53 protein-coding genes (1 of these 53 only partly in view) are annotated in these 57,270 nt (G+C 62.7%); 17 read left to right on the forward strand and 36 right to left on the reverse strand.

Translation table 11 applies throughout. From position 1 onward, the window contains the following. The 9 genes from VFB05_RS07690 to murJ all read right to left on the reverse strand — a co-directional run. A partial coding sequence (locus tag VFB05_RS07690; protein ID WP_325010663.1) for a PhoH family protein occupies positions 1–676 on the reverse strand: 676 nt, incomplete at its 3' end. Positions 677–680: 4 nt separating this feature from the next. After that, positions 681–2,096 (reverse strand): tRNA (N6-isopentenyl adenosine(37)-C2)-methylthiotransferase MiaB, encoded by a 1,416-nt coding sequence (gene miaB, locus VFB05_RS07695; RefSeq protein WP_325010665.1) that lies wholly within the window; start codon positions 2,094–2,096, stop codon positions 681–683. A gap of 36 nt (positions 2,097–2,132) precedes the next feature. After that, positions 2,133–2,582: a Fur family transcriptional regulator gene (locus VFB05_RS07700; protein ID WP_325010667.1), complete on the reverse strand. Its 450-nt coding sequence runs from the start codon at positions 2,580–2,582 to the stop codon at positions 2,133–2,135. A gap of 68 nt (positions 2,583–2,650) precedes the next feature. Next, entirely contained in the window at positions 2,651–3,148 is a 498-nt protein-coding gene (gene rimI, locus VFB05_RS07705; RefSeq protein WP_325010669.1) for a ribosomal protein S18-alanine N-acetyltransferase, read from the reverse strand. Then, entirely contained in the window at positions 3,148–3,846 is a 699-nt protein-coding gene (tsaB, locus tag VFB05_RS07710) for a tRNA (adenosine(37)-N6)-threonylcarbamoyltransferase complex dimerization subunit type 1 TsaB (RefSeq protein WP_325010671.1), read from the reverse strand. The genes rimI and tsaB overlap by 1 nt, the downstream gene beginning before the upstream one ends. A gap of 91 nt (positions 3,847–3,937) precedes the next feature. Next, positions 3,938–4,507 carry a NifU family protein gene (locus VFB05_RS07715; protein WP_325010673.1) on the reverse strand — a complete coding sequence of 190 codons (570 nt, stop codon included), beginning with the start codon at positions 4,505–4,507 and terminating at the stop codon, positions 3,938–3,940. Between the two features lie 101 nt (positions 4,508–4,608). Next, a complete protein-coding gene (locus VFB05_RS07720; protein ID WP_325010675.1) occupies positions 4,609–5,103 on the reverse strand; it encodes a universal stress protein in 495 nt (164 codons plus the stop codon). A gap of 333 nt (positions 5,104–5,436) precedes the next feature. Beyond that, the gene (gene trpS, locus VFB05_RS07725) at positions 5,437–6,489 is read right to left on the reverse strand and encodes a tryptophan--tRNA ligase (protein ID WP_325010678.1); all 1,053 of its coding nucleotides are present in this window, start codon (positions 6,487–6,489) and stop codon (positions 5,437–5,439) included. Between the two features lie 72 nt (positions 6,490–6,561). Further along, positions 6,562–8,100 (reverse strand): murein biosynthesis integral membrane protein MurJ, encoded by a 1,539-nt coding sequence (gene murJ, locus VFB05_RS07730; protein WP_325010680.1) that lies wholly within the window; start codon positions 8,098–8,100, stop codon positions 6,562–6,564. 105 nt (positions 8,101–8,205) lie between these two features. Here murJ and VFB05_RS07735 point away from each other — a divergent pair, with 105 nt between their 5' ends. After that, positions 8,206–9,207, forward strand: a complete 1,002-nt coding sequence (locus tag VFB05_RS07735) for an adenosine kinase (protein WP_325010682.1) — start codon at positions 8,206–8,208, stop codon at positions 9,205–9,207. Between the two features lie 50 nt (positions 9,208–9,257). Here the strand turns inward: VFB05_RS07735 and VFB05_RS07740 are convergent, their stop codons facing one another. Then, a complete protein-coding gene (locus VFB05_RS07740; protein ID WP_325010684.1) occupies positions 9,258–10,451 on the reverse strand; it encodes a serine hydrolase domain-containing protein in 1,194 nt (397 codons plus the stop codon). Between the two features lie 331 nt (positions 10,452–10,782). Here VFB05_RS07740 and VFB05_RS07745 point away from each other — a divergent pair, with 331 nt between their 5' ends. Beyond that, on the forward strand, positions 10,783–11,103 hold the full coding sequence (locus VFB05_RS07745) for a hypothetical protein (RefSeq protein ID WP_325010686.1): 321 nt from the start codon (positions 10,783–10,785) through the stop codon (positions 11,101–11,103). A 144-nt stretch (positions 11,104–11,247) separates the two neighbouring features. Then, positions 11,248–12,744 carry an NAD-dependent succinate-semialdehyde dehydrogenase gene (locus VFB05_RS07750; RefSeq protein WP_325010688.1) on the forward strand — a complete coding sequence of 499 codons (1,497 nt, stop codon included), beginning with the start codon at positions 11,248–11,250 and terminating at the stop codon, positions 12,742–12,744. Between the two features lie 187 nt (positions 12,745–12,931). Here VFB05_RS07750 and VFB05_RS07755 read toward each other — a convergent pair whose 3' ends face one another. From VFB05_RS07755 to VFB05_RS07805, 11 genes are all read right to left on the reverse strand, one after another. After that, the gene (locus tag VFB05_RS07755) at positions 12,932–13,513 is read right to left on the reverse strand and encodes a hypothetical protein (protein WP_325010691.1); all 582 of its coding nucleotides are present in this window, start codon (positions 13,511–13,513) and stop codon (positions 12,932–12,934) included. A gap of 7 nt (positions 13,514–13,520) precedes the next feature. Continuing rightward, positions 13,521–15,104: a hypothetical protein gene (locus VFB05_RS07760; protein ID WP_325010693.1), complete on the reverse strand. Its 1,584-nt coding sequence runs from the start codon at positions 15,102–15,104 to the stop codon at positions 13,521–13,523. A 105-nt stretch (positions 15,105–15,209) separates the two neighbouring features. Then, positions 15,210–17,414, reverse strand: a complete 2,205-nt coding sequence (locus VFB05_RS07765; protein ID WP_325010695.1) for an SLC26A/SulP transporter family protein — start codon at positions 17,412–17,414, stop codon at positions 15,210–15,212. A gap of 18 nt (positions 17,415–17,432) precedes the next feature. Then, on the reverse strand, positions 17,433–18,347 hold the full coding sequence (locus tag VFB05_RS07770) for a phosphoribosylaminoimidazolesuccinocarboxamide synthase (protein WP_325010697.1): 915 nt from the start codon (positions 18,345–18,347) through the stop codon (positions 17,433–17,435). Positions 18,348–18,399: 52 nt separating this feature from the next. Beyond that, positions 18,400–19,317, reverse strand: coding sequence for a pirin family protein (locus tag VFB05_RS07775; protein WP_325010699.1), 918 nt, complete (start codon positions 19,315–19,317; stop codon positions 18,400–18,402). 824 nt (positions 19,318–20,141) lie between these two features. Then, positions 20,142–20,927 carry a substrate-binding domain-containing protein gene (locus tag VFB05_RS07780; protein ID WP_325010701.1) on the reverse strand — a complete coding sequence of 262 codons (786 nt, stop codon included), beginning with the start codon at positions 20,925–20,927 and terminating at the stop codon, positions 20,142–20,144. Positions 20,928–20,998: 71 nt separating this feature from the next. Continuing rightward, positions 20,999–21,658 (reverse strand): HEAT repeat domain-containing protein, encoded by a 660-nt coding sequence (locus tag VFB05_RS07785; protein ID WP_325010703.1) that lies wholly within the window; start codon positions 21,656–21,658, stop codon positions 20,999–21,001. A gap of 83 nt (positions 21,659–21,741) precedes the next feature. Continuing rightward, on the reverse strand, positions 21,742–22,641 hold the full coding sequence (locus tag VFB05_RS07790) for an alpha/beta hydrolase (RefSeq protein WP_325010705.1): 900 nt from the start codon (positions 22,639–22,641) through the stop codon (positions 21,742–21,744). Between the two features lie 89 nt (positions 22,642–22,730). Further along, complete coding sequence (ispG, locus tag VFB05_RS07795; protein ID WP_325010707.1) at positions 22,731–24,002, reverse strand: flavodoxin-dependent (E)-4-hydroxy-3-methylbut-2-enyl-diphosphate synthase; 1,272 nt, start codon at positions 24,000–24,002, stop codon at positions 22,731–22,733. A gap of 192 nt (positions 24,003–24,194) precedes the next feature. After that, positions 24,195–25,151 (reverse strand): DMT family transporter, encoded by a 957-nt coding sequence (locus tag VFB05_RS07800; RefSeq protein WP_325010710.1) that lies wholly within the window; start codon positions 25,149–25,151, stop codon positions 24,195–24,197. Positions 25,152–25,169: 18 nt separating this feature from the next. Further along, positions 25,170–25,655: a Fur family transcriptional regulator gene (locus VFB05_RS07805; RefSeq protein ID WP_325010712.1), complete on the reverse strand. Its 486-nt coding sequence runs from the start codon at positions 25,653–25,655 to the stop codon at positions 25,170–25,172. A gap of 180 nt (positions 25,656–25,835) precedes the next feature. On the opposite strand from VFB05_RS07805, the gene VFB05_RS07810 reads away from it, so the two are divergent. From VFB05_RS07810 to VFB05_RS07820, 3 genes are read left to right on the forward strand one after another with little or no spacing between them, the layout of a single operon-like run. After that, positions 25,836–26,315, forward strand: coding sequence for a MarR family transcriptional regulator (locus tag VFB05_RS07810; protein ID WP_325010714.1), 480 nt, complete (start codon positions 25,836–25,838; stop codon positions 26,313–26,315). After that, entirely contained in the window at positions 26,308–27,471 is a 1,164-nt protein-coding gene (locus tag VFB05_RS07815; RefSeq protein ID WP_325010716.1) for an HlyD family secretion protein, read from the forward strand. Before VFB05_RS07810 ends, VFB05_RS07815 begins: the two co-directional genes overlap by 8 nt. 8 nt (positions 27,472–27,479) lie before the next feature. After that, positions 27,480–29,015, forward strand: a complete 1,536-nt coding sequence (locus tag VFB05_RS07820) for an MDR family MFS transporter (RefSeq protein WP_325010719.1) — start codon at positions 27,480–27,482, stop codon at positions 29,013–29,015. A 78-nt stretch (positions 29,016–29,093) separates the two neighbouring features. On the opposite strand, the gene VFB05_RS07825 is transcribed toward VFB05_RS07820, so the two are convergent. The 4 genes from VFB05_RS07825 to pcaF form a co-directional block, all read right to left on the reverse strand. Next, positions 29,094–29,765, reverse strand: a complete 672-nt coding sequence (locus VFB05_RS07825; RefSeq protein WP_325010721.1) for an outer membrane protein — start codon at positions 29,763–29,765, stop codon at positions 29,094–29,096. Between the two features lie 234 nt (positions 29,766–29,999). Then, on the reverse strand, positions 30,000–30,602 hold the full coding sequence (pcaG, locus tag VFB05_RS07830; protein WP_325010723.1) for a protocatechuate 3,4-dioxygenase subunit alpha: 603 nt from the start codon (positions 30,600–30,602) through the stop codon (positions 30,000–30,002). After that, complete coding sequence (pcaH, locus tag VFB05_RS07835; protein ID WP_325010725.1) at positions 30,602–31,303, reverse strand: protocatechuate 3,4-dioxygenase subunit beta; 702 nt, start codon at positions 31,301–31,303, stop codon at positions 30,602–30,604. Before pcaH ends, pcaG begins: the two co-directional genes overlap by 1 nt. A gap of 109 nt (positions 31,304–31,412) precedes the next feature. Next, entirely contained in the window at positions 31,413–32,621 is a 1,209-nt protein-coding gene (pcaF, locus tag VFB05_RS07840) for a 3-oxoadipyl-CoA thiolase (RefSeq protein WP_325010727.1), read from the reverse strand. 203 nt (positions 32,622–32,824) lie between these two features. Between pcaF and mutS the strand changes: the two genes are divergently transcribed. The 3 genes from mutS (at position 32,825) to VFB05_RS07855 (ending at position 36,489) form a co-directional block, all read left to right on the forward strand. Then, positions 32,825–35,551: a DNA mismatch repair protein MutS gene (gene mutS / locus VFB05_RS07845; RefSeq protein ID WP_325010729.1), complete on the forward strand. Its 2,727-nt coding sequence runs from the start codon at positions 32,825–32,827 to the stop codon at positions 35,549–35,551. 199 nt (positions 35,552–35,750) lie between these two features. Continuing rightward, the gene (locus tag VFB05_RS07850; protein WP_325010731.1) at positions 35,751–35,876 is read left to right on the forward strand and encodes a hypothetical protein; all 126 of its coding nucleotides are present in this window, start codon (positions 35,751–35,753) and stop codon (positions 35,874–35,876) included. Between the two features lie 118 nt (positions 35,877–35,994). Then, the gene (locus tag VFB05_RS07855; protein ID WP_325010785.1) at positions 35,995–36,489 is read left to right on the forward strand and encodes a septal ring lytic transglycosylase RlpA family protein; all 495 of its coding nucleotides are present in this window, start codon (positions 35,995–35,997) and stop codon (positions 36,487–36,489) included. A 96-nt stretch (positions 36,490–36,585) separates the two neighbouring features. On the opposite strand, the gene VFB05_RS07860 is transcribed toward VFB05_RS07855, so the two are convergent. Together VFB05_RS07860 and VFB05_RS07865 are read right to left on the reverse strand one after the other, a co-directional pair. Further along, entirely contained in the window at positions 36,586–37,389 is an 804-nt protein-coding gene (locus VFB05_RS07860; RefSeq protein ID WP_325010733.1) for a hypothetical protein, read from the reverse strand. A gap of 150 nt (positions 37,390–37,539) precedes the next feature. Continuing rightward, a complete protein-coding gene (locus VFB05_RS07865) occupies positions 37,540–38,049 on the reverse strand; it encodes an OsmC family protein (RefSeq protein ID WP_325010735.1) in 510 nt (169 codons plus the stop codon). 248 nt (positions 38,050–38,297) lie between these two features. Between VFB05_RS07865 and VFB05_RS07870 the strand changes: the two genes are divergently transcribed. Then, positions 38,298–41,081, forward strand: a complete 2,784-nt coding sequence (locus VFB05_RS07870; protein ID WP_325010737.1) for a [protein-PII] uridylyltransferase — start codon at positions 38,298–38,300, stop codon at positions 41,079–41,081. A 9-nt stretch (positions 41,082–41,090) separates the two neighbouring features. Here VFB05_RS07870 and VFB05_RS07875 read toward each other — a convergent pair whose 3' ends face one another. Then, entirely contained in the window at positions 41,091–41,678 is a 588-nt protein-coding gene (locus VFB05_RS07875; RefSeq protein ID WP_414643163.1) for a methylated-DNA--[protein]-cysteine S-methyltransferase, read from the reverse strand. An 83-nt stretch (positions 41,679–41,761) separates the two neighbouring features. Further along, positions 41,762–42,196 carry a DUF1330 domain-containing protein gene (locus VFB05_RS07880; RefSeq protein WP_325010739.1) on the reverse strand — a complete coding sequence of 145 codons (435 nt, stop codon included), beginning with the start codon at positions 42,194–42,196 and terminating at the stop codon, positions 41,762–41,764. A 48-nt stretch (positions 42,197–42,244) separates the two neighbouring features. Here VFB05_RS07880 and VFB05_RS07885 point away from each other — a divergent pair, with 48 nt between their 5' ends. The 3 genes from VFB05_RS07885 (at position 42,245) to VFB05_RS07895 (ending at position 46,344) form a co-directional block, all read left to right on the forward strand. Then, positions 42,245–42,607 (forward strand): DUF1304 domain-containing protein, encoded by a 363-nt coding sequence (locus VFB05_RS07885; RefSeq protein ID WP_325010741.1) that lies wholly within the window; start codon positions 42,245–42,247, stop codon positions 42,605–42,607. Positions 42,608–42,717: 110 nt separating this feature from the next. Continuing rightward, positions 42,718–43,941, forward strand: coding sequence for an ABC transporter substrate-binding protein (locus VFB05_RS07890; protein WP_325010743.1), 1,224 nt, complete (start codon positions 42,718–42,720; stop codon positions 43,939–43,941). Between the two features lie 207 nt (positions 43,942–44,148). Continuing rightward, positions 44,149–46,344 (forward strand): penicillin-binding protein 1A, encoded by a 2,196-nt coding sequence (locus VFB05_RS07895; RefSeq protein ID WP_325010745.1) that lies wholly within the window; start codon positions 44,149–44,151, stop codon positions 46,342–46,344. Between the two features lie 175 nt (positions 46,345–46,519). Here the strand turns inward: VFB05_RS07895 and VFB05_RS07900 are convergent, their stop codons facing one another. The 6 genes from VFB05_RS07900 to VFB05_RS07925 all read right to left on the reverse strand — a co-directional run bounded on the left by VFB05_RS07900 (position 46,520) and on the right by VFB05_RS07925 (position 53,467). Continuing rightward, positions 46,520–47,464: an MBL fold metallo-hydrolase gene (locus tag VFB05_RS07900; protein WP_325010789.1), complete on the reverse strand. Its 945-nt coding sequence runs from the start codon at positions 47,462–47,464 to the stop codon at positions 46,520–46,522. Between the two features lie 253 nt (positions 47,465–47,717). Next, on the reverse strand, positions 47,718–49,109 hold the full coding sequence (locus tag VFB05_RS07905; protein WP_325010747.1) for a TolC family outer membrane protein: 1,392 nt from the start codon (positions 49,107–49,109) through the stop codon (positions 47,718–47,720). Between the two features lie 204 nt (positions 49,110–49,313). After that, the gene (locus tag VFB05_RS07910; RefSeq protein WP_325010750.1) at positions 49,314–50,153 is read right to left on the reverse strand and encodes a SprT family zinc-dependent metalloprotease; all 840 of its coding nucleotides are present in this window, start codon (positions 50,151–50,153) and stop codon (positions 49,314–49,316) included. 239 nt (positions 50,154–50,392) lie between these two features. Beyond that, positions 50,393–51,730, reverse strand: coding sequence for a polyhydroxyalkanoate depolymerase (locus VFB05_RS07915; RefSeq protein WP_325010752.1), 1,338 nt, complete (start codon positions 51,728–51,730; stop codon positions 50,393–50,395). 127 nt (positions 51,731–51,857) lie between these two features. After that, positions 51,858–52,676, reverse strand: coding sequence for an ABC transporter permease (locus VFB05_RS07920; protein WP_325010754.1), 819 nt, complete (start codon positions 52,674–52,676; stop codon positions 51,858–51,860). Then, positions 52,673–53,467: an ABC transporter ATP-binding protein gene (locus VFB05_RS07925; protein ID WP_325010756.1), complete on the reverse strand. Its 795-nt coding sequence runs from the start codon at positions 53,465–53,467 to the stop codon at positions 52,673–52,675. Before VFB05_RS07925 ends, VFB05_RS07920 begins: the two co-directional genes overlap by 4 nt. 124 nt (positions 53,468–53,591) lie before the next feature. Between VFB05_RS07925 and VFB05_RS07930 the strand changes: the two genes are divergently transcribed. From VFB05_RS07930 to VFB05_RS07940, 3 genes are all read left to right on the forward strand, one after another. Next, positions 53,592–54,908, forward strand: a complete 1,317-nt coding sequence (locus tag VFB05_RS07930; RefSeq protein ID WP_325010758.1) for an ActS/PrrB/RegB family redox-sensitive histidine kinase — start codon at positions 53,592–53,594, stop codon at positions 54,906–54,908. 203 nt (positions 54,909–55,111) lie between these two features. Next, positions 55,112–55,666: an ActR/PrrA/RegA family redox response regulator transcription factor gene (locus VFB05_RS07935; RefSeq protein WP_325010760.1), complete on the forward strand. Its 555-nt coding sequence runs from the start codon at positions 55,112–55,114 to the stop codon at positions 55,664–55,666. Between the two features lie 155 nt (positions 55,667–55,821). Next, on the forward strand, positions 55,822–56,157 hold the full coding sequence (locus VFB05_RS07940; protein ID WP_325010763.1) for a hypothetical protein: 336 nt from the start codon (positions 55,822–55,824) through the stop codon (positions 56,155–56,157). Positions 56,158–56,164: 7 nt separating this feature from the next. Here VFB05_RS07940 and VFB05_RS07945 read toward each other — a convergent pair whose 3' ends face one another. Then, positions 56,165–56,647 carry an MmcB family DNA repair protein gene (locus VFB05_RS07945; RefSeq protein ID WP_325010765.1) on the reverse strand — a complete coding sequence of 161 codons (483 nt, stop codon included), beginning with the start codon at positions 56,645–56,647 and terminating at the stop codon, positions 56,165–56,167. A gap of 183 nt (positions 56,648–56,830) precedes the next feature. Between VFB05_RS07945 and VFB05_RS07950 the strand changes: the two genes are divergently transcribed. Continuing rightward, on the forward strand, positions 56,831–57,270 hold the 5' portion of the coding sequence (locus VFB05_RS07950; RefSeq protein ID WP_325010767.1) for an MBL fold metallo-hydrolase. 229 nt of this gene lie beyond the right edge of the window; only the first 440 of its 669 coding nucleotides appear in the window; the start codon lies at positions 56,831–56,833; the stop codon falls past the right edge of the window.

Consider the following 57,270-nt stretch of genomic DNA (forward strand, 5'->3'; position numbering starts at 1 on the left):
TCAGGTCGTACAGCGCGTCGTAGATCGGCCGCAGGTAAGGATCGACCTTTTCGCGCAGATCGCCGGGCAAAAAGCCGAGCCGCTCGCCGGCTTCCACAGCCGGGCGCGACAGGATGATGCGATCGACTTCCTTGCGTTCGAACAATTGCGCGGCATGCGCCACCGCAAGCCAGGTCTTGCCGGTGCCGGCCGGGCCGACGCCGAACACGAGTTCGCTGCGCTTGAGTGCGCGAATGTAGGAATCCTGCGCCGCCGTGCGCGCCCGTACCGGACGCTTGCGCAGATTGATGGTGTCGAACGACGACTTCGCCGTCTTGGGATCGAATTCGAACAGCGAGCCTTGCGCGATCACGGCGCGGATCGCGCCCTCGACCTCGCCCTGGTCGAGATCCTGTCCTTTGCTCGCCTGCGCATACAGCGCTTCGAGCACGCGCCGCGCGGCGTCGCAGCCATCGCGCGAGCCGGCGACGGTGATGTGGTTGCCGCGTGAATCGACGACGACGCCGAGCCGCCGTTCGATCAGCGCGAGATTTTGTCCGTAAGGTCCGACCAGCGCGGACGCGGCGCGATTGTCATCGAAGTCGATGACGAACTGGGTTTCGGGCGGAGCTTGCATGTCGCGGTCGAGCTTGCGAGAAGGAACGAGTGAAGTTGAATCCGATGCGCTTTTTGGCAAGGGTTCAGGCTCCCATTCGCGTTTCAGAAGGGTGAGTTGTCGGCACAGTCTCGGAGGCGGTGAACGCCGGCAGTGGGCCCGCGAGTTTGCCGAGAAGGCTGTATCGTTCGAGGCTTTCGATTTTGACCGGCAGCACCTGCCCGACGATGGTCTCGCTCGCCATCACATGCGCGGGCTGAAGATAGGCGGTGCGGCCGACGATCTGACCGGGATTGCGCGCCGGGCGCTCGAACAACACGTCGACGGTGGTTCCAATCGAGGCCCTGTTGAAGGCCGATTGCTGGCTGTCGATCAATTCCTGAAGCCGCGCCAATCGCTCGTCCATCTCGTCCGCTGACACCATCTCCCGCATGTCCGCCGCCGGCGTGCCGGGCCGCGGCGAATACTTGAACGAATAAGCGGCAGCGTATCCGATTTGTGTGACGAGAGCGAGGGTGGAGCGAAAATCTTCCTCCGTCTCGCCGGGGAAACCGACGATAAAATCTGATGAAAATGCAATATCTTGGCTGGCCGCGCGGAACAGGTCGACGGCGCGGCGGTAATCGTCTGCGGTATGCTTGCGGTTCATGGCCGACAAGATCCGATCCGAGCCGGATTGAACGGGCAGGTGCACGAACGGCATCACCGCTGGCACATCGCGATGCGCCTCGATCAGCGCCTCGTCGACGTCGCGCGGATGGCTGGTCGAATAGCGCAGGCGGACGATGCCCGGAATTTCGGACAGCCGACGGAGCAGCATGCCGAGCGACCAGATGCGGCCGTCGGGTCCATCGCCGTGATAGGCGTTGACGTTCTGGCCGATCAGCGTGATCTCGCGCACGCCGTGATCGGCGAGGCGTTTCACGTCGTCGATGATCTTGACCGCGGGCCGCGAGACTTCGGCGCCGCGCGTGTAGGGCACGACGCAGAAGGTGCAGAACTTGTCACAGCCTTCCTGGATGGTGACGAACGAGGAGATGCCGCGCGCGCGAATGATGTCCGGCTTGGGCGGCGGCAGAAACGCGAATTTGTCTTCGGTTGGAAATTCCGTTTCCAGCGCGCGACCATCCTTTTCGGCACGCGCGAGCAGTTCCGGCAGATGATGATAACTCTGCGGCCCGACCACAACGTCGACTACGGGCGCGCGGCTGACGATCTCCGCGCCTTCGGCCTGCGCGACGCAGCCGGCAACCGCGATGTTCATGCGCCGGCCCTGACGCGCCGCTTCGTCCTTTGCGACACGGAGCCGGCCCAGTTCGGAATAGACCTTCTCGGACGCCTTCTCGCGGATATGACAGGTGTTGAGGATGACGAGGTCAGCGTCGTCCACGCTTGCGGTCTCGACAAAACCCTCGCCAGCCAGCGTGTCCACCATGCGCTGCGCATCGTAGACGTTCATCTGGCAGCCATATGACTTGATGTGGACTCTGCGTGGCTTCATGGAACCGGAATATCGAATTGAAAGCGCGATGCGCTTTCAGGATTTGTCGTCGTCGAGCGGGACGCAATAGAGCTCCAGCCGGTGATCGACCAGGCGATAGCCGAGCTTGCGGGCGATTTCGGCCTGCAACTTCTCGATTTCCTCGGAGGTGAATTCGATGACCTTGCCGTCGCGCAGATTGATCAGGTGGTCGTGGTGACTGTCGCGCATCTGCTCGTAGCGGGCGCGGCCTTCGCGAAAATCATGCCGCTCGATGATGCCGGCATCCTCGAACAATTTGACCGTGCGATAGACCGTCGAGATCGAGATCTTGTCGTCGACGGCGACGCAGCGGCGGTAGAGTTCCTCGACGTCGGGATGATCCTCTGCTTCCGCGAGCACCCGCGCGATTACGCGGCGCTGCTCGGTCATGCGCATGCCGGTCGCGGCACAACGTGCCTCGATGCCGGTTGCCTTGAGCGCGGGGTTGGATTTAAGCGCCGTCATTTCGGGACATCATAATCGGGTTCGAGTTGCCGTCGGTGATCATAACACGTTCTGCCATCGGGCAAATGTCAGGACAAGTCGCGCCGCATCAGGAGTGCATCCAGCGCTTCGCCGCCGCTCTGCCGGTAATAGCGTTCGCGGCGTCCGACCACGCCAAATCCGGCCCGCTGGTAGAGCCGCCGGGCCGGCTGGTTATTTTCTTCCACTTCCAGAAAGACTGTCCGGATGCCCCGGCCGGCGAGGTGGCCCAAATGGGTCAAAAGCAGGCCGTTGGAGAGGCCGCGGCCGCGGTGGCTTTCGGCGACCGCGATCGACAAAATCTCGGCCTCGTCCGCCCCCATTCGTGACACCGAAAAACCGACGATTTTACGTCCCATTCGCAGCCGATGGATCAGCGTGTTCCGCTCGCTCAGCATGTGCTCGAATTCGTCCTCGCCCCAGCCCCGGTGAAACGATGCACCGTGAATGCGGGAAAGCGCCGCAGCGTCGCGCTGGCTTGCGGGTTCGACCACCGGCTTGCCATTGCTCCATAATCCGGAGAGCCAGGATGTTGAGAGCGAAGACATCATGGTGAAGCCGGCGGCGCGCCGCCAGCGAGCTGCTCCTTGGCAGGTTTGGCGTCGGGCGCTCGCAAATAAAACGGCCGGGCCGGTGCCGTGTTCGGACTGACTGCCGCGCCGAGCCATCCCACCCAGGAAATGTCGGGGGCCGGCTGCAAGTCGACCTTCGACGGGGCGACGGCATGCTCGGGCCATCGCTCGGCGACGATACCGGCGGCATTTCCGACGAGATGCGGCGCGCCGAACCGCCAAGTGTTGAGCGCTTCCGCCATCGGCGCAATGCGCGGTCTCACCAGCGCGCTGCCATTGCCGCTGACGACCTGAAGATAGACGTGATCATGCCGGGCATCGATCACGGAAACCACGGGATGTTCGCCGTTCTGGCTCACGATCGGCGCGGCAAAGGCTGCAAGCGTCGTGATGCCGACCACGGGGATATTGGCGGCGAGGGCGATGCCGCGCGCGGCCGACAGGCCAACGCGAAGCCCGGTAAAGCTGCCGGGACCGGTGGTGACGGCAATACGGCCGAGGCCCGCAAATGCGATTTCCGATGCTGACATCACGCGAGCGATCAGCGGCATCAGCGCCTCGGCATGGCCGCGCTTCATGGATTGCGATTCCTGCGCAATCAAATTGCCGGCTTCGGTGTCGAGCACCGCGGCGGCGCAGGCATCAAGCGCCGTGTCGATGGCGAGGATCAGCATGGAGACGAGGCGAGTGGTGAGTGGCGAATAGCGAATGGAGGAAGACGATCAATGACTATTCGCCATTCGCTATTCACTATTCGCTTCTCCATCACATCGGCCGCACTTCGGTCACCTCGGGCACGAAATGCCTGAGCAGATTCTGGATGCCGTGCTGCAAGGTCGCGGTGGAGGAGGGGCAGCCCGCGCAGGAGCCCTTCATGTTGAGATAGACGATGCCGTCCTTGAAACCGCGGAAGGTGATGTCGCCGCCGTCATTGGCGACCGCCGGGCGTACCCTAGTCTCGATCAGATCCTTGATCATGTCGACCGTCTCGGCATCGGCCTCGTCAAAGAACTCATCCGCCGCGTCGGCTGCCTCGTCGTCGCTCGCGCTGCCGTCGGCGAGCAACGGCGCACCCGACATGTAGTGCTCCATGATCGCGCCCAGGATCGCGGGCTTCAAGTGCTGCCAGTCGCTGTCGTCCTTGGTGACGGTGACGAAGTCCGAGCCGTAGAAGACACTCGTGACCCCGGGCACACCGAACAGCCGTTCGGCCAGCGGCGAACGGCTGGCGGTTTCGCGGTTCGGAAATTCCATGGTGCCGCCATCGAGCACGGCACGGCCAGGAATGAATTTCAGGGTGGCGGGATTGGGCGTGGCTTCGGTCTGGATAAACATGAATTTCTCCGGCATCGCCGGTTAAAGGCCGGCGTGTGGGGTGTGTCTATCAGATGGCGATCGGGAAAGCACGGTCAAGGGCGGAAAAGCCGCTTAAACCCTTAGGAAAGCGCGTCAATTTGCGCGTCTGTGAGGTCGCCGGGGACGATCACGACCGGTACCGGGAAGTTGCCGACCACATTGGCCATGGCGCTGATAATCGGTCCCGGGCCTTCGGGGCCGGGATTGGCGGCGAGCACCAGCATTGCGATGTCGACGTCCTTTTCGATCACGTCGATCATCTGCTCGGTGGGATCGCCTTCGCGGATCACCCGCTCGGGCGTGATCGCCGCAACGCCATGGGCGCGGCCGCTGGCGCGATCGAGCGCCGCATTGGCATCCTCTATGGCCTCGGCGCGCATGATATCGGCGACGCCCAGCCACTGCTGGTTCTGGTTCTCGATCTCGACGATACGAAGCATCACCACGCTGCCGCCGGATCTCACCGCCCAGCGGCTCGCATAGTGAACCGCGCGGTCGCCCTCCGCGGTGTCGTCAACGATAACCAGACATTTCGGCTTGTGATCCGTCTCGTAGCTGCGTCGCTGGGTGGCCATGCATGTCCCGAAGCTGCAACAAGCACTCTAATGGTGCGATCCACTCCACGCACATGCTGCCATGGCGCAGCCATCCCCGACAAGCGGGGAGGACGGCGGGGTTTGCGTTAAATTGGAGTATCTCGTGACCGCTGCGCTTAGTGTGGCGGTTCAGAAGTCCGCGTCATTGCTGCCTCAGGTTCGTCATGCGGACTTCTGAACCAAAGCCACACTAGATCAATAGGTTTAATAGTGTCCTTTCGATCCCGAAGTTCGAAACGTGGCTCCCAACATGCGACGAACTTCGGAATCGGGACACTAGTGTGCGCCGCGGCATTTTTTGAGCGGACGGAACTAATGCTTTCGGATGAAGCCGACGATATCGCGCGTCAGCTTCATGGTTTCGTCGGCGATCGCCCGCGCGCGGTCGGCGCCATCGACCAGAATGGCATCGACATGGCCGGGGTCCGCGACCAGCCTCTTCATCTCGGAGGCGATCGGCGACAATTTTGCGACGCAAAGTTCGACCAGCGAATTCTTGAAGCTGGAGAACTGTCCGCCGCCGAATTCGCCGAGCACATCGGCCTTGCTGCGGCCTGACAGCGCGGCGAAGATTCCGACGAGGTTGTCGGCTTCGGGCCGGCTCTCGAGGCCCTTTTCTTCCGACGGCAAAGGCTCGGGGTCGGTCTTCGCCTTGCGGATCTTTTGCGCGATGGTGTCGGCATCGTCCGTGAGGTTGATGCGCGAGTAATCCGACTGGTCCGACTTCGACATCTTCTTGGTGCCGTCGCGCAAGCTCATCACCCGCGTCGCCGGACCCGTGATCAGCGGCTCCGGCTGCGGAAAGAACAGGCCGTCGTTGAAGCCGTGGCCGCGAACCGAATCGCCGAAGTCGTTGTTGAACTTCTGCGCGATGTCGCGCGACAGTTCGAGATGCTGCTTCTGATCTTCGCCGACCGGAACATGGGTGGCGCGATAAAGCAGGATGTCGGCCGCCATCAGCACCGGATAATCATAGAGCCCGACCGAGGCGTTCTCGCGGTCCTTCCCGGCCTTCTCCTTGAACTGGGTCATGCGGTTCAACCAGCCGACGCGGGCGACGCAGTTGAAGATCCAGGCGAGTTCGGCGTGGCCGGTCACCTGGCTCTGGTTGAACACGATGTGTTTCTTCGGATCGATGCCTGAGGCAATGAAGGCCGCGGTCACTTCGCGCGTATTGCGCGCAAGCTCGGCCGGGCCGCCCCACACGTCGATGCCTTGCGTGATCGCGTGCAGGTCGACGACGCAATAGAGACAATTGTAGCTCTCTTGCAGCTTCACAAAATTGACGATCGCACCGAGGTAATTGCCGAGATGCAGATTACCGGTCGGCTGCACGCCTGAAAAAACCCGTTCAACAATCGCCATGGTCAGTTTCCGAAAGCCGTCAGATCGATGCCGCGCCGTCCATTGCCACGCAAGCGCGGGCCGCGCAAGCTTTCAGGCCCCGCTTTGGCGGAGCGCCCGGATCGCGTCGTTCCAGTTAATGACGCCCAGCAAGGCCAGAAACAGGCCGTAAAGGCCGATTCCCGCCGCGATCAGCGCGGCTACGAGGACTGCGTGCACGGGGATGGACGCATCGGCCGATGTCAGAACCCGCGGGCCGATCTGCCAGAGCAGGCCGCCCATCGCAAGCGCTGCCACGATGATGCGCGGCAGTCGCCGCCGCGCCGCGGCGTCGATCGAGAATCCAAAGGCGGTGACGCCGTGCCGGATCAGCGACAGCGCGCTGCCCCATGCACCAAGCGCGATGGCGGCCGAAATGCCTTGCACGCCAAACACTCGGCCAAGCACGATCGCAAGAGCGATGGTGACCGCAACGCCCTTGAGCGTGGCCCATAGCGGGGTCGCCGTGTCGCCGCGGGCGAAGAACGCCGGCGACAATGTCTTGACCAGCATCTGTGCCGGCAGGCCGAGCGAGAGCCATACCAGCGCCTGCGCCGTGCCGATGGTATCGGCCGCCATGAACGCGCCGTGCTGGAACAGGAGCCGCACCATCGGCGAGCTTAATGCCATCAGGCCAAGGGTCGCCGGCAATGCAAGCCCGGCTGCGAGTTCAAGGCCGCGCGATTGCGCGCTTGCTGCCGCGTCTCGATCGTCGACGTGCACGTTGCGCGCAAGCTCGGGCACCAGCACGGCGCCGACGGCCACTCCGACGATGCCGAGCGGCAGTTCGATCAGGCGATTGGCGAAGTAGAGCCATGACACCGCCGACGCCGAGCCTGACGCAATGATCGCGCCGACCACGATCAGGAGCTGCGGCCCGGCGCCGGCGACCATGCCGGGGATCGCCTTGGCAAAAAAGCCGCGCATCTCAGAATCGAAGCTCACACGCAGCGGCGTTGCGAGGCGGCCGCCCGATCGCACGATCAGGATTGACAATTGCAACAGTCCGGCGAGGCCGACGGTCGCGGCGATCGCAAGCGCCGCATGAAGCGCGTCACCACCTTTGAGGAACAAAACGATCATCACCGCGATCAAGGCGCCATTGAACAGCAGCGGCGCAAACGCCGTCAGCGCGAAGCGGCCTTGCGCGTTGAGGAGCGCCATGGTCACGGTCGCCGGTCCGGCGAAAGCGAGATAAGGCAGCATCAGCCGCGCGTAATCGACCGCCAGGTCCCGGGTTGCCGCGGTAAAGCCGGGCGCGAGTGCCGAGATGATCACCGACATCAAGACGCAAGCTGCGACGGTTGCCACGACCACCGCCGTGCTGACGGTGCCGAGCACGCGGCCGGCGAAGGCCGCGGCGGCGTCTGCGCCTTTCGTCTCCTTGACGCCAAGCCAGGCCGGCACCAGCGCATTGTTCAAAGCACCTTCCGTCAACAAGCGCCGCACCACGTTGACGAGCTGAAACGCCACCAGAAAGGCGTCGGCCACGGGGCCTGCGCCAAGCAAGGCTGCAACCATGGCATCGCGCGCGAAACCGAGCAGTCGCGAAGCCAGCGTCCCCGTCGATACCGTGAGAAACGAGCGAATCATCGGCTTTCTCTATAGCAGAGGGTGCGGATTTGAGTTTGCGTCCTCGGCGGGGATCGTGATAGCGGCTACCACCTGATCGACCGCATACCTTGTCAGGACGGATACATGACCGCAGCGAAATATGATGTTCTCGGAATCGGCAATGCCATTTTCGACGTGCTGGTGCAGACCGACGAGGGTTTTCTGAGCCGCCACGGCATGACCAAGGGCGGCATGTCGCTGATTGACGAGCCCCGCGCGGCGGCGATCTACCGCGACATGGGGTCGGCGACCGAGATGTCCGGCGGATCGGCGGCCAACACGATCGTCGGCATCGCCAGTCTCGGCGCCCGCGCCGCCTATGTCGGCAAGGTGAAGGACGATCAGATCGGCCGTTTGTATGCCCATGATATCCGTGCGGCGGGCATTGCCTTCGAGACCAGGCCGGCCGCAAGCGGCCCTGCCACTGGCTGCTCCTACATTCTGGTGACGCCGGATGGCGAGCGCACCATGAACACCTATCTCGGTGCGGCGCAGGACCTGACGCCTGATGATATCGACGCCGAGCAGATTGCAGCGTCCGCAATCGTCTATCTCGAGGGGTATCTATGGGACCCCAAAAGCGCGAAGGAAGCCTTCGTAAAGGCGGCGACGATCGCGCACGGAGCAGGCCGTCAGGTCGCGCTGACCTTGTCGGATTCCTTTTGCGTCGATCGCTATCGCGGCGAATTTCTCGAATTGATGCGCAACAAGACGGTCGATCTCGTCTTCGCCAACGAGTCGGAGCTGCATTCGCTGTATCAGACATCTGATTTCGACACCGCGCTGAAGCAGTTGCGCAGCGATATCGGCCTTGGCGTGGTCACGCGAAGCGAGAAGGGCTGCGTCGTTGCGTCGAAGGATGGCGTCACGGCGGTGCCGGCGTTTCCGATCGCAAAGCTTGTCGATACGACCGGCGCGGGCGATCTGTTCGCGGCCGGCTTCCTGTTCGGTCTTGCGCGCGAGGTCGGCCATGAGAATTCGGGACGTCTCGGCGCGCTCGCCGCGGCCGAAGTGATCCAGCACATCGGCGCGCGGCCACAGGTTTCGCTGAAAGAATTGGCGCGGCAAAATGGATTGCCGGTTTAGTTTAACCGATCGTCTCTCCCCGCGGTGAGCGGGGAGAGACGATTGGAAGCTCAGGCTGCCTTCCGGCCACCGGCGGCATCGAGCCCGTCATAAACGCCGCGCTCGAAGCCGGCGAAAGCCTCGAGGCACTTGCCGTCTGCGAACGGGAAGACCTGCATCAGGATCACGCCCGCCACGTCGCGCGCCGGATCGATCCAGAAATAGGTGTTGGCAAGGCCGGCCCAGGCGAGGCTGCCGGGGCTGCGACCCTCGGGCGTCTTGGCGGTATTGATCAGGAAGGAAAGCCCCCATTTCTTGACCATGCCCGGATAGAGATCGACGTCGTTGGTGTAAGGCGGCGCCGCCGAAACCATCTTGGTGACGACGAGATCGCCGATGTGGTTCTGTCCCATCGTGGCGACCGTCTCGGGCTTCAGCACCTGATTGCCGTTGCCGCGGCCCTTGTTGAGGATCATCTGGGTGAACTTGATGTAGTCGCCGGCCGTGCCATAGAGGCCGCCGCCACCCATGTGGAATTCCGGATTCTGCTCGAGTTCGAACGGGAAGGTCTCGAGCTTGCCATCCGCGCCGCGTGCATGCGCGGATACGAGCCGCTTGCGCATGGAGTCCGTGATCTTGAACGCGGTGTCGTTCATGCCAAGCGGCGCAAACATGTTGTCGCGCAAGTAAGCGTCGAGCTTTTTGCCGCTGGCCGCTTCTACCGCCTTGCCGACAAAATCGATGTTGGTGCCGTATTCCCAACGCGTGCCGGGATCGGACGCGATCGGGGTTTTCAGCGCGGCGTTCTGACAGGTGATGATGCCAGGGATTTCGGCTTTCGCCAGATAGGTGCCCATGTCGCCGTTCCACATGTCGTAGCAGAAGCCCGCGGTGTGGGTCATGAGCTGGCGCAGCGTGATCGCGCTCTTGGCGGCGCGCAGCTTCGGCTCGCCCTTGGCATCGAACCCTTCCAGCACCTGCGGCTCCGCAAGATCGGGCAGGACCTTGCTGATCGGGGCGTCAAGCGCGAGCTTGCCCTGTTCGACCAGCTGCATCGCAGCCGCCGTCGTAATCGCCTTGGTCATCGAAGCGATCCAGAACACGCTGTCGGTCGTCATGGCGTCGGGCTTGGACAGGTCGCGCTTGCCGAACGCGCCCTGATAGATCACTTCCTTGCCGTTGGCGGCCACGGCCACGATACCGGGAATTTCCACGGCATCGCTTTTCTGGCGCAGCATCTGGTCGATCTGGGCTTTGCTTTGCATGGGGTCACCTCCAGGTTATTTTTTGAAAGCGGGCGATCTTCCTCCCCGGGATTTTCTGCCGCAAGCACGGCGCATCCCGGTCGCGATCTCGTGAATGGGTGGAACCAAGTTGGGGATAGAGCGTTCCCACCCGCCACACGTGCCACAATTTTCCACCAATCAGACCGCATTCTCGGCAATATCCAGCCGGCCAGCGGGATCGTTTTGGGACAGATTCCGTGCCGCATCTTCAGTAATGCGTTCACATCAAAGCAAAAATGCGCGCCGCGCGTTGCATTTGGCACGCGATGGGACCAAATGAACTGTGGCGTAGGCCTGAAGGGGGCGTCAGATGATTTCGACCTGGAGCGAATGGAAGCGGTATCCGCGGGCAGGGCGCGGTGAGAACCTCGAAGCGCCGATTTCGCCTGGCATCTACGAAGTCCGCTTCGCCTCGACCGGTGCGCTGCATTCCTTTGGCGCCGTCGACAACGTCGCCCAGGCGCTGGCGCTGTTGCCAGCCGCCTCCAAATCCTGGTTTAGCCGCCGCCCACCGACGCAAACGCCCGATCTCGAATATCGCACCTGCGCAACGTCGACCAAGGCTGACGCCAAGGCGGTTGCAGACCGAATGGTTGGGCGGCGTGAAACCTATCTGAGCGGCGCGGCCTGACCGCTGCCTTTTTGCTGCTCCGCAGCGGTTCGTTGTTTCATTTGCAAATATGTTTGATGCCGCCTGCGCGGGTGGGGGGCGATGCATTGCGCCCGCTCCCGGCCTATATTGGGTTAACAGCAGAAAATTCGCAGGAGCAACGTCATGACCCCGACCGCCGCCGCACGCGCATCGCAATCCGCTGCCCCTACCTTGCGGGATCGCCTCAAGGACCCGTCGCTGTTGCGGGAACAGTGCTACATCGACGGCACCTGGGTTGGGCAGCCCGAGTTTCCGGTGAGCAATCCGGCGACCGGTGCCGAAATCGCCAAGGTGCCGCGGCTTGGTGCAGCGGATGCGACCCGCGCGGTTGAGGCCGCGGAACGCGCTTTCCCGGCCTGGGCGAAGCTTACAGCCAAGCAGCGCTCGAATATCCTGCGCAAATGGTTCGAACTTATCGTCGCCAACCGCGAAGACCTGGCGCTGATCCTGACCTCCGAGCAGGGCAAGCCGCTGTTCGAGGCGCTCGGCGAAGTCGATATCGGCGGCGCCTATATCGAGTTTTTCGCCGAGGAAGCGCGCCGCGTCTACGGCGAGACCATTCCGAGCCAGCGCCCTGATGCGCGCCTGATCGCGATCAAGCAACCGATCGGCGTCTGCGGCGCGATCACGCCGTGGAATTTTCCGAACTCGATGATCACCCGAAAAGTCTCGCCGGCGCTCGCTGCCGGTTGCACCGTGGTGCTCAAGCCCGCCAACGAAACGCCGCTCAGCGCGCTGGCGCTGGTCGCGCTCGCCGAGAAAGCCGGCGTTCCGAAGGGCGTCTTCAATGTCATTACCGGCGAATCGTCGGCGATCGGGCTCGTGCTGTGCGAGCACCCGGCCGTGCGCTTTGTCGGCTTCACCGGATCGACTGAAGTCGGCAAGATTCTTTACAAGCAGGCCTCGGTCGGCGTGAAAAAGCTCGGCCTTGAGCTTGGCGGCAACGCGCCGTTTGTCGTGTTCGATGACGCGGACATCGATGCTGCAGTCGAAGGCGCGATCGTCTCGAAGTACCGCAACATGGGTCAGACCTGCGTCTGCGCCAACCGCATCTATGCGCAGGACAAGATCTACGACCAGTTTGTCGAGAAGCTTTCGAAGAAAGTCGCTGACATGAAGATCGGCGACGGCACCGAAGCCGGTGTCATCCAGGGCCCGCTGATCAATATGGAAGCGATCGACAAGGTCGAGCGGCATATTGCCGACGCGGTGAAGGGCGGCGCCAAGGTCGTGACCGGCGGCAAGCGTCATGCGCTCGGCCGTTCCTTTTTCGAGCCCACCGTGCTTTCGAACGTGAAGGCGGATGCGCTGGTGTCGCAGGAAGAGACTTTTGGTCCGGTCGCCCCCGTCATCCGCTTCAAGGACGAGGCGGATGTGATTGCGATGTGCAACAAGTCGCCGTTTGGTCTGGCATCGTATTTCTACGCCCGCGATCTCGGCCGTGTCTGGCGCGTCGCCGAAGCGCTGGAGTCGGGCATGGTCGGCGTCAACTCCGGCCTGATCACCACCGAAGTCGCGCCGTTCGGCGGCGTCAAGGAATCCGGCCTCGGCCGCGAAGGCTCCCATCACGGCATGGAAGAATATCTCGAGATCAAATACGTGATGATGGCGGGCGTCTAACGCTTCCATCGCGCTTTTGTATCTGAGTCGTTTTGCCGCTAGAGCCCGATAATTTGAGGCTCGATCACCGCGTTGGCCGTCATTGAGAGGAGCGTAAGCGACGAAGCAATCCAGACCTTCTCGATGGCTTCTGGATTGCTTCGCTTCGCTCGCAATGACGATTCAATCAAAACTCATCACGCGCTAGCTAAAGCCCCAACGTCACTTCGGCCCAGTGCACGACGACCTCGCTATTGAGGAAGTCGATGACGCTGGGCTCGAGTGTTTTTGGGGCATCGTGAGCGACCGTTGCGGTCGCGACGATGGCATCGCACCGATCGTTGAACGCGATCGCCAGCACCGAGCTTGGGGCGTGGAAGGGCTCGCTCACGGCATAGGCCCGACTGCGGCCCTTCATCCAGGCAATCTTGATCTCGTGGCCCGCGCCGAGGACTGACGGTTTGCCGCCCATCAAATTGAAATCGCTTAGACGATCGAGCTCGTTGTCATCGGAGACGCCGGTCAGACAATTGCAAAAGCCGATCTTGGCGCGAATGTAGACGCCGACCTCAACACCGCAATCCGCCGCGTCGCAGCGGAACGCTTTGCCTTCGCCCCATTCGTCGGTCGGAAACGGCCATTTCGCCTCGGTAAATTTCGGGTGGGCCGGCGGCGTCAATGCCTGGCTCTGGCGCAGCATCGGCCAGCCGAAAAACGCCGACAGGCCGGCAGCCGCCCCGAGCCCAAGGCCCAGGATCACGGCAATGACGGCGCTCCGGTTCCGCATCATTCGGCTCTCAGTTACTCGTCGCAAAGGTCCGCGCCGCGGCGAGTATCGGCCGATTAGAGTCCGAATCCGCTGACAGCGCGAGCAGCTTCTCGTAGTTCGCTCTGGCCGTCGCGGTGTCGCCGAGCGCCTGTGCCGCTTGCGCTGCGCCGGCATAGCCGTTGAAGCGGTTCGGCTCCTTGGCCTTGGTGGCCTCGAACGCCGCAAGCGCCTCTTTCGCCTGGCCGCGATCGAGTAGCATAAATCCGTAAAGCTCGCGCGCCGGCATCAGTGGCCCGGGCGTGACCGGGGCCTTCTCGGTCTTGTCCTCGGCGTCAGCAGCGGCCGACATCGTCTTCAGCGCGTCATCATATTTGCCGTCGGCATAGAGGATCCAGGCATTCGCCGTCTGCGCCTGGATGTCGACCTGCGTCGCCCAATAGTCGATCTTGGCCTCGCGAAGGCGGTCGCGCAGCTCGACAAGCTTGGCGGCGTCCATCTTTGCTGCGGCGACGTCGCCCGAACGCGCCGCGCCCAGCGCGCGAGCGAAATGCGAAATCGCCATCACCTGCGGAAACTTGTTCTGGATGACGTCAAGCTTGGCCGCTCCTTTCCAGTCGCCGCGTTCGAGCACGTAGCGGGCAGGCGCAGCAGCGCGCGAAAACGCGCCGCCGAAGGAGTCGGGACTGGGCGTCAGCGCCTCGATGGTGTCGATCACCTTGCGCGCCTTTTCGTCCTGCGCCAATTGCAGATAGGCGTAGACCATGTAGTCCTCGCCGTGCAATTGCTCGCCGCGTTCGCTGTCGTGGCCCTTGGCGGCTTCCACCGAAGCGGTATTGGCCGCAATCGATTCCTTCCAGTAGCCGACGCGGGTGAAGATATGCGACGGCATGTGCTGCGCGTGCGGCGCATTCGGCGCGATCTTCGAATAGCGCAGCGCCGCGGGCAGGCCCTTCGCCGCGATCGCCGGATAATCGTAGAGATGGATCAGATAGTGGGCGATGCCCGGATGCTGCGGCTGGCGCTGCCAGATCGGCTCGAGGATCGCCGCGCCCTTGAGCTGGTTGGCGTAGGTCTTGTCGGCAGGCGAAGCCGCAACGTTCAGCGTGATGGCGTAGAAAATCTGCGCCTCGTCGTCATCGGGATATTTCGCGGCCAGCGCTTCCATCTTCTTCAAGTAGGACTGTACGCGCGCCTGCTGCGGGATCTTGTCGTAGTCGACATACATCACCGAGAGCGCATCGATATAGTCGCGTTCGCGTTCGCTTTTGGCGCCTGTTTCCTTTGCCTTCTGGATCGCGGCCAGCCCAAGCGGCAGATTGGGCGCAGGAATCGCGCTGTGCGGATTGTTGAGCAGCGACAGCGCAATGCCCCAATAGGCGATCGCGCATGTGGCGTCGGCCTTGATGGCTTCCTCGTAAATCTCCTTCGATTCGGCGTACCAGAACGAGTGCTGATAGCGCATTGCGCGGTCGAACCGCCGCTGCGCCACCTCGTTGCAGGTGGTCGCGAAATGGACCTTGCCAAACCTCTGGTCCATCTCGTCCTGAGCCAAAGCGGTCGAGCCGACGGTCGTGGCGGCTGCGATGGTCGTAGCGAGCAAAAACGTGCGCATGATATTCCCCCGTTCAAAGAGAGAAACTTAAGACCGGACGCCTGACGATCATAGGCCGGCATGACAGGGTTCTCAACGCGCCGTTCGCGGCGTTTTGGTCACATTCTAGCGGCGGAGCACGCTGATCAGGCGGTTTGCGAAGGTCAGCCGCTCGGCCATGACCAGCACGAAAAACGTCAGCAGCTTCTGGCTGAGTATCGGGTTTTCGGTCTTGATCGCCTCGAACTGGCTGATGCTGAGGACATAAAGAACGCTGGCGATCTCGGCCTGGATGGTGGCGCTGCGCGGGGCGCCCGCCACGAGGCCCATCTCGCCGATCGTGGTGTAGCGGCCGAGGCTTCGCACCCGCGTGAGCCCGCCCTCAGCCGTCGGAACCATCACGCCGACGCGGCCGTCGAGAATGAAGTGCATGGAATCGGCAGGCTCTCCTGCGCTCACGATGACGTCGCCGGCGGCAACCTCCAGACGCTCGCAGCGATGGACCAGTTCTGCCGCATCCTCCTCGGTGCCGAGAATGCGCACAAACCAGTCCCTGAGTGAGGCTTCTTCGTCGCCAAGGCCTTCATGCTGCGCGATGATCTCGTTCTCGCACCACTCGAGCGCATGATCGAGCTCCGGCACGATGCTGACTTCGCTGGAGATGAACTCGCTCGAACGCAGCGCCTTTTCGGCGGCGGCCTGCAGGTTGACCAGAACGAGGCGGATGCCGCGGTCGTGCGCGGTGCGTTTGATCTGGGCGAAGCTGTAGGCCGCGGACGAATCGATGCCTGTCACCAGCTTGAAGTCGAACACCAGAAAGCGGCATTCCGGGTGACGCGCCAGCAGCGCCTTGACGTGCTGGTAGAGACGATTGGCCGAGCCGAAGAACAGATAGCTTTGCAGGTTGAGGCCCTGAATGCTGCCGCCATGCGCCGACAGCACCGCGAGCTGCTCGCGGGAGCGGTCGAGCGAGCTTCGATATTCCGAGCCGTCAAAGGAGAATTTGATGGAATCGATGCGCGAGGCGCTCAGGGCAAAGGTCGCGCAACCGATGACGATGCCGATCAGGATGCCGGCGATGAAGCCCCATTGCACGATGATGACGATGATCGCGAGCAGCGACAGATATTCGGTGAAGGAGAGCCGCCGCCGCGACTGCACGATCCATTTGTGTAGCCCGTCGGCGCCGAGATAAATCAGAAGGCCGCCGAGCACGAACTTCGGCATGTAGCCGAGCAGCGTCGGTGCGAAGGCGAGCATCAGCAGCGAGATGGCGGCGCTCGTCAGTCCGGATAGCGGGCCGGTGCCGCCCGAGTTGAAGTTGAGGACGGTGCGGCTGATCGAAATGCAGCCGGGATATCCGCCGAAGGCCCCGGTGAGCACGTTGGCGAGACCAGTGACGTTGAGCTCACGCTCCAGATTGGCTTCGCGGTTGGTTGCGACTTCGATGCCGGTGGTGTTGAACAGCGTCGATGAGGCCGTCACGAAGATGACCGCGACCAGGTTGCCGGTCAGATCCGCCAGCAAGTGCCAAGGATAACGAGCGAGCGCATCGCCGCTCCACGGCAGCATGAAGGTGACGCTGGGCGGCGGCTGAAAGGTCCAGCCCTCGGCCTGGGCTTCCGCAACAGAGATGCCGGCCAGCCAGAACAGGACGTGGGCCGCAACGACGCCTCCGATCAGAATGGCAGGCAACCCGAACGATGAGCGGGAGCGGTGCCATGTCATATAAAGCACGAGCGCCATGACGCAGGCGGCCGCAAGCTTCGACAGTGTGAGCAAATCGGTGAACTGGTTCAGCGTCGTAAATTGCAACTGCTGTCCGGTGATGACGCGCACCGCGCCGAGAAGAATCAGGCAGCCTGTTGCGCCGAGAAAACCGCCGACCACCGGATAGGGGACATAGCGGATCGCGCGTCCCATGCGCGTCATGCCGAAGCAGCCAAGCACGACGCCGGTCAGGACCGTCGCGATTGCAAGCGTAAGCAAGACTGGCCCGATGACCGGCGCGGACGGGTCGGCGGCGACGATACGTTCCATCATCGAAGAGGCCAGAATGCCCGTCATCGCCGCGGTCGAACTGTCGGGTCCTGCAACCGCAAAGCGCAGCGAACTGCCGGCCGCGATGACGGCGGCCAGCACAGCGGACGAAATGAACGTGGCGGCGACGCCGTAGGAGAGATAGGGCGAAAGCGGTCCGCCGAAGATCAAGAGCGCATAGGAAAGTCCGAAGGTGACGGTGAGGACGCTGGCGGCGCTGCCGCCCAGAATGTCCTTGAGCGCGGCCCGGAACTGCAATCTCGAAGGAGAAGAGATCGACTGAGTGCTCACGCGCGCCCCCGACCGGCTCTATATCTTGAGATCGTGGCCAGTGACGCGGCGATAGGCTTCGAGATAGCGCCTGCTGGTCGCATCCACGACGCTGGCCGGCAATGGCGGCGGCGGCGCTTCGCCGTTCCAGCGGCCGGCGCGACGCTCGGCGTCGAGATAATCGCGCAGCGGCTGCTTGTCGAAGCTCGGCTGCGGCTGCCCCGGTTTGTAGACGTCGGCGGCCCAGAACCGCGAACTGTCCGGGGTCATGACCTCGTCGATCAGGATGATGCGCCCCTGCGCGTCGCGGCCGAATTCGAACTTGGTGTCGGCGATGATGATGCCGTGGTCGCGGCTGATCTTCTCACCGCGCGTGTAGACCGCGCGCGTCATGCTTTCGAGCGAATCGGTCACCTCCGCGCCCACGACCTCACGCATCCGGCCGACCGTGATGTTTTCGTCGTGACCGCTCTCGGCTTTGGTGGCGGGCGAGAAGATTGCGGGCTCGAGCTTGCCGCTCTCGAGGAGGCCTTTCGGAAGCTCCTCGCCGGCGAGCGTGCCGGACGCCGCATATTCCTTCCAGGCCGAGCCCGAGAGATAGCCGCGGATCACGCATTCGATCGGAAACACCTTGGTCCGTTTGCACAGCATGGCGCGACCGAGCAGCGAGGCGCGATGATCCTTCAAGGCCGGCACATCGCGGATGATGCTGTCAGCATCGGCGCTGATCATGTGATGTGGCACCACGCCTTCAAGCTGTCTGAACCACCAGGCGCTGATTTGTGTCAGCACCGCGCCTTTCATCGGGATGGTCTCGGCCATCACGATGTCGAAGGCAGAGATGCGGTCGGTAGTGAGCAGGAGCACGCGATCGTCGCCGACACTATAGATGTCGCGGACCTTGCCGCGCCCGATACGGGGAAGAGGCAAATCGCTCGCCAGCATGGTGGTCATGAAGTTGACTTTCGAAACAGAACGCGCGTTCGCGGGGGCAAGGTGGAGAGGCTCACTCCGGCAGCGGAATGAACTCGTGTTCGTTGGGCACGGGCGCAAAGCGGCCGGACTTCCAGTCCTGCTTGGCCTGTTCGATCCGCTCTTTACTGGATGAAACGAAGTTCCACCAGATATGACGCGGGCCTTCGAGGGCATCTCCACCAAGAAACATCATCCGCGCGGCCGTGAGTGTCTTGACGGTGATGCGGTCGCCGGGCCGGAACACCAGGAGCCGCGGGCCCTCATAACGGTCGCCGGCGATCTCGATCTCGCCATCCACGATATAGATCGCGCGTTCCTCCTGGTCTGGATCGAGGGGAACGTTGACGCCCGCTTGCGCCGTCACCTCGACATAGAACCACGGCGAGACCATCGCGACGGGCGAGGTCGCGCCGAAGGCGCGGCCGGCAATGATCCGCGCGGAGATGCCGCGATCGGATACGGTCGGCAGGTCCGACGCGGCGTAATGCTGGAACGTTGGCGCGATTTCTTCTTTTCCGGCCGGCAGCGCGATCCAGCTCTGCAAGCCCAGCATTTTCTGGCCGTTCTGGCGCTGCAGGTCCGGCGTGCGCTCGGAATGGGCGATGCCGCGGCCCGCCGTCATCAGGTTCATGGCGCCGGGCTCGATCTCGCGGATATTGCCCTCGCTGTCGCGGTGCATGATGGCCCCGTCGAACAGGTAGGTGACGGTGGCAAGCCCGATATGGGGATGCGGGCGCACGTCCATGCCCTTGCCGGACAGAAACTGCACCGGACCGAAATGATCGAAGAAGATGAACGGGCCGACCATCTGCCGTTTGCCGTGCGGCAGCGCGCGGCGGACTTCAAAGCCGTCGCCAAGGTCGCGGGTGCGCGGCACGATGACGAGCTCCAGCGCGTCGCAAGAATGGGGATCGCCAAGGACGGGGTCGTTGGAGGGTTGCCAGCTCATCGTCTTTTCCTTCGGTTCTTCCCCTGCCTCGGCGGAGCTTCGCGCAGGCGATGCGGGCCGTCAACGCAAGTTCTCGATCTTGCGGCGGGGTCGACAAGCAAGCACACGGGCATCCCAGGCGAACGCAGGCTCTTCGTTGTCGTCCCGGCGAACGCCGGGGCGACGCAGCAGGAATTCTTGTCGGCGCACGATTGTCCTTCCCGCGGCGCTCTCGCGCCCGAGTTGTCGGAAGAGTTTCGTCCCTCTTGAGATCAGAGGGCGCACGGGAATGCCGGGTGCTGGCCGCACCCACAGCCTCATGTGCAAAAGAAAAAGCACACGAGTAAGTCCACCGCAGGTATTGCCGGACAACCCGGCATTCCCGCACGCGAATGGTTTTAACGGTTTCCTTCGTGCTCTCCCTGGCGATCGGGCTTTCTTGCCACCATCGCCGGCGGATCATCCGCCGACTTGATATCAGCGTCGAGATATCAGGACCACACGACTTCGCCGTCCGCTTTGATGCCGCTCGTCGAGACGGCACCAACGCGTCCACCGCATCCCGCACCCAACGTCCGTGACGATCGCGAAACGCCCGTCTTATCGGGACGGGATGGCGCGGGCTTCTAAAGGTGATTTGCCCGACGGCACAAGCGGAAAAAAATCGTGACGGGTTGGCACTCTTGTCCCGGACGCGATGCAGCGTGCTCGCGGCGATGCGAAGTATCGTCCGGTACGCTGCTTCGCAGAGCCGGGACTCCCAATCAACGCATGTGCGTGGTGGGCCCCGGATCAGCAGCGCACCACGCCCGTCGGCGCGTTGCGCCGCGTCCGGGGCACGCGATCTAGGCCGGGTCCATGCCCTTTGACTTCAGCACGGCTTTGCCGGTCGGGCCGGTCAAAAGCTCGATCAACGTCTTGGCGGCAGCGGGGTCCTTGGCGGTGGCGCCGACGCCGGCCGAGAAGGTGATCTTGCTGTTGAAATCGCCGGGCAGCGGGCCAACCACTTGCGTCCCCGGCACGGCCGCGATTTCCGAGGCCTGCGCCACGGCCATGTCGGCCTCGCCCTTGGCGACGAGTTCGCCGGATTCCGCTCCCGGCACCAGCACGGTCTTCGGCTTCATCTGCTCGGCAAGCCCCAAGCGATCGATGACCTTGGCCATATGGATGCCGCTGGCACCGCCCTTCGCCGGATCGGCGTAGGAGATCGACTTGGTGGCAAGCAGCGCCGCCTTGAGTTTTTCCGGCGTCGAGATGTCGGGCAATGGCGCGCCGGCGCGGACGCCGACGGCGACATAAGATGTTCCGAGGTCGGCGACGCTGCCCTTGGCAACCTTGCCCTGGCTTTGCAGGTCGTCGAGAACAGGGTGCGACAGGATGAAGACGTCGGCGGTTTCGCCCGCATCGATTTTCTTCTTCAAGTTGGCGATCGTGCTGTAGACGATGGTGAGATGATTGCCGGACGCCTCGAATTTCGGGGCGAGCTCGTCGAGGGTCGGCGTCAGCGCGACCGTACTCATGACTTTCAGTTCAGCGGCGCGCGCGTTGGTCGCCGTTGCCCCGAGACCCAGCAGCAATGAACATCCGAACGACGCCGCAAGCGCGGTCCGATAGATGAAATTCGCCTTCACGATCATGGCTCCCCCTTCGGCTTTTTCCGATCATAGCCGAAGCGCCGGCGGGCTCGTCAAGGCGCCGGCCTTTACTCCCTCACCAGCGCCCGTCCCGCGATCACCGCCAGGATTCCGAGCCGCGCGGTCTCGCGGCGCGCAGCATCTCTTGACATGATCCGGATCGTCACGGCTTGCGGATCGGTGAAGTCCGCCGGCAGGCCATGGAGCGTGAGGAGCGCGCGCGCCGCGCCATGGCGCACCAGCGGCTCCTCATCGTCGAACGCATTCACAAGCGCCTCAACGGCGTCAGGCTCGCCAATTCCAGCAAGCACGAGAACGGCCTCGTGGCGGAACACCCAGTCGCGCGCGGACGCCAACACCTCGATCACGGCTTGCGGCCAGCGCGGCTCGGGGCGGATGCGCCATAACGCCTGCGCCAGATACAGCATCGCGGACGGATACCATTCATTGCTTCCGCCGGGCTGCATCGCGGGATCGTTGCGGGCGTCGATCTGTTGCTTCCGCTCGGTGTCGAACAGCCGCGACAGCTCGACTTCGGCCTTAGCCGAGCGCAGCACGCCAAGCCCGATCACCGCGCGCGCATCCGGCAGGAATGCGAGCAACAATCTTTCCGCTTCGCCGCGTTCGTAGTCCTCGATCGCCCTCAGCGAGGCGATGTCGAGCCCGTCCCGTGCCGATGTCGGGTCCTCGAAGAAGCTGTATCTGAAACGGTCAAAAGCGTCGGACATTTGCGCCCCCCCAACGCTTGGTCGCATCGAAACGCCGTCGGGTTCGGTCTGTCGCGGCCGGCGGATCAACGGTTTGCCCGGGCTCAATCCCCCAGCCTGTCCTGCACGAAGGCCCCGGCGCGCGCGATCGCCTCGCGTCCCTCGGGAAGGATGCGCGCGTAGAGATGCCAAGCATGCGGCATGAAGGGCCAAAGCTCGACCTCGACATCGCAGCCGGCTTCTTTCATCCGTGCGGCCATTCGCGTCGCATCGTCGCACAGGACCTCGTCGCCGCCCACGTGAATGAGCGTCGGCGGCAGACCGGAGGCATCGCCATACAGCGGCGAGGCATAGGGATGGCACGGATCGGCGCCGCCGAGGTAGTAGTCGGCAAAGGTGGGAAACCGCGTGGCATCCATCATCGGATCCGAAGCCGCATTGCTCTGGAGCGAAGGCCCGGTCAAAGCGAGATCGGTCCAGGGCGAGATGGCGACGGTCGCGGCTGGAAGCGGCAGGCCCTCGTCGCGCAGCCGGTGGAGCGTGCCGAGCATGAGGCCTCCGCCGGCGGAGTCGCCGAGAAACGCGATGCGCTGTGGGCCGATGCGCCTGGCCAGCCAGCGGTAGACCGTGACCGCATCGTCGAGAGCGGCCGGAAACGGATGCTCCGGCGCGAGACGGTAGTCGAAGTACAATACGGAGGCGCGCGCCGCGGCGCTGATCCGCCAGGTGAAGTCGCGGTACAGCGGCGCACTGCCGATCACGTAGCCGCCGCCGTGAAAATGCAGAATGCAGGCATCGTCGCGCGCGCCGGGGGCCGCGATCCGCACCGCGTTCACGCCATCAGCATCGAGGGTCTCGGTACGGGTGCCGCGCGAGGGACCGGGCACAAGAGGTTCGAGCAGCCGCAAACGGCGGCGCGCGGTCGCAAGATCCAGCAGGCGGCGTTTGCCTCGGTGCTTGAACAGGCGCAAGGCGAGCCGCAGGAGTTTCGCTCGCAGGCTCATGGGCTATCACAGAGACGCAGCTGCACGTCAGCCCGTCGCGCATCACAAAAACGCTGGATATTCGAAGCGCGAGAGCGGACGACGAAGCGCTACTCCGCCGCCGTCGTCTCCGGGAGTTTCGCGCCCTTGCCGTAACGCTGATCGATATAGTCGATCACCAGCGCCTTGAACTCGGCAGCAATCGTCGGTCCGCGCAGGGTGCGGAATTTCTTGCCGTCGACAAACACCGGCGCGGCCGGTGCTTCGCCGGTGCCAGGCAGCGAGATGCCGATATTGGCGTGCTTGGACTCGCCGGGGCCGTTGACGATGCAGCCCATGACAGCAACGTTGAGCTCTTCGACCCCCGGATATTGCGTCTTCCAGGCCGGCATCTCGTCGCGGATGAAATCCTGGATCGAGCGCGCCAGTTCCTGGAACGTGGTCGAGGTGGTGCGGCCACAGCCGGGACATGCCGCAACCAGCGGCACGAAGGTGCGGAAGCCCATGGTCTGCAGCAGTTCCTGCGCAACCTGCACTTCCAGCGTGCGATCGCCGCCGGGCTCGGGCGTCAAGGAAATGCGAATGGTGTCGCCGATGCCGTCTTGCAGCAGGATGCCGAGCGCGGCGGACGAGGCAACAATGCCCTTCGAGCCCATGCCGGCCTCGGTCAAACCAAGGTGGATGGCGTAGTCGGAGCGGCGCGCCAGTTCCTGATAGACCGCAATCAGATCCTGCACGGCGGAAACCTTCGCCGACAGGATCATCTTGTTCTTGGGCATGCCGAGTTCTTGCGCGCGGGCAGCTGACAAGAGTGCCGACTGCACCATGGCTTCGCGCGTCACGGCGCGGGCGTCGCGCGGATTGGCGGAGGCCGTGTTCTCGTCCATCAGCTTCGTGAGCAGTTCCTGATCGAGCGAGCCCCAATTGGCGCCGATGCGCACTGGCTTGTTGTTCTTGTTGGCGATCTCGATGATGTCGGCGAATTGGGTGTCGCGCTTGTTCTTGAAGCCGACATTGCCGGGATTGATCCGGTACTTGTCGAGCGCTTCGGCGCAGGCCGGATATTCGGCCAAGAGCTTGTGGCCGATATAATGGAAGTCGCCGATCAAGGGCGTGTTGATGCCGCGCTTGCGCAACCCGTCGCGGATATGCGGAACGGCCGCGGCCGCTTCCTCGCGATCGACCGTGATGCGGACCATTTCGGACCCGGCGCGCGAGAGTGCGGCGACCTGGGCGATGGTGCCTTCGACGTCGGCGGTGTCGGTGTTGGTCATCGACTGCACGACGATTGGCGCGCCGCCGCCCACGGTGACGTGGCCGACCTTGACCTGGGTGGTTTTATGCCGCGCGCCCGGGCCCGCTTTCTGAAGTTCGTCTGTCATCGCGGCATCCTCTATACGAACTTCAGAAAGCAAAGGGCCCTGGCCAATTTTAGAGCTCCAGTGCCGCTTTGCGATCTGAAGTTCTCCAAAACAACTCGCGGAGCCGCTGTGGGAACTTCAGATCGGCGGCACTGGTGGCCGGCGATGTCGTCTTCGGGCAATATTTCGGGCTTGTTCATGGGCGCTCAGATATCAGGTTTCGGTGACGGTCAGCAATGGATCAGCGGGTACGGGTTCCCCGGGATTGGGCCGATTTACGAGGTAAAGCCCCGCGATGACGAGAAGTGCCGCGGCCCCGAAAACCGGGGTCAGCCTATCATGCAGGATGAAATAGCTAGCCGCGACGCCAAACAAAGGGGTGATGAAGGTAAATGCCGACAATTTGCTGGCCGAATAGGCCTTAACCAGCACCCACCACAGCAAAAACGTCAATCCGACCACCCAAATCGCCTGATAGGCCATCAGCGACAGGGCCAAAGGTCCGGGAAAATGGGTCACGACCTCACCGGAAAAGAAGGCTGCCATGCCTAAAATCGGGATCGAGATCGACACCTGATAGATCAGGGACTTTTCGGCCGGCGCGCGGCTGAGCCGCGTGGCCTTGACGATCAACGTCGTGGCGGCCCATAGCGCCCCGCCACCGACGATCAACAGATCGCCCCACAGCACATCCGCATCGACATCGGCCTGCGGCACGCCGATGGCGAGCGCGACGCCGATAAAACTTAACGCAAGCCCCGCCCATTGCGAGGCGCGCAGCCGTTCGCCCAGCAACCGGTAGGACCCGAGCGCGACGAAAAACGGCGCCGTGTAGAGAAACACCACTGCGCGCGAGGCCGAGGTCAGCTCCAGCCCGCGAAAGATCATCACGAATTCGATGCCGAAGATCACGCCGAGCCAGATTCCCGCGCGCAACGTGCCATCGCGAGCGAACAGTTTGGTGCCGCGGAAGTGCGCGATCAGGAGCAGCACCGGAAGCGCTGCCGTCGAGCGGATCGCGCCTTGCCATAACGGCGGAATGTCTGAAAGCGCGAGCTTGACCGCGATCTGATTGAAGCCCCAGCTCACGCACAGCATCAGCATCAAGGCAATCGCTTGCGGGCTGAGCGAGCGCTCCGCCGAATGAAGCGGCAATTTGGTTGGATTCATGGGAAGCTTGTCGCTCTCTTAATTCTGACAGTGCGCGCAAACGCCGGTGATTTCGACGATCGACATTTTCGGCGTGAAGCCGTTGGCGCGCGCCGAATTGTTGAGGCTTTGGGCGACCGGCGCGGCGGGCACTTCGCCGACGAGGCCACAGCGCTCGCAAATCAAGAACGCCACCATCGCGGTCTCGTCGTGGTCATGCGCGCAGGCGAGAAAAGCGTTGCGGCTTTCGATGCGATGGACGAGGCCGTTTTCCATCAGAAAGTCGAGCGCGCGATAGACCGTGATCGGCGCCGGCCGCGGCTTCGTTTTCGCCAGTTCCTCGATCACCTCATAGGCTCCGAGCGGCCGGTGGCTGGACAGCAACGCTTCCAGCACCTGACGCCGGATCGGCGTGAATTTTTGCGAACGCCGGGTGCAAACCCGCTCGGCATGCTGCAGGGCATGGGCCGTGCAGCGGCCGTGATCGTGATCCGGGGCGGGGAAGGTCGGTTTGGCCAGTCGCATTCTGTCAATCTAGCATTTTGCGTCGGGGAACCGAAATCCGTTTCGTCGAAAGGCCTCGCGACGCCATCGCCTTAGCGGTTCCTTAAGCCATGCCGATTTGGCAGGTCAGAACGGCATTGCCAAAGCCATGAAAAATTCATAAGCAAGCTTATTATATCGCAAGCTTATGGATTAGGACGAATGGCCCGCGACGCTGTGGATGCGAATTTCCTGTTTACGCTCGGCGAATTGCAACGGCTGGTGCGCGCCTACGCGGACCGGCAGGCGGCGCGCTTTGGCATCACCCGCGCGCAATGGGCGGTGCTGGCCAAGGTCGAACGCTTCGAGGGCATGAAGCAGACCGAACTCGCCGAACAGATGGAGATGCAGCCGATCACGCTGACGCGACTGATCGATCGTCTTTGCGACAACGGGTGGATCGAACGCCGCAGCGACGACAGCGATCGCCGCGTCAACCGGCTCTACCTGCGCAAGGCGGGCCGTGCGCTGCTTGGCAGGATGAGCGCCTTGAAGTCCGAAATCACGGCGACCGCGCTGGAAGGCATCAGCGCGCCCGACGCACAGCGGCTCCTCACTCAGTTGGAGGCGGTCAAGGAAAACGTCCGCAATGCGATCGCGGATGCTGAAGACGATGCAAGGAAAGAACAGCGCTATGGCTGACCCCGTATTGAAATTCCCGCCCGAACAGAAGGGCGCGCCATCGCAGCCACGCGAGAAACTCGCAGGCACGCGGCCTCGCCGCCTGCTTGCCGCGATGCGCCGCTATCGCCGCTTCCTGTTGCTGGTGGTGCTGCCGATCGTCGCCGTGCTCGGCGGCGTGACGTTTTATCTCAATGGCGGCCGCTATGTCGGCACCGACGACACTTACGTTGGCGCGCAGAAGGTCCTGATCACGCCCGACATTTCGGGGCGGATCGACAAGGTGGTCGTGAAGGAAGGCGAACTCGTCCACAGGGGCGACGTGCTGTTCGAGATCGATCCGGTGCCATTTCGTTTGGCGGTCGACCGCGCCAAGGCTGCCGTCGAGCAGGCGAAGACGAGCTACAGCAATCTCGTCGCCAACATCAAGATTTACGATGACATGGCCGATTTGATGCAGAAGTCGATCGACCTGAAGCAGCGCGACGTCGAGCGCAAATCGGCGCTGGTAAAGAACAATTACGGCTCGCAGCTCGATCTCGACAATTCCACGAATTCCGCCATCACCGTGCGTGCGGAACTCGCCTTCGTGCAGCAGCAGCGCTCGAGCTCGCTGACGCAGCTGCTCGGCAACCCGAACCTCAAGCTCGAGGATTTCCCGCCCTACTATCAGGCGCAGGCTGCGCTGGCGCAAGCCGAGCGCGATCTCGACCACACCGAGATGCGCGCGCCGATTGACGGCATCGCGACACTCGTCGACCAGATTCAGCTCGGCCGCTTCGTCGTCGCCGGCTCGCCGGTCTTCACCGTCATCGATGTCGCCAAACCTTGGATCGATTCCAACTTGAAGGAATCCGACATGACGCATGTCGCGGTTGGACAGCAGGTCGAGATCGAAGTCGATGCCTTCCCCGATCACACCTTCAAGGGCTCCGTGGGCTCGCTGTCGCCCGGCACCGGCGCACAATTCGCGATCCTGCCGCCGCAGAACGCCACCGGCAACTTCGTCAAGGTGGTGCAGCGCATTCCGGTGCGGATCTATTTCGATCAGAACGATCCGTTCGTGAAGAAGCTGAAGGCGGGCATGAGCGCCTATGCGACGATCGACACCGGCCACAAGCGCACGCTTGCCGGGCTATTAGGCCTCCACGCGGCGGCAAAGCAAGACGATAACTGAGACAACCGATGAGCACTGTTCCGGGCCTGCGGCGGAACATGGTGACGATCTGCGCCATGACCGCCACCATCATGCAGGCGCTCGACACCACGATTGCCAACGTCGCGCTGCCCTACATGCAGGGGACGCTGTCGGCGTCGCAGGACCAGATCAACTGGGTGCTGACCTCCTACATCGTTGCGGCGGCGATCATGACAGCGCCGGTGGGATGGATCGCCAACCGCTTCGGGCGCAAGCGTACCTTCATCATATGCTCGGCGGGCTTCACCTTTGCGTCGGTGCTGTGCGGGCTGGCGCAGGACATCAACCAGATGGTGCTTTTTCGCCTGTTGCAAGGCGTATTCGGCGCGGCGCTGGTGCCGCTGTCGCAAGCGGTCATGCTCGACATGTACACGCTTCAGGAACGCGCGAAAGCGATGTCGATCTGGGGCATGGGCGTGATGATGGGTCCGATCATGGGCCCCTCGCTCGGGGCCTGGTTGACCGAGACCTATTCCTGGCACTGGGTGTTTTTCGTCAACCTGCCGTTCGGCTTCATCACCGTGCTCGGTTTGATGGTGTTCATGGACGAGACCAGGCAAGACCGCAATCTGCGCTTCGACTGGTTCGGCTTCGCGGCGCTTGCCGTCGGCATCGGCGCTTTGCAGGTCGCGCTCGACCGCGGCGAGCAGCTCGGCTGGCTGGAATCCAACGAGATCATCGCCGAGTTCATCGTCGCGATCGCCGGCTTCTATTACTTCTTCGCGCACTCCTTCACGACCGATCGTCCCTTCATCCAGTTCGCGCTGTTTAAAGATCGCAACTTCCTCACCGGCTGCATCTTCATGACGGTGATGGGCCTCGTGCTGTACTCGACCATGGCGCTGGCCTCGCCTTACCTGCAAAACGTCATCGGCTATCCCATCATCACCGCGGGCGTGCTGCTCGCAAGCCGCGGCTGCGGCACCTTCGTCGCCATGATGATGGTCGGCCGGCTGATGCGCTATATCGAGGCGCGCACCCTGATCGTCACGGGCCTTACCATCACCGCAGCCTCGCTCTACAACATGACCGGCTGGACCGACCAGACCGGCGCGACGGAGATCGTCGTCATCAGCATCATCCAGGGTTTCGGCTTCGGGCTCGTCTTCGTGCCGCTCTCGACGGTGGCGTTCATGACGCTGCCCAATCATCTGCGCACCGACGGCACCTCGATGCTCACCTTGATGCGCAATGTCGCGAGTTCAATCGGCATCTCGATCGTGATCGCGCAACTGACCGAGGGCGGGCGGCGGATTTACGCGATCCTGTCCGAGCACATCAATCCGTTCAATCAGGCGCTACAGATGCCCGACGTGCACAGCTTGATCAATCTTTCCACCGACAAGGGCCGCGCCATGGCGGACGTAATGGTTGCGCTGCAGGCGCAGATCATCGCGTTCTCGCAGGACTACCAGCTCGTGATGATCTTCATCCTGTGCTCGATCCCGCTCGCGATCATGATCGGCTCGACCAAGACGGCACTTCGCAAGCAGGCCGCACCCGATCATGCCGTGATGGAATAAGCAAAATCGTCGAATCTCAAAGCAAAAGGGGCGCTGCATGCAGCGCCCCTTCGTCTATTGGTCTGACGCTTCTGGCGATCAGAAGTGATAGTTGATGCCGACCTGGCCGCTGTTGATGTTGAGCGTTCCGGTCGAGATGCCGCCCGGGACCGTCGACGCAAAGAAGGTCTGGCTGCCGAAGCTGCGATAGAGGTATTCGCCCTTCACCGACCAGTGCGGCAGGAACATCCACTCGATGCCCGCGCCCGCGGTCCAGCCGGTCAGGGTCTGGCTGTCGCTGACGGTAAGGCCAAGGGCGGACGCGCTGAGCTTGGTGTCGGCCAGCGCGAGACCCGCGGTGCCATAGAGCAGGACCTGGTCGAACGCGACGCCGAAGCGGCCGCGAATGGTCGCCAGCGCATCGACCTTCGCCGACGCGGTCACCGCGCCCACGACCGGGAAAACCTGCGTCACGCTGTTGTTGATGTCGGCAAACGCGCCGTCGCCTTCCAGGCCGACGACGAACTGGCCGAACTGCCAGTTGTAACCGACCGTACCGCCGCCGAAGCCGCCCTTGATCGCGAACTGGTCGCCGCTGTTCTCGCTGCCGTAGCCGCCCATCGCACCGATATAGAACCCGCTCCAGTTCGTGGCGGGGCTGACGATCGCGGGCGCCTTCGTGTAAGGCACGGCCGGCGGTGCAGGCAGATCGGCGGCATAAGCAGAGCCGGCGACCGAAGCCAGCAGAAGTCCCAAAGCAACTCTTTTCATGATGTCCTCAGCGGTACGGGAATGAGCCCGCTCGAGGCGTAATGGATGTTTCCAACCGTTACAATCAGGTTGCAGAGCGTAACCAAGCAAAACCGCTGAGTGTGGCCATCGGACCACAGTTTTTTGTCGTTTGCAGGATAAAAAGCGTAACCGAATCAACTGTCTGATCACAAACTGGTGATCACTCCATGCGGCGAATGTTCGCCCGTAACACAAAGAGATGCGTAGCTGCCGTCACACATCGAAAAACACCGTCTCTTTGTCGCCCTGAAGGTGAATGTCGAAGCGAAAGGCGGCGCTACCGCCGGGCATGCGTTTCGCAATCAGCGTGTCGCAGCGATTCGCGGGCACCAGCGCCATCACCGGATCGGCGGCGTTGGCCGCTTCGCCCTCGAGATAGATGCGCGTGTAGGTTTGCAGCAGCATGCCGCGCGCAAAAACCGCGACCAGGATATGCGGCGCCTGCGGTTTGCCGTCGGGATCGGGCACCGTGCCCGGCTTGATGGTGTCGAAGGCGTATTCGCCGTTCGCGCCGGTGCCGCAGCGGCCAAAACCGCGGAACTTCGAATTCGGCAGCGCGCGCTTGTCCTGCGGATCGGCGAAGCGGCCCTGCGCGTCGGCCTGCCAGATCTCCAGCATGCAATCGTTGACCGGCTTGCCGTCGCCGTCGAACACCTGTCCCTCGATGCGGATACGCTCGCCGGTGACGTCGGCGGTGAGGAGATTGTTGGTGAACGCGTCATTCCACTCGTAGCGGCCGGCCGGCGTCAGCCCGTAAGCGAAATAGGGACCCACGGTTTGCGAGGGCGTGATCCCCTGTGGCTTCGTCTCACTCACTATTTGGTTTCCATCGGCGTGGCGTTCTTGCCGCGCAGGACAATGTTGAAGCGATAACACAGCGCCCATTCGGGCTTGGTATTCTCGAGATCGAAGGCGGAAATCATCCGCGCGCGCGCGCGTGCATCGGTGACCGAGTTGAAGATCGGATCGAATTCAAACAGCGGATCCCCCGGAAAATACATCTGCGTCACGAGGCGCGACACGAAGGCGTGGCCGAACATCGAGAAATGGATGTGCGCCGGACGCCATGCATTATGGTGATTGCCCCAAGGATAGGCGCCGGGTTTGACGGTCGTGAACCTGTAATAGCCTTCGCTGTCCGTTTGCGTGCGGCCTGCGCCGGTGAAATTCGGGTCGAGCGGCGCCGGATGCTGATCGACCACGTGGATGTACCGTCCGCACGCATTGGCCTGCCAGATTTCGACCAACGCGTTAGGGACGCCGCGACCGTCTTCGTCAAGCACATGGCCATGCACGATGATGCGCTCGCCGAGCGGCTCGCCCTTGTGCTGGGTGGTGAGGTCGGCGTCTCCGGGGCGCACGGTCTCGTGGCCATAGACGGGCCCGGTCAATTCCGTCAGCGTGTGGCGCATGACGATCAGCGGCTTCGACGGCGAGCGCTTGATCGTGCTCTTGTAGTCCGGCGACAGCCGCGCCGGGTGGGCGGCGTTGCTGGCAATGGGATAGGCGAGGGTCATGAGGATCTCCGCTGGTCGTCCTCATGGTGGGGAGGCGCTTGCGCCGTCTCGAACCATGAGGCCCTCATCCTTCGAGACGCGCTTCGCGCTCCTCAGGATGAGGAAAACGTCAGTTCAACTTCTCGATCGCCATGGCGACGCCCTGGCCGACGCCGACGCACATGGTGGCGAGCGCGCGTTTGCCTCCGCGCTTCTCCATGCCATGCACGGCTGTGACGACAAGCCGCGCGCCGCTCATGCCGAGCGGATGGCCGAGCGCAATCGCGCCGCCATGCGGATTGACGAAGTCGGCATCCTCCGCAACGCCGAGCTGGCGCAGACAGGCAATACCCTGGCTGGCGAAAGCTTCATTGAGCTCGATCAAATCGAAATCGCCGATCTTCAATCCGAGCCGTTCCATCAGCTTCTTCGTCGCCGGCACCGGACCAATGCCCATGATGCGCGGCGGCACGCCGGCGGAGGCAAGGCCAAGAATGCGCGCACGTGGCGTCAGGCCGTGCTTCTTCACAGCCGCTTCCGACGCAAGGATCATGGCGGCGGCGCCGTCATTGACGCCCGACGCGTTGCCGGCGGTCACGGTGCCCGGATTGCGCACGATCGGTTTCAGCTTGGCGAGACCCTCGAGCGTCGTCTCGGGCCGCGGATGCTCGTCCTTGTCGATCGTGATCGGGCCGGCCTTGCCGCCGGGCGCGGTGACGGGCGTGATTTCCTCGGCGAAGTAACCGGCCGCGATCGCCTTGCCCGCGCGCTGCTGCGAGCGGATCGCGAACGCGTCCTGGTCGGCGCGTGACACCTGAAACTCCTCGGCGACGTTTTCGCCGGTCTCCGGCATCGCATCGACGCCGTATTGCGCCTTCATCAAGGGATTGATGAAACGCCAGCCGATGGTGGTGTCGAAAATCTCCGCCGAGCGCGAAAACGCCTCCGCCGCCTTGCCCATCACGAACGGCGCCCGCGTCATCGATTCGACGCCGCCGGCAATCGCAAGATCGATCTCGCCGGCGCGGATCGCGCGGGCGCCGGCGCCGACAGCGTCGAGCCCCGAGGCGCACAGGCGATTGAGGGTCTGGCCCGGGATCGATTCCGGCAGGCCTGCGAGCAGGAGCGCCATGCGCGCCACGTTGCGGTTATCTTCGCCGGCCTGGTTGGCGCAGCCGAAATAGACCTCGTCCACGGCCGACCAGTCGAGGTTTGGATGTTTCGCCATCAAGGCCTTGATCGGCGTCGCCGCGAGATCGTCGGCGCGAACTTTGGCGAGCGAACCGCCGAAGCGGCCGATCGGTGTCCGGACCGCGTCACATACAAATACCTCACCCATCGGTCCCTCCTTACGCCGTGACAATTCTGATGAAATCGAGTTGTAGGAGCGGGGATGGAACAGGTCAATTGATCGCCGATAGCTTTTGGCGGGAGGGCGGCCATGCTGGAATTGGGATGACCGCGCCATGCGCCGTGGATAAGACGCATAGACCCACCATAGCCATAGGACCGCAGAGCGAAATTCGATAGTTTGCGCCGCCCATGACCGTCCAGCCGACATTTCCTCAATCCGACGCCCAGCCTGCCGCCGAGGCGCCTCCGCGCGTCACGCCGATGATGGAACAGTACCTGGAAATCAAGGCGGCCAATCCGGACATGTTGTTGTTCTACCGGATGGGCGATTTCTACGAGTTGTTCTTCGAGGATGCCGAGATTGCTTCCCGCGCGCTCGGCATCATGCTGACCAAGCGCGGCAAGCATCAGGGCGCGGACATTCCGATGTGCGGCGTTCCGGTGGAACGCTCTGACGATTACCTGCACCGTCTGATCGCACAGGGTTTCCGGGTCGCGGTCTGCGAGCAGATGGAAGATCCGGCCGCGGCGCGCGCCCGCGGCGCCAAGAGCGTGGTGCGCCGCGACGTCGTGCGGCTGGTGACGCCGGGCACGCTGACCGAAGACACGCTGCTCGACGCGCGGGCCAATAATTATCTGCTCGCGATTGCACGCATGCGCGGCTCATCCGGCGCCGATCGTCTGGGCCTCGCCTGGATCGACATTTCCACCTCCGAATTCATCGTCACGGAATGTTCGATAAGCGAACTCGCCGCGACCTTGTCGCGCATCAACCCAAACGAGATCATCGTTACCGACGCGCTCTATGGCGACACCGACATCGGATCGACATTACGCGAATGGCCGGCCGTGACGCCGCTCACGCGCGACGTCTTCGACAGTTCCACGGCCGAGCGGCGGCTGTGCGACTATTTTGCGGTCGCGACCATGGACGGTCTCTCCGCGATGTCGCGGCTGGAGGCCACAGCCGCGGCCGCCGCTGTCACCTATATCGACCGCACGCAGGTCGGAAAGCGTCCGCCGCTGTCGCCGCCGTCACGGGAAGCCAGTGGCACCACCATGGCGATCGATCCGGCAACCCGCGCCAACCTCGAACTGACGCGCACGCTGGGCGGCGAACGCCGCGGCTCGCTGCTCGATGCCATCGATTGCACGGTGACATCCGCCGGCTCGCGGCTTCTGGCGCAACGGCTGGCCGCACCGCTGACCGAAGCGAGCGCGATTGCGCGGCGGCTTGATGCCATCGCCGCCTTTGTCGCTGACAGCGGCCTGCGCGACGATCTCCGCACGACGCTTCATGCAGCGCCGGACTTGTCGCGGGCCTTAGCGCGGCTGTCGCTCGGACGCGGTGGCCCGCGTGACCTTGCGGGACTGCGTGATGCCATCCTCGCCGCGGATCAGGCGCTGGCGCAACTCGCGCGCATGCAGGAGCCGCCGCAGGACGTCGTTGCAATCATGGCGGCGTTGCGCCGTCCGTCGCGCGAACTCGCGCGTGAATTTGCGCGTGCATTGGCCGAGCAACTGCCGCTGCTCAAGCGGGACGGTGGCTTCGTGCGCGAAGGTTATGAGGCAGCGCTTGATGAATCGCGCATCCTGCGTGACGCATCGCGGCTGGTCGTCGCTTCCATGCAGGCGCGCTACGCCGATGACACAGGCGTCAAGGGCTTGAAAATCCGGCACAACAATGTCCTCGGCTATTTCGTCGAGGTGACGGCGCAGCATGGCGACAAGCTGATGTCGCCGCCGCTCAACGCAAACTTCATCCATCGCCAGACGCTCGCAGGGCAGGTGCGTTTCACCACGTCAGAGCTTGGCGAGATCGAGGCCAAGATTGCCAATGCCGGCGACCGCGCGCTCGGACTGGAACTGGAGATTTTCGAAAAACTCTGCGCGTTGGCCGTCGCCGCGAGCGAAGACCTGCGCGCCGCGGCCTATGCGTTCGCTAGCCTCGACGTCGCAACCGCCTTGGCGAAGCGCGCGGTCGACGACAATTATGTGCGGCCGGACGTCGATGGCTCGCTGTCCTTTGCGATCGAAGGCGGCCGACATCCGGTGGTCGAACAGGCTTTGAAACGCGACGGTCAGCCGTTCATCGCCAATGCCTGCGATCTTTCGCCCGCGCCGCAACAACAATCAGGCCAGATCTGGTTGCTCACCGGTCCCAACATGGCCGGCAAATCGACGTTTCTTCGCCAGAACGCGCTGATCGCGCTCTTGGCACAGTCAGGCTCCTACGTGCCGGCGTCGCGGGCGAGGGTTGGCATCGTCGATCGGCTGTTCTCACGCGTCGGCGCGGCCGATGATCTGGCACGCGGGCGCTCCACGTTCATGGTCGAGATGGTGGAGACCGCCGTTATCCTCAATCAGGCCAGCGAGCGTTCGCTTGTCATCCTTGATGAAATTGGCCGCGGCACGGCGACCTTCGACGGGTTGTCGATCGCCTGGGCCGCGATCGAACATCTGCATGAGGCCAACCGCTGCCGCGCGCTGTTCGCGACGCATTATCACGAGCTCACCGCGCTCTCTGCAAAACTGCCGCGGCTCTTCAACGCCACCGTCCGCGTCAAGGAGTGGCAGGGCAACGTCGTGTTCCTGCATGAGGTGCTGCCGGGCTCGGCGGATCGCTCTTACGGCATCCAGGTCGCGAAACTTGCGGGTCTGCCGCCGTCGGTGATCGCGCGGGCGAAATCGGTGCTCGCGAAACTCGAGGCGCAGGACCGCGGGCAGACGGCGCGAGCGCTCGCCGACGATCTGCCGTTGTTTGCGGTGCCCTCGCGCGCCGCAGCCGAGCCCGCAGCTCCGAGCGAAGGCGAGAAACTGATCGAGGCGGTGAAGGCGCTGCATCCCGACGAGATGTCGCCGCGCGAGGCGCTGGAAGCGCTTTATGCGCTGAAGGCGAAATTGCCGAACGGATAGCTGTCATCGCGAGCCAGCAGGTTACGCGAAGCTGCAAAAAAAGTATCGGTTGCCCATTTTCAGGATACGCAAAGCAAGAACGAGAATCCCGGGACGATGCTGGCAGCGCGTCAGCGTCAGCGCGAGCAGCATCCGCTGCGATGCCGCGACGACGTTCGCGATTGGCTAAGGCAGGCAAGGCCTGGTGGAGATCGAGGTCTTGGAAAAGCCCGAAGTTGTCAACGAAGATGCCGCAAATGATGAAAGGTTGACCGTCATTTGTAATGATGGAACCGCTGAGACCGGCCACACGTCGGCCATGATCTTTTTCTTCATCGGCTTGTGAGCATCACGACCGTCGTCGCGCTCGCCGCTGCGATAGCGCAGTGGACGAAAACGCGGTGCGCGCCAGCGCACCGTTGAAACCAATCAAAAGAAGTCAATCAATCAGTCGAGGAGTTCTGATGGTGTTTCGCTTGAGCACCGCAATTTGCGGCGCGCTAATGACATTTGCCTTTTCATCAGTCGCCATGGCCCGCAGTGAAATCGATACAGTTCGTTCAGATGCCGTCGTTGTCGCCGCTGCTCGGACCGCGATCGTCGGCGCAGCATCCATGTACAATCCGTTCCGGTCCGGATATCGCGAAGGCGGCGTGAAGACAGCTTCAGGGGAGCGCTATGATTCGAGCGCGTGGGCGGCTGCCATCAAAACCAATTTGCGGATGGAATTTGGCGGCGTCCGGTATGGCGCGAGGCCGAAATATGCCCTCGTTGAGGGTGCAGGCAAGAAGGCCATCGTCAAGATAAATGATGTGGGGCCTTTGACGCCGGGCCGCATCATTGATTTCAATGAGCGCACGATGCGCTATTTCGATCCAAGCCTGCAACGCGGGGTCATTGCTGGCGTAAAGGTTACGCCGCTTGCCGGAAACGATTGGATCCCCGGACCAGTTGCATAGAGGCGGTCGCAGGCGCGAGCGGTCCTGTAGCACAGACGGCTTTCAGGTCCATCTCTGCGGGAAGATCTCCATCGGGAAGTGGCGGAATGGCGTGGACTAACGCGCGATCGCCGCCCTTCTCCGCCCCAGGCGCCACAGCACAAGGTTCCAGCCGATGCACGTGGCTAAAGCGAGGCTGAGCGCGATGGCTGAACCGAAGCGCAGCGCGGCGAAGTGAAGAACGACGAAGGACAATGAAAATCCCATCATGCCCCAGCCGCCATTGGCGATGACGGCGGCCGTGGCCGGGCCGCCGATGCGCGGATGCAGGATCATGGTCACGCTGGTCAGCACGACCGGAAACAGCGCGATGGTGCCGCTGACGAACGGTCCGACCCAGCGCGACAAAGAGACGACGAGCGCGACCAGAGTCGCAACCATCGTCGCGCGCAAGGGGATGTCGTACCAGCGCCGCGTGATCAGCGGCATCTTCTTGACGTGCTGAAAGCGCCTGAAGGCCGGAATACAGATGCCGAACGCGATCGCGTTCGCGATGAAGCCGTCGAGAAGCGTCCACGACACCAGCCGCTCAAGCGCCGCGAGCAGAAACCAAACGGCAAGCGCGCCGCCGACGCTGATCACAGCATTCTGGCGCTGGGCCAGAAATACATAGACCAGGCAGAAGAACATGGTGGCGGCGTTGATCGGAAAACTCGCCAGCGCGCCTTCGGCGATGAAGGCCGCATCGTGATCGAGCGCGAGAAAGACGTAAGAGGGGCCGGCCGAAATCGGCAATGTCGCGATCAGCGCGCCCATCACCGGGCCTGATCGCTCGGTGATGATGGAGGCCGTCACCACGAAAGCGGCGGCAACCGCCATGCGGAGCGCGAGCAGCAGGATGAAGTGAAGATCGGGGGACATTTCGTCTGTCGTCCCGGGCAAGCGAAGCGCGACTTGGGACCCATAACCACAGACCGTTTTTGGTCGAAAGGTCTGGCCTGCGTCGTGCGAAACGACCGCGCCCTGGGGTTATGGGTCCCCGCCTTCGCGGGGACGACACCTTTTGCTTGGTTAAATCCGCTGCATCGTCACCGAAACCTTCGGTCCGTTCTTGATGGTCTGATAGACCACGCAATAGCGCTCGGTGAGTTTCAAGAGCAGATCGAGCTTGTCCTGCGGCGCGTCGGTCGCAACGTCGAAGCGCAGGCGGATTTCGGCAAAGCCCACCGGCGCTTCCTTGTCGACGCCGAGCGTGCCGCGGAAGTCGAGATCGCCTTCGGCGCTGACGTTGCCGGTCTTGAGCGGGATTTCAATGGCGGTCGCGACCGACTTCAACGTGACGCCGGCGCAGGCGACCAGCGCTTCGAGCAGCATGTCGCCGGAACAGAGCTCCAGTCCCGTGCCGCCGCTTCCCGGATGCAGGCCCGCAACGGCGAGCGCACGGCCGGTCTCGACCTTGCAGGCGATGCCTTCGTTGTCGATCGACCCCTTCGCTTTCAGGGTAATCAACGCGGATTTCGGATCGGATTTGTATTTTTCCTTGAACGGGGCCTGGGTGGCGCGAAGCTCTGCGGCGTCCATTTTCTTCTCCCGGTTATTTGTTTGCTTGGGATGTAGCCGGTTGGGGCGACGATGTCACCACATCCCGAGTTGAAGGGAAACCCTTTTTCTTTCAGTGTCTTATATGACCGGTCGACGGCAAAAGAAAATCTGCGGCGACGCGTGCAGGAAACCGGAAAGACGTTATGTAATGGGAACGCCGGATGATTTGGCCGTCGTCGCGCAATCTTCCGTGACAGCCGCAGCCGCGTCGATTATCGGAATAGGAAATGGATAGCGTCGTCAAAGAGGCCCGGCGTGAAGCCGACGAGCGTTTCGACACCGCGCGGATCACGGCCGCGGTCGACGCGCTGGCGGCGGAGCACCAAGGGCGCGAGGATGTCTTTCGCGCAAGCGTCGCAAAGCTCCTGAAGGCCGAGATGCTCGCGGCGCGCGCTACCGCGCAAGCCGTGCTGCTGAAGGACCGGCACGGGCGGCGTTGCGCGGAGCGGCTCTGCTTCGTCCAGGACGAGATCATCCGCATCCTGTTCGATGCCGCAACGCGCCATCTCTATTATTCGCCGATTCCCTCGGGCGCCGAGCGCATGGCGGTGGTCGCAACCGGCGGCTATGGCCGGGGCCTGATGGCACCGGAATCCGACATCGATCTGCTCTTCATCCTGCCCTACAAGCAGACCGCCTGGGGCGAACAGGTCGCCGAAGCCGTGCTCTATTGTCTGTGGGACATGGGGCTGAAGGTCGGGCACGCGACGCGGTCGGTCGATGAATCGATCCGCCAGGCGCGCGGCGACATGACGATCCGCACCGCAATTCTCGAGACGCGCTTCCTTGCCGGCGACCAGCCGCTCTATGACGAACTGGTCACGCGCTTCGACAAGGAGGTGGTGCAGGGCAACGCCAGCGAATTCGTGACCGCAAAACTTGCCGAGCGCGAGGAGCGGCATCGCCGCGCCGGCCAGTCGCGCTATCTGGTCGAGCCCAACGTCAAGGACGGCAAGGGCGGCCTGCGCGACCTGCACACGCTGTTCTGGATCGCCAAATACGTCTACCGCGTCCGCGACACCGATGAACTGCTTGCCCGCGGCGTGTTCGACGCGCAGGAGTATCGCACCTTCCGCCGCTGCGCCGATTTCCTGTGGTCGGTCCGCTGCAACCTGCATTTCTTCGCCGGCCGCGCCGAAGAGCGGCTGTCATTCGACATGCAGCGCGAGATTGCGGTTCGGCTCGGCTATACCTCGCATCCCGGCATGCAGGACGTCGAACGCTTCATGAAGCACTACTTCCTGATTGCCAAGGAAGTCGGCGACCTCACCGCGATCCTGTGCGCGAAACTTGAAAACGAACAGGCCAAGCCGGTGCCGGTGTTGAGTCGCATGATGGCGCGATTCCGGCCGAGCACGGTGCGGCGACGCGTCCCCGACAGCGACGATTTCATCGTCGACCACAACCGCATCAATCTCGCGGCGCCCGACGTCTTCAAGCACGATCCGGTCAACCTGATCCGGATCTTCCGCCTCGCGCAGAAGAACAACCTCGCCTTCCATCCGGACGCGATGCGGACGGTGACGCGCTCGCTGAAGCTGATCAACACCGAGCTGCGCGCCGATCCCGAAGCCAACCTGCTGTTCATGGAGATCCTGACCTCGAACGACGCCGAAATCGTGCTGCGGCGGATGAACGAAACCGGCGTGCTCGGTCAATTCATCCGCGCCTTCGGCAAGATCGTCTCGATGATGCAGTTCAACATGTACCACCACTATACGGTGGACGAGCATCTGATCCGCTGCATCGGTTTCCTGCAGGAGATCGAGCGCGGCGGCAGCGACGAGTTCATCGTCGCCAGCGATTTGATGCGCAAGATCAGGCCTGAACACCGCGCCGTGCTCTATGTCGCGACGCTGTTGCATGATATCGCCAAAGGCCGCCCCGAGGATCACTCGATTGCGGGTGCGAAGGTCGCCCGTCGCCTGTGTCCGCGGCTCGGCTTTTCCGCGGCCGATACCGAGCTCGTGGCATGGCTGATCGAGGAGCACCTGACGATGTCGACGGTTGCGCAATCGCGCGACCTGACCGACCGCAAGACCATCGAGAATTTTGCCGCTGTGGTGCAATCGGTCGAGCAGATGAAGCTCCTGACCATTCTCACCACCGCCGATATCCGCGGCGTCGGTCCGGGCGTGTGGAACGGCTGGAAGGCGCAGCTGATCCGCACGCTTTATTATGAGACCGAGCCGGTCTTGACCGGCGGCTTCTCGGAAGTCGATCGCGCCCGGCGTTTGGCAATCGCGCAAGGCGAGTTTCGCTCCGCCTTCACCGAGTGGCCGGAGCAGGAGCTCAACACCTATATCGGGCGTCATTATCCGGCGTACTGGCTCAAGGTCGAACTGCCGCGCAAGATCCGCCATGCGCGGTTCATGCGGTCAAGCGAACAGGCAGGCGACAAGCTCGCCATCAACGTCGGCTTCGACGAGGGGCGCGGCGTCACCGAACTCACAATTCTCGCAATGGACCATCCGTGGCTGCTGTCGATCATCGCCGGCGCCTGCGCATCGGCCGGCGCCAACATCGTCGACGCCCAGATCTACACCACGACCGATGGGCGCGCGCTCGACACCATCGCGATCACGCGGGAATACGACCGCGACGAGGACGAGGGCAGGCGCGCCACGCGCATCGGCGAGATGATCGAGGCAGTGCTCGAAGGCAAGCTGCGCCTGCCGGAAGTGGTGGCGCGGCGCGCGGCCGGCCGCGGCAAGGTGCGTCCCTTCGTCGTCGAGCCGGAAGTCACCGTCAACAACCAGTGGTCGGACCGTTACACCGTGATCGAGGTCTCCGGTCTCGACCGGCCGGGCCTGTTGTACGAGCTGACGACCGCGATCTCGAAGCTCAATCTCAATATCGCCTCGGCGCACGTCGCGACCTTCGGCGAGCGCGCGCGCGACGTGTTCTATGTCACGGATCTGCTCGGCGCGCAGATCACCGCGCCGACGCGTCAGGCCGCGATCAGGAGCGCGCTCTTGCATCTGCTCGCCAGCGAGAAGGTCGCGGCGTAACGGTTGCGTTCATGTGGCGGTCGGCTTGAGCGACACGCCTTCATGTTCAAGCAGCCATCGCTTGCGCGACACGCCTTCATGTTCAAGCAGCCATCGCTTGCGCGAAAGCCCGCCACCATATTTGACCAATGTGCCGTCAGCGCCAATCAAGCGGTGACAGGGCAGCACCACGCTGATGGGGTTTGAGCCGTTGGCGTGGCCGACCGCGCGTGTCGCGCGAGGCGCATTGAGCTTTGCCGCCAGCGCGCCGTAGCTCATCGTGGTTCCCGCGCGAATTTTCGGCAGCGCGTGCCAAACTTTTTGCTGGAACGGCGTGCCCGCAACGCGCCATTCGATCGTGCTCAGGCGATCGAGGTCGCCTTTGAAGTAGGCTGAAAGCGCTTTCAGTATCCGGCTCGGAGCCCGAGCTTCTTTCAAGACGACGGCACCGTATTGCAAGCGCAACAGCTCGTTCATGCGTGCGGCGTAGTCCTCCCAGTCGAGCGCGCGAAGAACGCCATCGGCATCCGTGACCAGCAGCGCCAAGCCAATTGGCGTTTCCAGCCGGTCAAGCCCAAATGTTTCAGGTCGCTTCGCGCTCTTGCGGTTTTCGGACATCATCACTCCGAGCAGGCTCGGCTTGCTAATCCGCGTTTGCCAGCGAAATCATCTGCGCGCCACCCGAATTCCGATCGACACGGTCAGCCGACTTGCGGAATCTCGCCAAAGGTCTTGCCGGGTGCGAGCGGCTTCAGGCGGATCAGGCGCGAGTCTTCCACCGCGGCCTGGCGATGTTTCACCGCCTCGCGGTAGACGGGATCGCGGATCATTTCGACGAAGGCGCCAACGCTCGGATATTCCGCGATGAAGCAGTGATCCCAGTATTCGCCCTCCGGCCCGATCAGCATCAGTTCGAAGCGGCCCTGCCATGCCACCTTGCCGCCAAGGCGCGTGAACACCGGACCGCTCTCGCGGCCGTAGGCCGCGTAGGCCTCCGCGCCCGACGCCGATCGTCCGTCGGGGTACGCCGCGCGGTCGCGCAACTTCACCAGATTGAGCATGTGAATGGGACCGGGGCGATCGCTCTCGCGAAACTTGGCGAATGTTTCCTTGGTCGGATCGATGTAACCTGTCATCTTCGTTGCCTCGCTGCCGTCACTCGCGTCGATACTTGGGGGAGTCACATGAACGCGATTGCCAATACATTAGTGGCGCTCGTCGCCGCACTACACGTTTATTTTCTCACGCTCGAAATGTTCTTTTGGACCAGGCCGCTCGGCCTGAAGACCTTTCGAAACACGCCGGAAAAGGCCGCCGACTCGGCCGTGCTTGCCGCCAATCAGGGACTCTACAACGGCTTCCTCGCCGCGGGCCTGATCTGGGGGCTGATGCAGCCGAACGCTGCCTTTGCATTTCAGATCAAGGTATTTTTTCTTCTCTGCGTGATCGTGGCCGGGATCTATGGCGCGGCAACGGTGAGCTTTCGAATCCTGCTCGTGCAGGCGGCGCCGGCCGTGCTTGCGCTCATCCTACTTTGGTTGGCGTAAGCGGCGCTGCCTTGCATTGCCATAGTCGTTCCTCCAGAATTGGCGGCAATGATGATTTCCGTCGGACGGAAAGCCATCGTCAAAAATAGACATCAGGGAGAGGTAGCGACATGAAGAGCCATTTTCATTTCGTCATCGGGACCGCGCTTGCGCTCGCACTCGCTGCGCCCGCGGCTCACGCACAGAAGCAGTACGATCCGGGCGCCACCGACACCGAGATCAAGATCGGCCAGACCGTACCGTTTTCAGGCCCGGCATCCGCCTACGCCACCATCGGCAGGGCGCAGGCCGCCTATTTCAAGATGATCAACGATCAGGGCGGGGTGAACGGCCGCAAGATCAACCTGATCCAGTATGACGACGCCTATAGCCCGCCGAAGGCGGTCGAGCAGGTGCGAAAGCTGGTCGAGAGCGACGAGGTGCTGCTGACCTTCCAGATTATCGGCACGCCCTCCAACGCCGCTGTCCAGAAATATCTCAACGCCAAGAAGGTGCCGCAACTGTTCGCCGCAACCGGTGCGTCAAAATTCACCGATCCGAAGAACTATCCCTGGACGCTTGGCTACAACCCGAACTATTTCGTCGAGGGACGCATCTACGGCCAGTACATTCTCAAGAATTATCCGGATGCCAAGGTCGGTGTGCTCTATCAGAACGACGATCTCGGCCGCGACTATCTGAACGGCATCAAGTCGGGTCTCGGCGACAAGGCGTCGACCATGGTGGTGGCGGAAGCCTCCTACGAGATCTCCGATCCGACCGTCGAATCGCAGATCCTGAAATTGAAGGCGGCCGGCGTCGACCTGTTGTTCAGCGCGTCAACCCCGAAATTTGCGGCGCAGACGATCAAGAAGAATGCCGAGCTCGGCTGGAAGCCGGTGCACATTCTCGATATCAACGCCACCTCGGTCGGCGCGGTCATGCAGCCCGCAGGGCTTGAAGCGTCCAAGGGCGTGCTCAGCGTCAATTACGGCAAGGACCCGCTCGATCCGACCTGGAAGGACGATCCGGGCATGAAGAAGTTTTTCGAGTTCATGGCGAAGTATTATCCGGAAGGCGACAAGAACTCGAGCTTCAACACCTATGGCTACGGCACCGCGGAGTTGATGGTGCATGTCTTGCAGCAATGCGGCGACAATCTCACCCGCGAGAACGTGCTCAAGCAGGCGACCAACATCAAGGACTACAAGGCCGATCTCGCGTTGCCAGGAATCGTCGGCAACACCACGCCGAACGATTACCGCGTCAACAAGCAGTTGCAGATGATGCGCTTCAACGGCGAGCGCTGGGAGATGTTCGGCCCGATCCTGGAAGACAGCGGGCCGTCGGGCTAGTGCGGCGCCCCGATGATGCTGCCGCGCGCATTTTTCCCGCGGCGGCATCGCCGGGAAATTCCCGCTCGCTTTAAGGTTAAGCCAATCTGAATCCCTTGCGGCTCAGGCGGTTACGCCAGCCGATATCGCATCCGATTAACCATCGTTTAAGACGGCCTTAAACCCGTGCCGCTACTTTGCGCATGGGTTGTATTGGGCGTTTTGCGTATGGCGTGGGGACGGAAAAAAAAGGGCGGGCGCAAGGAGCCGATATTCGGTCTTGCCGCGGCGCTTTCCGACCTGCGGCTGTCGCCCGAGGATCGCGTTCCCGGTGACGGCAGCGACAAACCGAAGAAAGCCGCCAAGCGAAAAATCGACGATGACGACGATGACGACGAGCCGCCGCCGGTCGAGCGGAAGCCACGCGTGACCCGCGCCGAGGCAAAGCGCCGAGCGAAGTCGCGCGCACGCCTGCCGATCGGGCGGATGTTTTATTGGTGCGTCGTGCTCGGCCTGTGGGGCGCGATTGCAACCGTCGGTCTCGTGGTGTGGGTCGGCGCGCATCTGCCGGCGATCCAGTCGCTGGAAATCCCGAAACGGCCGCCGACAATCCAGATCACCGCCGCCGACGGCAGCGTGCTCGCCATTCGCGGCGAAATGCCCGGCGCCAATGTCGCGTTGAAGGACCTGCCGCCGTATCTGCCGAAGGCGTTCATCGCGATTGAAGACCGCCGCTTCTACCATCATTTCGGCATCGATCCCTGGGGCATTTTGCGCGCGGCCGTGACCAACGTTCTGCATCGCGGCGTCTCGCAGGGCGGCTCGACGCTGACCCAGCAGCTCGCCAAGAACCTGTTCCTGACCCAGGAGCGCACGTTTCAGCGCAAATTGCAGGAAGCTGAGCTCGCGATCTGGCTGGAACGCAAGCACTCCAAGAACGAGATTCTCGAGCTCTATCTCAACCGCGTCTATTTCGGCTCCGGCGCCTATGGCGTGGAAGCAGCAAGCCAGCGCTACTTCGGCAAATCAGCCAGGCACGTGACGCTGGCGGAAGCCGCAATGCTCGCCGGTCTCGTCAAGTCGCCTTCCCGCCTGGCACCGAACCGCAATCCCGAAGGCGCCGAACAGCGGGCGCAAACCGTGCTTGCCGCGATGGCGGATGCGAAGTTCATCACGGAGGCACAGGCGCAGGCCTCGATCGGTCATCCCTCCTACAACGTGAAGCCGGTCGGCGCCGGCACGGTCAACTATGTCGCCGACTGGATCGGCGAGGTGCTCGACGACCTGGTCGGCCAGATCGAGCAGAGCGTCGTGGTGGAAACCTCGATCGATCCGAAACTGCAGGCGGTCGCGGAAGCCGCCGTGATCGACGAACTCGCGGCCAAAAGCGTGAAGTTCGACGTCACGCAGGGCGCGCTGGTGGCGATGTCACCGGATGGCGCGGTCCGCGCCATGGTCGGCGGCCGCAACTATTCGGAGAGCCAGTATAACCGCGCGGTGACGGCGAAACGCCAGCCGGGCTCGGCGTTCAAGCCGTTCGTCTATCTCACCGCGATCGAATCCGGCCTGACGCCGGAAACGGTTCGGCAGGACGCTCCGCTCGATATCAAGGGCTGGAAGCCGGAGAACTACAGCCATCAATATCTCGGTCAGGTCACGCTGACCCAGGCGCTCGCGATGTCGCTCAACACGGTCGCGGTGCGGCTCGGGCTTGAGGTCGGGCCGAAGAACGTCGTGCGCACCGCGCATCGGCTCGGCATTTCATCGAAACTCGACGCCAATGCCTCGATCGCGCTCGGCACAAGCGAAGTCTCGATGATCGAGCTGGTCGGCGCCTATGCGCCCTTTGCCAATGGCGGCCTCGGCGTCTCGCCGCACGTCGTCACCAAGATCCACACCCTCGATGGCAAGGTTCTCTACGCGCGTCAGAGCGATCAGCTCGGCCAGGTGATTGATCCGCAATACGTCGCGATGATGAACAGGATGATGCAGGAAACGCTGCTCTCGGGCACCGCGCACAAGGCCGAGCTGCCGGGCTGGATGGCCGCCGGCAAGACCGGAACCAGCCAGGATTTCCGCGACGCCTGGTTCATCGGCTATACGGCCAACCTCGTCACCGGCGTCTGGCTCGGCAATGACGACAATTCGCCGACCAAGAAAGCGACCGGCGGCGGCTTGCCGGTGGAAATCTGGACCCGCTTCATGAAGGCGGCGCATCAAGGCGTGACGCCGGTGCCGTTGCCGGCCTCGCAACCGGGCGGAATGCTCGCCACCATCGCGCAAGCGATAACACCCCCTAACGCCGTCGCCCCGCCGTCTTCCGCCCCGGCCCGGGCTGCGCCGACGCGAACGTCAGCCGCGGTGCGGCCTGAGCCCGACGCCGGTCTCGACGGCTGGCTGATGCAGCGGCTGTTTGGGCGCTAGGGCGCCTGGTACTTGTCTTTGCCCTCATGGTGAGGAGGCGTCTCGAACCATGAGGCCGAGTGTTGCACCGCAATCGATGACCTCCAGACGTCTTCACGTCAGCGCATGCCGAAATGGCGGCTGCCCAAGGTGATAGGCAGCCGCAATCACATCCCCCAACACTTGGCGAGGGCTTTCAATCTTCGCGACTCGCAAACTTGCGATACAGGGCAAGATCGTCGAAAGCAGGCCCCTCGCCGCGCCGGACGTCGATATCCGGTCCAAGGACAAGCGACGTGCCGAGACCGGCATAAATGTACCTTGTGCCGAATGCCTTCTTCAGCGCTGCAAAGCTCGGCTCGCCGGTGCAGTGACCGGGAGCAATATTCTCAACTTTGAACTTGTCCTTGAGCGCGCTCACGATCTTCTCAATGGCATCATCGGTGGCCACGACAAGGTGAAAGCCTCCGGCAATCAAATGAATTTTCGGATTGATGGCCGCCGCGGCCTCCACAATTCGCTCAATTCCCGGATGCGAACAGCCGACAATGAGAAGCAGTCCATCCGGCGTGTTCACAGCGAGGGATAGCTCCTTGAGCTCCCTTGTGCCGGGGAGGTCGGAGATCATCGCTATAAGCGTAATGCCGGGAGCAATCTCTGTCGTCTGATCGATCAGCTGGAATTGCGCGTTGGGCCAGGCTGCACCGAACTGCATCACTTGCGGTGGCTTGCCCCCGTAATATCGCATCTCTTCGGGCAGGGCCTCATCCTTGCGGTAAAAAGCCGACGGCAGCGACGAGCCGAAGATTCCGAAGCTTTCCTTGGGCGCATAAATCTTGACTGTCGGATTTACGCTCAAGACGTAGCTCAATCCAGCCATGTGATCGGAGTGGCGGTGCGACAGGACGACGAAATCGAGCGTGGTGAGGTCAACACCTTTTGCCTTCACATTCTTCTCGAAGATCGCGGCGTTGTCTCCAGTATCAAAGAGAATCCGCTTTCCCGCGATTTCCACCAAGGCGGAAAAACCCCAGTCCTTTGTCATTGTGGGATCGGTGCCGAACGCGTCGTAAAGGATCGTAATCTTGCCGTTCGGCTCACCCGAGATGGCCACCGGCGTGCTCGCCGTCATGGCCGCCATAAAGGCGGCAATAATGAAAATCCAATTTTTCGATTTCATGGACGTGCCTCCTCTTGGTTGAGTTCAGCTAAAAGTCCAGTAACAGCCTCCAATCCAATTTGAAGATCGAGACGGTGTAGCTGGAGCCTGGCCGGCTGAGCAACGAAGCATTTTGACGCTGGGCTTGGGAGTACGCCGAAGACAATTGCCGCGCGCTTTCATTGCGGCCCGGATATCGCGGCCTGGAGATCAAATCAGGATCGCGCTCACCGAATTACCGCCCGTCTGGCGTGCGGACGCCGACCCATTTGTCGCGCACCTGCTGATAGTGAACGCTGGGATCATAGGTGGTCGTCGGCAGATGCAACACCTGCGGCGACAGGCGGCCGATCGCGTTCAGCACGGCGTAGGATGCGACAACGCGGTCATGCTGCGCCGTCACCAGCGCGACGCGGGCATTCACCAGCGTCTGCTGCGCGTTCAAGATATCGATCACGGTGCGCTGGCCGACCTGGGCTTCCTTGGTGGTGCCGAGATAAGCGATTTCCGATGCGTCGACCTGCGATTGCGCAGCTTTGACCTGCGCCTTGCCCGCGAGTAGCTGACCCCATGCGGTCACCAGGTCAGCGCGAGCCTGATCGCGCACCTGCTCCAGCGTGAGACGCTGCTGCTCCAGCGTTTCCTTGGACTGGCGGATCAGCGCATATTCCGCCCCGCCCTGATAGACGGGCACCGTGGCCTGCGCCGTCGCCGAGGCGCTGAACGACTTGACCTGCGCGATGGTCTGTTGCCAGCCCTTCTGGACCGTGGCCTGCAACGAGACGGTCGGAAGCAGCGCGCCCTCGTTGATTTTCACAGTGAGGAAGCTGACGTCGATGCCGTACATGGCGGCAGTCACGTTGGGATTTTCGACCAAAGCGAGATTGGTCGCATCGCGCACCGTTGCCGGCAGATAGCGATCGACCGGCGAGGCCGGTTGCAGGTTCGACGGTTCGTTGCCGATGATGCGGCGGAAGTTTGCGCGCGTGGTCGTGAGCGTCGCTTCAGCCGACAGCTCCTGGGTCTTGCCCGCCGCAAGCTGCGCTTCCGACTGGGCGACGTCGGTCGGGGTGACGAGGCCCGCGCTGTAGCGGTCGCGGGTCTGCTTCAACGTCAGCTCGAGCACCCTTGTGTTGCTGCGCTGGACCTCGAGGATCGCAGCATCGCGCAGGTAATCCATATAGATGGTGGCGGCCGAGAGCAGGACCGACTGCTCCATGAGGCGCAGACTTTCGCGGGCGCCAAAGACCTGGCTTTCCGCGGCACGCGTCTTGTTGGCGGTCTGATTGCCGTTGTAGAGCGTCTGGGTCGCGGTGATGCCGGCGGCGTGAGGGGATTGCGGTCCCACCGCGCTCCTCGCGCCCGTCGCTCCGATCACGATCTCGTCGGTGTACTGGTAGCCGCCGCTCAAGGTCGCCGTGACCTTCGGGCGATAGCCGGCCAGCGCCTGCGGGACGTTTTCGTCGGTCGCGCGCACCAGAGCGCGCTGGGCATTGAGCTGCGGGTTGCTCTGATAGGCGCGCAGCAGCGCGCTCTCCATGGTGTCGGCGTGGACGGAAAATGCCGCCACTTGACCAAGGAAAACGACGGCCGCCGTTGCTCCGCCCGCAGCTCGACCCCCAAGCATATTCAATTTATCCAACGCCTTATGCAGTATGACAACATCCATACGCAATCCAGATGTTGATCAAAAGCGCATAGCTGTGCACTGGCCTGCACGCCGGCGTGATGACGGTCGGAATATCCGTGACTGTTGCCTTTTTGCGCACGGCGCGCCGCTCAAGAGAGCGGCAGCGATGGCTTAGGTCAGAGCAGCCCTACGAGCCGCGACTCAGTCCTGGATGCCGTAGCGATGGAGGTCGTTGCCGTGGGTATCGAGCCAGGTCTTGGCGCGTTCGACATGGCTGCAGACTTTCGCCACCACCTTCCAGAACCGCGCCGAATGGTTCATCTCGACGAGATGGGCAACTTCGTGGGCCGCGAGATAGTCGAGCACGTAAGGCGGCGCGAAGATCAGCCGCCAGGAGAACGACAGCGAACCGGCCGAGGTACATGAACCCCAGCGGCTCGACTGGTCGCGGATCGAGAGCCGCCGGACCTTGACGCCAAGCTCCTGCGCATAAGAGGCGGCTGCCTTCTGCAGATCCTTGCGGGCTTCTCGCTTGAGAAAATCATGAACGCGCCGCTCGGTATGTTCGACGCCGCCCGCTACGCAGAGGATGCGCTCGCCGCTGTCGCGAACCTCGGTCCAGACCGTGCCGCGCTGACCCGCGCGGTGCACGATTCTATGGGGAGCGCCGCGGAGCGGCACCACTGTTCCCGGAAGAAAGGGTGCAGCCTTGGGCAATCGGCCGAGACGAGCAGCGATCCAGCCGCCGTGACGCTGCGCAAAGTCCTTGGCATCGGCGATCGTGCCGCGCGGCGGGATGGTGAGGATCGCCTCGCGGTCGCTCGGATGAATTCGTAAGGTGTAACGGCGCGCGCGGCGGTGCCGGCGGAGCCGGACCGAGTAGATCTGGGAGCCGTGTTTGATCAAAAGCCTCGAAGGCTCGTAGGGCCGCCGATAAAGGAGCGCGCGAGTGGCCATGTCGGTAAGTCCGGGGAGTAAGAGTTCGCCCGGATTCTGCCATATCCGCCGCCAGGGAAATCGCTCTGCGCAAAAACAAATCATTTGCCCAATATACAGGGGTTCGGGCGTTCTCCGGCCCTACAGAATGGGCCTGGAACTCAAAAAATTGGGCGCAAAGACTCCCTCCGAGGGGGTCAAAGAACAGAATTAAGATTCATTACTTCGGGCGCGGGTAGATTCGCGTTTCCTGGGGTCAATTCAGGGGGTTAGCGGACCCGCAGCGAACGGCGATGTTCGTGCGGAAACGCGATTTCGCGTTCATTCAGCAACGTCTGCGCGTTTCACTCCGCAGCGTAAGCGAGCGAAGGCTTCATGCCCTTCATGTTTGCTGAAGACACCATGAAATCGGAGATACGCGGCACGATTTCCGATTTGAAACGCGAGCCGTTGAACACGCCGTAGTGGCCAACCCCCTTCTGCACGTAGTGCACGCGGCGATGGTCGGGGATTGAACTGCACAGCGTGTGGGTCGCCTCGGTTTGACCGAGCCCCGAAATGTCGTCGTTCTCGCCTTCGACCGTCATCAATGCGACGCGGCGTACCCGGGAGGGATCAACCTGCTTGCCGCGATGGGTCATCTCGCCCTTCGGCAGCGCATGCTTGACGAAAACGGTGTCGACCGTCTGCAGGTAATACTCCGCCGATAGGTCCATCACCGCCAGATATTCGTCGTAGAAGTCGCGGTGTTTGTCGACGAGATCGCCGTCACCCTTCACCAGGTTGCGGAACAGTTCCTTGTGAGCGTCCATGTGACGGTCGAGATTCATGCTGATGAAGCCGTTCAGCTGCAGGAAGCCCGGATAGACGTCGCGCATCACGCCCGGATGCGGAAACGGCACCTTGGTGATGACGTTGTGGCGGAACCAGTCGATGCCGCGCTCGGCGGCAAGGTCGTTGACGGCGGTGGGATTGCGTCGGGTATCGATCGGGCCACCCATCAGCGTCATGGAAAGCGGAACAAACGGATCATTCTCGGCTTCCATGATGGAAACCGCAGCGACCACCGGCACGGAAGGCTGGCACACCGCGATCACATGCATATTGCCGCCCAGCTCATGCAGCATCTCGATCACGTAGTCGATGTAATCATCGAGATCGAAGCGGCCGGCGGCAAGTGGCACCATGCGTGCGTCGGCCCAGTCGGTGATGTAGACCTCGTGGCCGGGCAGGAAGGCTTCGACCGTGCCACGCAGCAACGTCGCATAGTGGCCGGACATCGGTGCGACGATCAGCACTCGCGGCTGGGGGCTGCGCAAGGGCCGCGTCAGCTTGCGGTCGAAGTAGAGCAGCCGGCAGAACGGCTTTTCCCAGACGGTGCGAATCTCGACCGGCGTGCGGATGCCGTTGACGTCGGTGTCGTGGATGCCCCATTCCGGTTTGCCGTAGCGGCGCGTCGTGCGCTCGAATAATTCGCAGGCCGCCGCGATCGATTTGCCGGCCTCGGTGTGCGACCACGGATTGAGTGGATTCTGAAACAGGATTTTGGTGGCGTCGGTCACGGCGCGCGCGGGATTGAGCGACGCGTGCGCCATTTCGTACATCCAGTACATCGGCGTCGTTAATGCCGGACTGCCTTCGACCACCCTAGGCGGCGCGCCGCCAAACTCGCCAATCGGCATTTAGCCCTCATGTCCCTTTTGCGCTGCAATATAGTGCAGAAAGCAAAATAAAGCGTCAATCTATAGATCGGCGTTCCCGCAGAGATTAACAAGCTGCAAGGAGGAAAACCCGGGGTTTTACCGGTGTTTATTCGCCGACCTGGATCAACGAACCGTGCCGCCGGGCGCTCTTGAGGAGCATCAGAAACACGCAAAATGACGCGATCATGAGCGCCACATTGATGGCGACCGCATACACCATCAGGTCGGCGCGAAAGACATGTTCCGTGAGCAGGGCCCGCATGCCCTCGAACACATAGGTCGGCGGCAGCGTCCAGGCGACCAGCTGCAACCAATGCGGCAGCACCGTTACCGGGTAGTAGATGCAGGCGAGCGGCATCATCGCAAACATCAGCGTCCAGACGATGCTCTCGGCGCCCAGGCCATGACGCAGCACGAGGCCCGAAACGAAGATCCCGACCGACCAGCTGGTGAAGATCAGGTTGCAGAAGAAGGCGATCAGCGGCAGTCCGATCGCGTAGAAATTGAAGCCGAAGAAGACCATCGCGAGCAGCGTCATCGGCACGATGCCGATCACGAGCCGGATCAGGCTCATCACCATCAGCGTCAGCAGAAATTCGATCGGCTTCAACGGGCTCATCATCAGGTTGCCGAGATTGCGCGCCCACATCTCTTCCAGAAAGGAGATCGAAAAGCCGAGCTGGCCGCGGAACAGGATGTCCCACAGGATCACAGCGCCGACTAGCGTGCCGCCGGCGCGGGCAAAAAATCCGGCGTTCTGCGACACGTAGTTCTGGATGAAGCCCCAGGTGATGATCTGCAGCGCCGGCCAGTAGAGCAGCTCCAGCATCCGCGGCCATGACGAGATCAGCACATACCAGTAACGCAGGATCATGGCCGCGATCCGCTGCGGCGAGATGCCCATGACGAGCGCAGGCTGGCTCATGACGTCGTTTCCTGAACGCGGCCGCGGGCGACGTCGAGAAACACTTCCTCCATCGTCGCGCGGTTGTAGCGCGCCATGATCTGCTCCGGACTGTCGTCGTCCTCGATGCGGCCGCGCTTCATGATGATGACGCGGTCACACAGCCGTTCCACCTCCAGCATGTTGTGGGAGGCGAGCAGGATGGTCGCCGCGTTTTGCTTGCGATAGGTCTCGAGATGCTGCCGCACCCAGTCGGCGGTGTCGGGATCGAGTGAAGCGGTCGGCTCATCCAGCAGTAACAATTCCGGCTCGTTGATCAGCGCCTTTGCCAGCGCCACGCGGGTCTTTTGACCGGCCGAGAGTTTGCCGCTGGGGCGGTCGAGGAATTCGACGAGGTCGAGGTCGGCGGCAAGCTTTTCGATTCGAGCGCGCAGATTTGCCACCGAATAGAGGCGGCCGAAGATCGTCAGGTTTTGCCGCACCGTGAGGCGCGAAGGCATGTCAACGTAAGGGCTTTCGAAATTCATCCGGCCGAGCACCTCGGCGCTCTCGTCCGGCATCGGGTGCCCCAGCACCTCGATCCGCCCCGAGGTCGGCAAAACCAGTCCCATGATCATGGCGATCGTCGTGGTCTTGCCGGCGCCGTTGCCGCCCAAAAGCCCTGTGATGCTGCCGCGCGCAATCGCGAACGAGATATCGTCGACCGCCCGCGTCGTATTGTAGGTCTTCGACAGATGCGCGACGTCGATGGCGGCGGCTTCGCGCCGACCGGGCTGGGCAGGTGGAGGCTTTATCGTGCCGTCGTTCGTCATCGAGCCTGTTCATTGAGCCATCTGACCTGCTTAGGCAAGGCTTCCCGTGGCCTTTGGTCGCGTGAAAGCCGATCAACGAAATTTGTCGTCGGGCGCTTGCGCCGCTAGAGTCGCGACAGTGCTCATGCCTGACACCACCACAACCGATTTTCGCCTGCCGCGCCGTCAGGTCCGCCTGGACACGATCCTGCGGCTGCGCTGGCTTGCCGCGCTCGGCCAGCTCGCCGCGATCTTTATCGTCGAGCAGGGTCTCGAATTCGACGTCGAGGTGGTGCCGTGCCTGGCCATTGTCGGCTTCTCCGCGCTGCTCAACCTGTTTCTTCAGGTCTGGTTCAATCCGATGGAGCGGCTGGAGCCGTTGTTTGCGGCGGCGCTGCTCGCGCTCAACATCATCGAACTCGCCGGGCTGTTGTTCTTTACCGGCGGCTTGCAGAATCCGTTCTCGTTCCTGTTTATCGCACCGGTCCTGATCTCATCGACCGCGCTGCCGATCCGCCTGACCATCGCGCTCGGAATGCTCGCGGTCGCCTGCGCGTCTGTGCTGGTCTTCCTCTACTTCCCGCTGCCCTGGGACAGCGACGATCCGCTGGTGCTGCCGCCGATCTATCTGTTCGGGGTCTGGCTTTCGATCGTGGTCGCGATCGGCGTCACCAGCCTTTATGCGTTTCAGGTCGCTGAAGAAGCGCGCAAGCTCTCCGATGCGCTCGCGGCCACCGAGCTCGTGCTGGCGCGCGAACAGCATCTCACCCAGCTCGACGGCCTTGCGGCCGCGGCCGCCCATGAACTGGGGACGCCGCTGTCGACGATCTTTCTCATTTCGCGCGAACTGGAACAGGGCGTGAAGGACAAGCCGCAGCTTGCGGCCGACATCAAGACGTTGCGCGAGCAGGCGCAGCGCTGCCGCGACATTCTCGGCAAGATCACGCAGCTATCCTCCAGCGGCGCGCCGTTCGACCGCATGCCACTGTCCACGCTGATCGAGGAGACCGTGGCGCCGCATCGCGATTTCGACGTCGCGATCAAGGTGCGCATCGCCGTCTCCGGCACGCCCGAGCCGGCCGGAGCGCGCAATCCGGCCATCATTTACGGTGTCGGCAACATCCTGGAGAACGCGGTCGATTTTGCCCGTGAGAGCGTGGAAGTGAACGCCTGGTGGGACGCTGAGACCGTCGAAATCGTCATCTCCGACGATGGTCCGGGCATTGCGCCCGAGCTGCTCAAACGAATCGGCGAGCCCTATCTGTCGCGTCGCCGCGAGCGGGACGAAAGCCAGGAGACGCGCAGCGGCCTCGGGCTTGGCGTGTTCATCGCCCGCACCTTGCTCGAACGCACCGGGGCCCGGGTTTCCTTTACCAACCGCGTGTTTCCGGACCACGGCGCGGTGGTGCAGATCGTGTGGCCGCGGAACCGCTTTGAGGTCAAGGACCCGGAGTTAACCTGAGTGAGTGAAATCGCCGGTGAGCGGTCTTGGCAGCGCCACGCAAGACGCCATATGTTGAGGGTCTAGAGCTCCGATTCCGAAGTTCGCAAGCCATCGCGGCAACCCCGGATGCGAACTTCGGAATCAAAGGAGCTCTAATAAATTTATTGGTTTTCTAGTGCGGTTTCAAAATTCGCCGCACTAGTGGAAAGGACGACGTTATCTTGAGCGCTATCGCCGAACTTGCCGGGCACACCGATCGCTCCTTGCTGATCGTGGAAGACGACAAGCCGTTTCTGGAGCGCCTTGCGCGCGCCATGGAGACGAGGGGCTTTGCGGTAACCTCCTGTGAGAGCGTCGCCGACGGATTGAACCAGATTGCGAAAGCCGCGCCCGCTTTTGCGGTGGTGGATCTGCGGCTCGGCGACGGCAACGGCCTCGACGTCGTCTCTGCCTTGAAGCGCAAGCGCCCCGAGGCGCGCGCGATCATCCTGACCGGTTATGGCAATATCGCCACTGCCGTCACCGCCGTGAAACTCGGCGCGGTGGACTATTTGTCAAAACCTGCCGATGCCGACGATGTGGTGTCGGCGCTGCTCGCCAGCGGCAACCAGAAATCCGAACTGCCGAGCAATCCGATGTCGGCTGATCGCGTTCGCTGGGAGCACATCCAGCGGATTTACGAGATGTGCAACCGCAACGTCTCGGAAACGGCGCGACGGCTCAACATGCATCGCCGCACCCTGCAGCGCATTCTCGCCAAGCGAGCCCCGCGCTGACTGCAAGCTCCGACGCCGTTCAGGTGAATGACACCGAATTCATGTTGCTGATCGCTGCCTGAACGGCCCGTTCAGCGCGGCTTCCGGTGAGCGGGCCTAGCCTTCTGCCGTGGTGGATGCCCCCATCCACATTGAGTTTAACGGAGAAGCAAGTCATGACCCGCATCAAGCTGTTTTCGATGGCTGCACTGACCCTCGCAACGCTCGGCACTTCGTTGACGGCTGCGTCCGCAGAGACCCCGTGGCAGTACAATCATCCGCGCCGCGCCGAAGTGAATGCGCGTCTCGGTTACCAGAATTACCGCATCGACCGGGGCGAGGCCTCGGGGCGCATTTCGCCCTATCGCGCCGAGCGGCTTCACGCCGAAGACGGCGTCATCCGCAACGAGGAACGCGCCATGGCGCGCATCAATGGTGGTTACATCACCCCTGCCGAGCAGCGCGCGCTGAACCAGCAGGAGAACGTGGTCAGCCGGCAGATCAGCCGGTAATCCCGGGCTAGAACTCGAGATGGCCTTGCGGGTCGACCAGACGGTTGATCCGCAGCGCCGCCGCCATGCCGAACCGCACTGTCATCGATTTGCGGGTCGCAGCCGGCAGCCGATGTTCTGGCGCGGGCCGCATCAGATGCGCGCCATAAGCGTCGGCAATGATCAACCCTGTTTCTTCGGGGAAAATCTCGCACGGCAGGCTTTGCGTGAACGCAAAGAACAGCCGGTCGCAATGCGCGCGGTAGTCCGGCCACTTCTGGTCGGCGCGCAAATCCTCGACCGAGGATTTGATCTCGACGATCCAGATTTCGCCGCGGTCATTGAGAGCGACGAGGTCGGCGCGTCGCCCCGAAGGTAGCGGCAATTCGGCGACACTGCTAAAGCCCAGCGAATGCAGCAGCCGCGACGTGCCGCGCGCGATCAGGAGCGCCGTCTCCGATTGGCGGCCATCCGGTGCGGGGACGATATTGAGCCTGGCGAGCGATTCCATGATGCCAGCATAAAGCCTGGCTCATCAGGTGGAAACGGTTTTGCGCCGGGGTGCGTGACGTCGGGACACTGCGGCCTGTTCCGCAAGGGCAGCGCGGCCCAACTTTCCGGCCCAAGTTTCCGGTCCAAGTTTCCGGCCTAACTTTCCCTTGGCGGCTGGCAAAAAATCGGCAATGTGCGCCTCATGGCACAGCAAACCGAAAGCAAGGCGAAGGCCGGGGCGATGATCATCCCGGTCACGCCGTTTGAGCAGAACTGCACCCTGATCTGGTGCACGGCGACGCAAAAGGCTGCCGTTATTGACCCCGGCGGCGACGTTGCGAAAATTCAGGCCGCCATCAAAGAGGCCAAAGTGAGCGTCGAGAAGATCTGGCTCACTCACGGCCATATCGATCATGTCGGCGGCGCCGCTGATCTGCGCGATGCACTGAAGGTCGAGATTCTGGGCCCGCACATCGCCGACAAGTTCCTGCTCGACCATGTGGTCGAAAGCGGCGCGCGTTTCGGCATGACCGGCGTGCGCAACTTTGCGCCGGATCGTTGGCTCGAGGAAGGCAATCAAGTCTCAGTCGGTGAACTGACGTTCGATATTCTGCATTGCCCCGGCCATTCGCCGGGCAGCGT

The sequence above is a fragment of the Bradyrhizobium sp. genome (genome assembly GCF_035652035.1).
GTDB lineage: Bacteria > Pseudomonadota > Alphaproteobacteria > Rhizobiales > Xanthobacteraceae > Bradyrhizobium.

Coding starts and splice junctions, on each gene's coding strand:
- VFB05_RS07865 (WP_325010735.1), bottom strand. CDS start 38,049: ATGGACGCCGCAGAGCTTCGCGCCACCCAGGCCCCGTTCAAGGAAAAA.
- VFB05_RS07805 (WP_325010712.1), bottom strand. CDS start 25,655: ATGCGACTGGCCAAACCGACCTTCCCCGCCCCGGATCACGATCACGGC.
- VFB05_RS07750 (WP_325010688.1), top strand. CDS start 11,248: ATGACCCCGACCGCCGCCGCACGCGCATCGCAATCCGCTGCCCCTACC.
- VFB05_RS07715 (WP_325010673.1), bottom strand. CDS start 4,507: ATGTTTATCCAGACCGAAGCCACGCCCAATCCCGCCACCCTGAAATTC.
- VFB05_RS07905 (WP_325010747.1), bottom strand. CDS start 49,109: ATGCTTGGGGGTCGAGCTGCGGGCGGAGCAACGGCGGCCGTCGTTTTC.
- VFB05_RS07770 (WP_325010697.1), bottom strand. CDS start 18,347: ATGACCACCATGCTGGCGAGCGATTTGCCTCTTCCCCGTATCGGGCGC.
- mutS (WP_325010729.1), top strand. CDS start 32,825: ATGACCGTCCAGCCGACATTTCCTCAATCCGACGCCCAGCCTGCCGCC.
- VFB05_RS07910 (WP_325010750.1), bottom strand. CDS start 50,153: ATGATTTGTTTTTGCGCAGAGCGATTTCCCTGGCGGCGGATATGGCAG.
- VFB05_RS07790 (WP_325010705.1), bottom strand. CDS start 22,641: ATGAGCCTGCGAGCGAAACTCCTGCGGCTCGCCTTGCGCCTGTTCAAG.
- VFB05_RS07810 (WP_325010714.1), top strand. CDS start 25,836: ATGGCCCGCGACGCTGTGGATGCGAATTTCCTGTTTACGCTCGGCGAA.
- VFB05_RS07880 (WP_325010739.1), bottom strand. CDS start 42,196: ATGACAGGTTACATCGATCCGACCAAGGAAACATTCGCCAAGTTTCGC.
- VFB05_RS07890 (WP_325010743.1), top strand. CDS start 42,718: ATGAAGAGCCATTTTCATTTCGTCATCGGGACCGCGCTTGCGCTCGCA.
- pcaF (WP_325010727.1), bottom strand. CDS start 32,621: ATGGGTGAGGTATTTGTATGTGACGCGGTCCGGACACCGATCGGCCGC.
- VFB05_RS07745 (WP_325010686.1), top strand. CDS start 10,783: ATGATTTCGACCTGGAGCGAATGGAAGCGGTATCCGCGGGCAGGGCGC.
- tsaB (WP_325010671.1), bottom strand. CDS start 3,846: ATGCTGATCCTCGCCATCGACACGGCGCTTGATGCCTGCGCCGCCGCG.
- trpS (WP_325010678.1), bottom strand. CDS start 6,489: ATGGCGATTGTTGAACGGGTTTTTTCAGGCGTGCAGCCGACCGGTAAT.
- VFB05_RS07740 (WP_325010684.1), bottom strand. CDS start 10,451: ATGCAAAGCAAAGCCCAGATCGACCAGATGCTGCGCCAGAAAAGCGAT.
- VFB05_RS07820 (WP_325010719.1), top strand. CDS start 27,480: ATGAGCACTGTTCCGGGCCTGCGGCGGAACATGGTGACGATCTGCGCC.
- VFB05_RS07775 (WP_325010699.1), bottom strand. CDS start 19,317: ATGAGCTGGCAACCCTCCAACGACCCCGTCCTTGGCGATCCCCATTCT.
- ispG (WP_325010707.1), bottom strand. CDS start 24,002: ATGACAGACGAACTTCAGAAAGCGGGCCCGGGCGCGCGGCATAAAACC.
- VFB05_RS07755 (WP_325010691.1), bottom strand. CDS start 13,513: ATGATGCGGAACCGGAGCGCCGTCATTGCCGTGATCCTGGGCCTTGGG.
- VFB05_RS07875 (WP_414643163.1), bottom strand. CDS start 41,678: ATGTCCGAAAACCGCAAGAGCGCGAAGCGACCTGAAACATTTGGGCTT.
- VFB05_RS07760 (WP_325010693.1), bottom strand. CDS start 15,104: ATGCGCACGTTTTTGCTCGCTACGACCATCGCAGCCGCCACGACCGTC.
- VFB05_RS07945 (WP_325010765.1), bottom strand. CDS start 56,647: ATGGAATCGCTCGCCAGGCTCAATATCGTCCCCGCACCGGATGGCCGC.
- VFB05_RS07925 (WP_325010756.1), bottom strand. CDS start 53,467: ATGACGAACGACGGCACGATAAAGCCTCCACCTGCCCAGCCCGGTCGG.
- VFB05_RS07815 (WP_325010716.1), top strand. CDS start 26,308: ATGGCTGACCCCGTATTGAAATTCCCGCCCGAACAGAAGGGCGCGCCA.
- VFB05_RS07735 (WP_325010682.1), top strand. CDS start 8,206: ATGACCGCAGCGAAATATGATGTTCTCGGAATCGGCAATGCCATTTTC.
- VFB05_RS07940 (WP_325010763.1), top strand. CDS start 55,822: ATGACCCGCATCAAGCTGTTTTCGATGGCTGCACTGACCCTCGCAACG.
- VFB05_RS07825 (WP_325010721.1), bottom strand. CDS start 29,765: ATGAAAAGAGTTGCTTTGGGACTTCTGCTGGCTTCGGTCGCCGGCTCT.
- miaB (WP_325010665.1), bottom strand. CDS start 2,096: ATGAAGCCACGCAGAGTCCACATCAAGTCATATGGCTGCCAGATGAAC.
- rimI (WP_325010669.1), bottom strand. CDS start 3,148: ATGTCTTCGCTCTCAACATCCTGGCTCTCCGGATTATGGAGCAATGGC.
- VFB05_RS07915 (WP_325010752.1), bottom strand. CDS start 51,730: ATGCCGATTGGCGAGTTTGGCGGCGCGCCGCCTAGGGTGGTCGAAGGC.
- VFB05_RS07930 (WP_325010758.1), top strand. CDS start 53,592: ATGCCTGACACCACCACAACCGATTTTCGCCTGCCGCGCCGTCAGGTC.
- VFB05_RS07885 (WP_325010741.1), top strand. CDS start 42,245: ATGAACGCGATTGCCAATACATTAGTGGCGCTCGTCGCCGCACTACAC.
- murJ (WP_325010680.1), bottom strand. CDS start 8,100: ATGATTCGCTCGTTTCTCACGGTATCGACGGGGACGCTGGCTTCGCGA.
- VFB05_RS07860 (WP_325010733.1), bottom strand. CDS start 37,389: ATGTCCCCCGATCTTCACTTCATCCTGCTGCTCGCGCTCCGCATGGCG.
- VFB05_RS07720 (WP_325010675.1), bottom strand. CDS start 5,103: ATGGCCACCCAGCGACGCAGCTACGAGACGGATCACAAGCCGAAATGT.
- VFB05_RS07700 (WP_325010667.1), bottom strand. CDS start 2,582: ATGACGGCGCTTAAATCCAACCCCGCGCTCAAGGCAACCGGCATCGAG.
- pcaH (WP_325010725.1), bottom strand. CDS start 31,303: ATGACCCTCGCCTATCCCATTGCCAGCAACGCCGCCCACCCGGCGCGG.
- VFB05_RS07870 (WP_325010737.1), top strand. CDS start 38,298: ATGGATAGCGTCGTCAAAGAGGCCCGGCGTGAAGCCGACGAGCGTTTC.
- VFB05_RS07900 (WP_325010789.1), bottom strand. CDS start 47,464: ATGGCGGCCATGACGGCGAGCACGCCGGTGGCCATCTCGGGTGAGCCG.
- VFB05_RS07920 (WP_325010754.1), bottom strand. CDS start 52,676: ATGAGCCAGCCTGCGCTCGTCATGGGCATCTCGCCGCAGCGGATCGCG.
- VFB05_RS07785 (WP_325010703.1), bottom strand. CDS start 21,658: ATGTCCGACGCTTTTGACCGTTTCAGATACAGCTTCTTCGAGGACCCG.
- VFB05_RS07895 (WP_325010745.1), top strand. CDS start 44,149: ATGGCGTGGGGACGGAAAAAAAAGGGCGGGCGCAAGGAGCCGATATTC.
- VFB05_RS07855 (WP_325010785.1), top strand. CDS start 35,995: ATGGTGTTTCGCTTGAGCACCGCAATTTGCGGCGCGCTAATGACATTT.
- VFB05_RS07800 (WP_325010710.1), bottom strand. CDS start 25,151: ATGAATCCAACCAAATTGCCGCTTCATTCGGCGGAGCGCTCGCTCAGC.